Raw genomic sequence first — 56,713 nt, forward strand, 5'->3', positions numbered from 1 at the left:
CGAGGACGACGACCACATCGCCTTCCTCGGCGCCTACCCGACCCTGCTCGGCCACACCCTCGTGTGTCCCAAGGAGCACCTCACCCGGGTCGTCGCCGACTTCACCCCGGCGGCCTACCTGGCGATGCAGGCCGTCGTCCACCGCGTCGCGCGAGCGGTCGAGACCGTCGTCGGCGCCGAGCGCATGTACGTCCTGTCCCTGGGCAGCATGCAGGGCAACGCGCACGTCCACTGGCACCTCTCACCCCTGCCGCCCGGCGTCCCCTACCGCGAGCAGCAGCACCACGCGCTCATGACCGAGAACGGGATCCTCGCCTGGGACCGCGAGCGCGCCGCCGCGCTGGGGGCGCAGATCCGTGACGCGCTCGGCGGATAAGGCCCCCATGTGCCCCTTGTCCGACATACGGGTGATCCCTTAACGTGCAGGACATCCCGGTCCGTCCCGGCGTGATCGGACGTCCGGGGGTGGCGGTTGGTGCGCGCCGGCCGCCACCCCGCCATGCCCTTTTTTCACTCGCCCCCGCGCCACGCCCCTACCTACCCTGAGTCCATGAGAGACACAGAGATAGTCCGCGTCAGCAAGACGCTTTCGAAAGCCCTCCGCCACAACCCCGGCGGCCTCGGCATCAGCCTCGACGCCAACGGCTGGACCGACGTCGAGGAGGTGCTGGCAGCCTTCGCCGCGCGGGGACGGCGGCTCACCCGCGAGCAGCTCGACCTCGTCGTCGCCACCAACGACAAGAAGCGCTTCACCATCCAGGACGGGCGCATCCGCGCCAACCAGGGCCACTCCATCGAGGTCGACCTCGCCCTCGAACCCACCGCGCCGCCCGCGCTGCTCTTCCACGGCACCGCCGAGAACAGCGTCGGCTCCATCCTGGCCACCGGCATCGACAAGGGCGGCCGCCACCACGTCCACCTGTCACTGGACACCGAGACCGCCCGGCGGGTCGGCGCGCGCCACGGACGTCCCGTGGTGCTCACCGTCCTCGCCGGGGAGATGGCCGCCGCCGGGGCCGAGTTCTACGTCTCGGCCAACGGCGTGTGGCTCGTCGAGCACGTGCCCGCCGAGTACGTGCGCACCCCTTAGCTAACGCTCGTGGTACCGGCGCAGGAACTCGCCGGTCAGCGACTTCTCCGCCTTCAGCAGCTCCTCCGGGGTGCCGGTGAACACCACCTCGCCGCCGTCGCGGCCACCGTCGGGGCCCATGTCGATGATCCAGTCGGCCTGCTGGACCACGTCGAGATTGTGCTCGATGGCGATGACGGTGTTCCCGTCGTCCACGAACCGGTTCATCAGCGCCAGCAGCGTGTCCACGTCGGACATGTGCAGGCCCGTGGTCGGCTCGTCCAGGACGTAGACGCTGCCCGAGCGGCCCAGCTCGGTGGCCAGCTTGATGCGCTGGCGCTCGCCGCCCGACAGGGTCGAGACGGGCTGGCCGAGGCTCAGGTAGGCCAGGCCGACGTCGACCAGGGCGCGCGCCTTGGTGAGCATGGCCTTCTCGGTGAAGAACCCGGTGGCCTCTTCCGCCGACAGCTCCAGCACGTCGGCGATGGACTTGCCGCGCAGGTGGTGGCGCAGGACCTCCTCCTTGAAGCGCCGTCCGTGGCAGGACTCGCAGTGCGTGGTGACCGGGTCCATGTGGGCGATCTCGGTGATGATGACGCCCCGGCCGCCGCAGGTCTCGCAGGCGCCGTCGGAGTTGAAGCTGAACAGGCCCGGCGCGAGTCCGCTGACCTGCGCGAAGGCCTTCCGCAGCGGGTCCATGATGCCCAGGTAGGTCGCCGGGGTCGAGCGCGAGGACGTCCCGATCGGGCCCTGGTCGACCAGTACCGCGTTGGGGTGCTCGGCCATGAACACCTCGCCGATGAGGGTGCTCTTGCCCGAGCCCGCGACGCCGGTGACGGCGGTGAGGACGCCGGTCGGGATCGACACCGAGACGTTCTTCAGGTTGTGCAGGTTCGCGCCGGTGACGTTCAGGTGCCCGGTGGCCTCGCGGACCCGCTGCTTGACGGTGCCGGTGCGGGCGAGCGCGTTGCCGGTGCGCGTCCCGGAGGCGCGCAGCCCGGCCAGGTCGCCCTGGTAGACGATCTCGCCGCCGTGCGCGCCGGCGCCGGGGCCGACGTCGACGATGTGGTCGGCGACGACGATGACGTCGGGGTCGTGCTCGACGACCAGCACGGTGTTGCCCTTGTCCCGCAGCGCCACCAGCATGTCGTTGAGGCGGTGGACGTCGCGCGGGTGCAGGCCGGTGCTGGGTTCGTCGAAGATGTAGGTGACGCCGGTGAGGCTGCTGCCCAGGTGCTTGACCATCTTCAGGCGCTGCCCCTCGCCGCCGGACAGGGTCGCGGTGGCGCGGTCCAGGGACAGGTAGCCCAGGCCGATGTCGGCGACGCGCTGGAGCAGCGCGCGGGTGGTCGCCGCGGCCGGGCCCGCGGCCGGGTTCGAGACGGCGGCCAGGGCCTCGATGAGATCGGTGATCTGCATGGACGTCCAGTCGCCCACCGTGCGGCCGTCGATGCGCACCGAGCGCGCCCGCGGGCTCAGGCGCGAGCCCTCGCAGCCGGGGCACATGCCTTCGGCGAGGAAGGGCTGGAGCTTGTCGCGGGTGCGCTGGGAGACGGTAGGGCTGGCGAACTGCTTGGCGACGCGGTCCACCAGGCCGACGTAGTCGGCGTTGTACACGCCGCTCTTGACGCTCAGCGCGACCTTGCCCCCGCTGCCGTGCAGCAGCGTGTGCCACTCGGCCTCGGAGTAGTCGTCGAGCTTCTTGGCCGCGTCCAGGCCGTCGTAGCCGGCGTACATCTGCCACTCCATGCCGCCGACCTTGAAGCCGGGCAGCAGGACGGCGCCCTCGTCGAGGGACTTCGAGCGGTCGACCAGGAGGTCCACGTCGGGCCGGATGGTGCGGCCCAGGCCCTCGCAGTCGGGGCACATGCCCTGCGGCGAGTTGAAGGAGAAGAGGAGCACGTCGTCGGTGACGGGGTCGCCGAACTTGGCGAACAGGCCGCGCACGAGGGCGTAGATGTCGGTCATCGTGCCGACGGTGGAGCGCGGGTTGCCGCCCACCGGTTTCTGGTCGACGATGATCGGGGTGGTCAGCTCGGCGATCGTCTCGGCGTCGGGCCGTTCGTACTTGGGCAGGAAGTTGCGGATGAACGCGCTGAAGGTGGCGTAGAGCTGCCGCTGCGCCTCGACGGCGATGGTGTCGAAGACGATGGAGGACTTGCCCGATCCGGAGACGCCGGTGAAGACGGTGATCTGGTTCTTCGGGATGGTGAGGGACACGTCCTTGAGGTTGTTGACGCGGGCCCGGGTGATCACGATGCTGTCGTGGCTGGCGCTGGTGCGGGGAAGGTCGGTCACGGACGTCCTCTCGCTCTTGCTGTCCTGGAGCCGGTACTGCGGCCGTCCATCGTACAGTGTACGGAGAAGTTTCGCCAACCCGGTCGGGAGTGACGGTCTCCACCCCGGCCGAATCTAGGCCACCGGTGTGACAGTCCGGGAGGGATCGCGGCGGGTGATCTCCCTCGCGCTGCCCGGTTCTTCGGTTCAGGTGCGTTGGTTCCGCTGCTTTCCGGTTCAGCTCCGCTGCTCTGTTTTCTGGTTCAGCTCCGCTGAACTGTCTTACGGACCTGCGATGATGTTCGGCGTGAACAGTGAGGCGAGCACCCCCGTGAGCGACACCGAGGCCGGCCGGGAAGCCGTCGAGGCGAGGGCCGCGGCCCCCGCGAAGACGTCGGCCGTCGTCCCCGCCGACCCCGAGGCCGCGCGCGCCCGGCACACCGCGCTGGCCGCCGAGGTGAACGAGCACCGCTACCTCTATTACGTGCGGGACGCCTCGGTCATCTCCGACGCGGAGTTCGACGCGCTCATGCGCGAGCTGGAGGCCATCGAGGCCGCCCATCCCGAACTGGTCACCCCCGACTCGCCGACCCAGCAGGTCGGCGGTGGCATCACCACCGACTTCGCCTCGGTCACCCACGCCGAGCGCATGCTCAGCCTCGACAACGCGATGAACGACGAGGAGCTGACCGAGTGGGCCGAGCGCGTCCACCGCGAGGTCGAGCGCGTCGGCTTCCTGTGCGAGCTGAAGATCGACGGCCTGGCCATGAACCTCACCTACGAGAACGGCCGCCTGGTGCGCGGGGCGACGCGCGGCACCGGCACCGTCGGTGAGGACGTCACCCCCAACGTGCGCACCATCGCCAACGTGCCCGACGTGCTGACGCCCAGCGACGAGTTCCCGATCCCGGAGTTCATCGAGGTCCGCGGCGAGGTCTACTTCCCGGTCGCCGAGTTCGCCGACCTCAACGCCTCGCTGGTGGCCGACGGCAAGCCGCCCTACGCCAACCCGCGCAACACCGCGTCCGGCTCGCTGCGGCAGAAGGACCCGCGCGTCACCGCCACGCGCGCGCTGCGCATGACCGTCTACGGCGTGGGCGCCTCGCGCGGCTTCACCCCCACGGCGCAATCGGCGTCCTACGCCGCGCTCAAGGCGTGGGGGCTGCCGACCTCGGAGTACTTCCGGGTCGAGCCGGACCTGGACGGCGTGCGCGCCTACATCGCCGAGTACGCCGCCAAGCGCCACAAGCTCGTGCACGAGATCGACGGCGTCGTGGTCAAGGTCGACGAGGTCGCCGTCCAGCGCCGCCTGGGCACCACCAGCAAGGCGCCCCGGTGGGCGATCGCCTTCAAGTTCCCGCCGGAGGAGGTCACGACCCCGCTGCTGGACATCGAGGTCAACGTGGGCCGCACCGGCCGCGTCACGCCCTTCGCGGTGCTGGAGCCGGTCAAGGTCGCCGGTTCGGTGGTCGGCTACGCCACCCTCCACAATGCCTCCGAGGTCGAGCGCAAGGGCGTCCTGATCGGCGACCGGGTGGTCGTGCGCAAGGCCGGCGACGTGATCCCCGAGGTCGTCGGGCCGGTCGCCGAGGCCCGCACCGGCGGCGAGCGGGCCTTCGTGATGCCCACGGCGTGCCCGTCCTGTGGTGCCGCGCTGCACCGGGAGAAGGAGTCCGACGTCGACCAGCGCTGCCCCAACGCCGAGAACTGCCCGGCGCAGATCAAGGCCCGCATCGAGTACGTGGGCTCGCGCGGCTGCTTCGACATCGAGGTCCTGGGCGAGAAGGCCGCCTGGGCGCTCTACGACGCCGGCGTCGTGGCCAACGAGGGCGACCTGTTCGCGCTGACCGAGGAGAAGCTGCTCACCGTCCCGCTGTTCGTCACCAAGGACGGCAACCTCTCGGCCAACGGCGCCAAGCTGCTGGCCAACCTGGAGGAGGTCAAGGGCGTCCCGCTGTGGAAGGTCATCCGCGCGCTGTCCATCCGGCACGTCGGCCCGACCTCCGCCCGCGACCTGGCGCGCGAGCTGTACTCGCTGGACGCGATCGCCGCGGCCTCCGCCGAGGAGCTCGGCTCGGTCGACGGCGTCGGCCCCACCATCGCCGAATCGGTCGCCCAGTGGTTCACCGTCGGCTGGCACCGCGACATCGTCGAGAAATGGCGGGCGTCGGGCGTGCGAATGGAGGACGAACGGGTGATCTCGGACGGCCCTTCGCTGGAGGGCGTGACGGTCGTGGTCACCGGTACGCTGGCACAGTACTCAAGGGACGGTGCCACGGAGAAGGTGCAGGCAGCGGGCGGGAAGATGACCGGCTCGGTGTCGAAGAAGACCGGATTCGTGGTCGTCGGAGAGTCTCCCGGAACGAAATACGACAAAGCGCTCAAACTGGGTGTTCCGGTCCTCGATGAAGAAGGCTTCCAGATCCTTCTGAGTCAAGGACCCGAAGCGGCCAGGGAGGTCGCGCGTTACCAGCAGGAATGATCGTCGTTGCTCACATGGGGGAAACGCGGTAGGACTAGGGGACACGTCCTGGCCGACGCGTGTCAGCAACCGGTCTCGACGTCCGGGAGGGGCTAATGACGTCGATGAACTTCCGCAACACCGCCCCACCGAACCGCGCCGGGGTCTTCTTCGGTTTCGTGGGTCTGGTGATCGCGGTATCGGCGGTGATCGCCGCCGCGACCTTCCGGTCGGATCTGGACGTCATCGAGCACGGCAAGGCCGCCTTCTGGGCGCTCGCCGCGCTCGCGCTCGTCGTCGACGCGCTGCCGCTGTCCCCGCCGGGGCCGCGGCAGTCCTCGGCGACGGTCATGTCCACCTGCTTCAGCTTCGCCGTCCTGATCGGCTTCGGCCTGGGCCCGGCGATCATGGTGCAGGTCGCCGCGTGCGTGATCTCGTCCTGGCGGATGCGCTACGCGGTGTGGCGGGCGGCGTTCAACGCCGCCCAGTACGTGCTCTCGCTGACCGCGGCGTGGGCGGTCATGCGCGTCCTCGGCGGCGCGGCCCTGGTCGCGCCCAACGCGCCCATCCCGGCCGAGCCGCGCGCGCTCGTCGGCCTCATCCTGGGGGCCGCCGCCTGGATCGCGGTGAACCACACCCTGGTCAGCGTCGCGGTGTGGCTGCGCTTCGGGCGTCCCTGGTGGCAGGGCTTCCTCGGGCACCTCGGCCAGGACACCCTCGCCGACGCCGCGCTGCTGGTCACCGGGCCGGTCCTGCTGACCGCCGCCATCGCCAACGTGTGGCTGACACCGCTGATCGCGCTGCCGCTGTACGCCGTCTACAAGAACGCCCGCCTGTCCAACCAGATGGAGGACCAGGCCCGCACCGACCCGCTCACCGGCCTCCCCAACCGCACCGCGCTGCACCGCTGGGTGGACGCCGAGATCGCCTGGTACAAGGAGCGCGGCGGCGGTGTCGCGCTGCTGGTGTGCGACCTCGACCGCTTCAAAGAGGTCAACGACGCCATGGGCCACGCCATCGGCGACCAGCTCCTCGTCGAGGTCGGCCACCGGCTCACCTCGGCCATGCAGCCCGGCCAGCACCTCGCCCGCCTGGGCGGCGACGAGTACGCGGTGGTGCTGTCCGGCGTCGGCGACGCCGACGAGGCCGCCGCCATCGCCGAGCGCATCAGCAAGGCCCTCACCGAGCCCGTCGAGATCGGCGACATCACCATCGACGTCGCCGGGGCCATCGGCGTGGCCGTCTGCCCCGACCACGGCACCGACTTCGACGCGCTGATGCAGCACGCCGACGTGGCGATGTACGAGGCGAAGCGGCGCGGCGACCCCGTCGCGGTCTACGCGCCGGAGTCCGACCAGAACTCCCCGGAGCGCCTGAGCCTGCTCGGCGACCTGCGCCGCACCCTGGAGGACCGCGCCCGCCCCGGCATCGAGCTGTACTGGCAGCCGCAGGTCTCCATCCAGACCGGCGAGGTCCTCGGCGTGGAGGCGCTGCTGCGCTACCGCCACCCCAAGCAGGGCCAGGTCGACCCCGGTGAGCTCATCTCCCTCGCCGAGCACTCGGCGGTCATGCGGCTGCTGACCTTCCGCGTCCTCGACGACGCCGTCGGCCAGATCGCGGCGTGGACGAAGGAGGGCCTGGACCTGCGCGCCTCGGTCAACGTGAGCGTGCGCGACCTCCAGAACCCGACCTTCGTGGACGGGCTCACCGCCTGCCTCGACCGGCACGGCGTCTCTCCCGGCCAGCTCCAGCTGGAGATCACCGAGAGCGCGCTGATGGCCGACCCGCGCCGGGTCCTGACCACCCTGACCCGCCTGGAGCGGCTCGGCGTGGCCCTGAGCCTCGACGACTTCGGCACCGGCTTCTCCTCGCTTCAGCACCTGCGCCGCCTGCCGGTCTCGGAGGTCAAGATCGACCGGTCCTTCGTACTGGGCATGGGCAACGAGGGCGGCGACGACGCGGCCATCGTGCGCTCGATCATCGAGCTCGCCGGCTCCCTGGGCCTGCGCGTGGTCGCCGAGGGCGTCGAGGACGAGCAGACCTGGCGGCGGCTGGCCGGACTCGGCTGCCACCTCGCCCAGGGCTGGTTCCACGCCCGCCCGATGCCCGCCGCGGAGTTCTCCGGCTGGCTGGCGCGCTACCGGCCACCGAGCCTGCTGCGCTCGGTGCGGCCGTTATACCGGTAGCGCGGCCTCGCGGAGGCGAGCGGGAGAGCGAGTGGAAGGGCGGGACGGCGCCGGGCTGACGCCGATGCCCGTGTAGCAAGGGGCTGGGTGGTTCCGCCTCGCGCGCGTGGCGGACAGGGCCACCCTCACCGGGGTCGGGGCCACGCGCCCGGGGCGGCGGTGATGCCGCCGGTGAGGAACCCGGGCTCCCGTGGCGACATGGGGCTAGTGGTTCCGCCTCGCGTGTGGCGGACGGGATCACCCTCACCGGCGTCGCGGCTGTGCGCCCGGGGTGGGGTGGTGCCGACGCGGTGTGGTGCGGCCGTGGGCAGCCCGAGACCCGGCGGGGACACGGAGGCCAGAGGCTGTGCCCGCCCGATGTGGGCACATGGGTGGCAGTCCCGAGGCGACGCCGATGTGGCATGGCGCCGACTCGCGGGGCGTGAGTGGCGGCCCGGCGCTGCTGATGTGACCTGGTGGCGCCAGTGGGCACTCGGCGGCCGGGCACCGAAGGGGAGACGGTGGCCGGGGCGACGTCGTCTTGCGGGGTGTGAGCAGAGGCCCGGGGTGACATCGGCGCGGCATGGTGCCGCCGTCGCGCAGAAGGGGGCCGGGGTGACTCCACCTCGCGGAGGCGCGGGTCGCGGGCCCGGGCGACGCCGATGTGGTGCGATGCCACCCGCCAGTGCAAGGGGCCCAGGGGTGCCGCCTCGCGGAGTGCGAGCGGGAGACCGGCGCGGCTACGGCGTGCTTCATGTCGCCGCGACCGCGAGACACGCTCCCGCCATCTGGTCGGCCGTCACCCCGTCACCCGCCGGGGACCGTCCCGGACACAACCCCGGGCCCACCACCACCGCAGCGCAAAGAACCACGCAAAGAACGTCGGCCACCAGCGGCTCAGCCCGAAGATGCCGCGCGGCGCGGGTCATCGCCACCCACCATCCTGCCGTCCCACGATCTCACCTTGCGGGCGCCGGTGGGGTCGGGTGACGTCCGCGAGTGGTCCGGCGAGTACGCCCGGAACGGCATCCGGCGGCGCGGCCGGCCCGGGCGTCCGCCTCGCACTCGCGCGCCCCCTTCCCCTCGCCCCCACAACCCGATACCGTTGCCTCAGTCAACGACTTCTCTTGACGGAGGCAAGCAATGACCCGCGTCGACGCCGTCCGCTCCTTCAACCGCTTCTACACCAAGGTCATCGGCACCCTCACCGACTCGCTCCTGGACAGCGGCTACAGCCTCACCGAGGTCCGCGTCCTGTTCGAGCTGAACGCCGCCGGGACGCCCGTGCCCGCCGCCTACCTGCGCCGCCTACTCGGCCTGGACGCCGGGTACCTCTCCCGCATCACCACGCGCTTCGAGGCCGACGGGCTGCTCACGCGCTCGCCCTCGCCGGAGGACCGGCGGGTGCAGATGCTGGCGCTGACCGCGAAGGGCGAGGTGGCGCAGGGCGAACTCGACGAGCGATCTTCGGGGGAGATCCGCCGCCTCCTGGACTCCCTCGGTGAGGCCAAGGAGGAGCGCCTGGTCGCCGCGCTGAGCGAGGTCCGGGCGCTGCTGGAGCCACCCGGGACGCCGCGCGTGCTGCGCCTGCGGGAGGCGGCGGTGGGCGACTACGGCTGGATCGTCTACCGGCACGGCGAGCTCTACTCGCGCGAGCACGGCTACGACGCGGCCTTCGAGGCACTGGTCGCGCGCATCGCCGCCGACGTGGCGGCCTCGGCCGATCCGGGGGAGCGCGCCTGGATCGCCGAGCTCGACGGTGAGCGCGCGGGTTGCGTGGTGTGCTCGCGGCAGGACGGGACCACGGCCCGGCTGCGGGTGCTGCTGGTGGAGCCGTGGGCGCGCGGCAACGGCGTCGGCGCGGCGCTGGTGGAGGAGTGCCTGCGCTTCGCGCGCGGCGCCGGTTACGCGCGCGTGACCCTGTCCACGAACGGGAAGCTGCTCTCGGCGCGCAAGATCTACGCCGGGGTCGGCTTCGAGCGGGTGGCGGGTGAGGGCGCGCACGGGCATCCCAATGTCAATGAGCACTGGGAGCTGGTGCTGTGAGCCCCGGCTAGCTCGCGCTGAGGACCTCGCCGAGGAAGCGCCCGACGCGCACCCGCAGCCCGGCGGCGCGCTCGTCGGCGCCGAGGGTCCCGTCGGGCATGAAGTCGCCGGTGGCCTTCTCCAGTCGCGCGTACTTGGAGCAGGCGAGGTCGGCGCACATGTACATGCCCAGCGAGTTCCACTCCTGGCTGGCCTTGGTGGCGCGGCGGGCGGTGAACAGCTTCACCATCCCGGTGCGCGTCGAGCGGCACAGCCCGCACAGGCCGGCCAAGCGGCGGGTGCCCTGCGAGTCGGCCACGCGCAGCCCGATGCCGACCGGTTCACCGTCGTGCCAGGCGACGATGTAGGCGCGCAGCGGGGCCTTCGGGTCGGTCCAGCCCAGGAAGTCCAGGGTGTCCCAGTCGAGGCCGGTCACGTCGAAGGGGATCGTCATGCGGTCGGCTTCGCCTCGGGAGCAGTTCACCATCGAGCGGCGGATCTGCTTGTCGGTGAGGGCGTCCATGGTCGTTGGTCCTCGTGTGTCGGTGGCATCGGACGCCGGGACGCTACCTGTCCGGTCCGTCCGGCGCGAGGTGTTTTGGCCCGGCGGCGGTCGCTTACCTCGGCTCAGGCGGGTGGACGCGCACCCCATAGACTCAGGCGGTTACACGAAACCGCTGGCCGAGGGGATACACCGATGTCTGCCATCTCCCGTGACGAGGTAGCGCACCTGGCGCGCCTCGCGCGGCTCGCCGTGACCGAGGACGAGCTGGACAGGTTCGCCGGGCAGCTGGACTCGATCCTGCAGCACGTGGCCCGGATCGGCGAGGTGGCCGCCGACGACATCCCGCCGACCTCGCACTCGGTTCCGCTGGTCAACGTGATGCGCGCCGACGTGCCCGAGCCGTCGCTGGCGCGCGAGGACGTGCTGGCCGGCGCCCCGGACTCCGCCGAGGACCGTTTCCGTGTGCCGCGCATCCTGGACGAGGAGTAGGCCATGACCGACGTGACGAACCTGACCGCCGCCGAACTGGCCGGCGTCATCGCCTCCGGTGAGGCCTCCGCCGCCGAGGTCGCCGAGGCGTTCCTGGGCCGCATCGAGGCCGAGGACGGCGCGATCAACGCGTTCCTGCACGTGGACGCCGAGGGCGCCCGCGCCGCCGCGCGCGCGGTGGACGAGGCCCGCGCCGCCGGGCGCGAGCTGGGCCCGCTGGCCGGTGTGCCGGTCGCGGTCAAGGACATCATGACCACCAAGGGCGTGCCGACCACCGCCGCCTCGAAGATGCTCGAAGGCTGGAAGCCGCCCTACGACGCCACCGTCGTGGAGCGCCTGAAGGCCGCCGGGACGGTCATGCTCGGCAAGACCAACATGGACGAGTTCGCGATGGGCTCCTCCACCGAGTACTCCGCCTACGGCCCCACCCGCAACCCGTGGGACCTGTCGCGCATCCCCGGCGGCTCCTCCGGCGGCAGCTCGGCGGCGGTCGCCTCGCGCATGGCGCCGCTGTCCCTGGGCACCGACACCGGCGGCTCGATCCGCCAGCCCGGCGCGGTCACCGGCACCGTCGGCGCGAAGCCGACCTACGGCGGCACCAGCCGTTACGGCCTGATCGCCTTCTCGTCCTCGCTGGACACCCCCGGCCCGTTCGCGCGAAACGTCCTGGACGCCGCGCTGCTGCACGAGGTCATCGCCGGTCACGACCGCCGCGACTCCACCTCCATCCCGCAGCCGGTCCCGCCGGTGGTGGCCGCGGCCCGCCAGGGCGCCACGGGCGACCTGACGGGGATGCGCGTGGGCGTCGTCCGCGAGTTCGACGAGGCCGAGGGCGCCGAGCCGGGCGTCATCGCCGCCTACAAGCAGGCCGTGGAGACCCTCGGCAAGCTCGGCGCGGAGGTCGTGGAGCTGTCCTGCCCGCACTTCCCGTACGCGCTGCCCGCCTACTACCTGATCGCGCCCAGCGAGTGCTCCTCGAACCTGGCGCGCTTCGACGGCGTCCGCTACGGCGTGCGCACCGGCGACGACGGCCACAACTCCCTCGAAGAGGTCATGGCCCTCACCCGCGAGGCCGGTTTCGGCCCCGAGGTCAAGCGCCGCATCATCCTGGGCACCTACGCCCTGTCGGCCGGTTACGTCGACGAGTACTACGGCAAGGCGCAGAAGGTGAAGACGCTCATCACCCGCGACTTCACCGCCGCCTTCGAGCAGGTCGACGTGCTGGTCTCGCCGACCACGCCGTTCACCGCCTTCGAGATCGGCAGCCGCACCGAGGACCCGGTGCAGATGTACCTCGCCGACCTGTACACGATCCCGTCGAACCTGTACGGCGGGCCGGCCATCTCCGTGCCCTGCGGGCTCTCCGACGGCCTGCCCGTGGGCCTGCAGATCATGGCCCCCACGATGCGCGACGACCTGATGTACCGGGTCGGCGCGGCCTTCGAGACCACGCAGACCCCGCTGGTCCCGCAGCGCTAGACGCACCACGAAGGGCCGCTCCCACCGGAGCGGCCCTTCGTCACACCCGCCCGGTCCTGGTCACGTTGCGGTACTCCCACGCGTTCAGCGCCACCAGCAGCGCCGCCAGGATCCCCATCGCCGCGATCGCCGGGACGAACACCGCCACCGGCGCCAGCAGCACCGCCAGGCCCGCACCCGTCAGCCGCCACGTGGCGACCTTGCGGAACATCGCCCACCGCGTGTAACCGAACGTCCCCAGGTACAGCGCGCACCCGCCGTACAGCAACGCCACCACCGCCACCGGCAGCCGGTGCGAGTAGTGCGCGACCGCCTCGTCCAGGCCCACCGCCACCGCGATGATGCCCGCGATGAACAGGAAGTGCCCGTAGGTGAGCACCTGCCGCACCAGATCCGTCTTGATCTCGGTGGTCGCCAGAGCGTGCCGCACGGCGTCGGCGGCGTAATTGAAGTACACCCACCACAGGCCCACCGCGATCACGAACGCCACCGCGACCCCCGCGATCGCACCCGCCGCCACGTGCTTCGCCGACGCCAGGGGCGCGCCGATCGCCACGATCGACTCGCCCAGCGCGATGATCACCAGCAGCCCGAAGCGCTCCGCCAGGTGCGGCGCGTCGAACTTCAGCCGCAGCAGCCGCTTACGCGTCAGCCGCGGCGTCGACAGGTCGATCAGCGCCGCCAGTCCCCACAGGATCCAGCGCGCCCGGCCGTCCAGAAAACCGCCCACGATCAGCAGCGGACCCGACGTGAACAGCGAGATCCCCACCGGGTTCAACAGCAGCGGGACGCCCATGAACGTCATCGCCGCGATGATCGCCCGCGCCACCAGGTACGCCACGCCGAACCACACACCGCGCTCGCCGTAGGCGTCCGGGATCGCCAGGGCCATCAGCAGCGAGCACAGACCCACCCCGAACACCCCCAGCCGCTCCAGCGGCCGGTCGGTCCCGCGCGTGTTGATGAACACCGACGTGCCGATCCACACCCAGTACACCGGGACCAGCACCACCAGCGCCCTGGCCACCCCGGCGGGGGAGTGGCCGCTCAGCAGCAGCGCCGAGACCTGCGTGACGGCGAACACGAAGATCAGGTCGAAGAACAGTTCCGCCCAGCTGACCCGCCGCTCGGCCACCTCAGCCAAAGCGCTTCTCCAGCGCGCCGATCACCCGCGACCACGCGTCACTGGCGGCGTCGGCGTCCCAGTCGGGACGGTCGGCGCACATGAACCCGTGCGCCGCCCCCGGGTAGCGGACCCGCTCGTGGGAGACCCCGTAATTGGTCAGCCTCGCCCCGATCGCCGCCCAGTCCTCGTCGCCGATCAGCCGGTCGCGGTCACCGGCCAGGACCATCACCGGCGTGCCGTACGCGGCGATCGCGTAGGCCTGCGCCAGCGGCGGCTCCGGCTCGGCCAGCGGCACCCCGCCGCCCACCGTCCAGCCGCCGTAGAAGTCCACCGCCAGGACGTAGGGCGCCTCGGTGGCCGCCAGCAGCGCGATGTGCCCGCCCAGGCTGAAACCCACGATCGCGGGCTTGCCCTCGACCGTGGCCCGCGCGGTGTCCAGATCGGCCAGCACGCCCTCGCGCGTCAGGGACCGCATCTGCGCCATCGCCTTGGCGCGGCCCTCATCGTCGTAGGCGAACTCAAGGCGCTCACCCGAGCGCCAGTAGAAATCGGGCGCGACCGCCGTGAAGCCCTCCCGGGCCAGGTGATCGGCCATCTCACGGACGTGCGCGGTCACGCCGAAGATCTCCTGGGCGACGAGCACCGTCCCCTTGGATGGGGCGTGCGGCGTCGCCACGTACAGCGAGGGCCCGCCGTCGAGGCGGGTCCAGGTGCTGCTCTGCACGAAGGCTCCTTCAGGGAGAGAACGAGGGGACGGCGGCAAGGATATTGCCGCCACCGCTCACCGCGTCACCGCCGCCTCGTCGGCCCACTCCTCGATGGCGTCCTGGGCCAGCAGATCGGCGTACCTGCCGCCCAGCGCGACCAGCTCGTCGTGCGTGCCGCGCTCGGCCACCACGCCCTTGTCCAGCACCACGATCTGGTCGGCGTCGCGGATCGTGGACAGCCGGTGCGCGATCGCGATCGTCGTCCGGCCCGACGACAGCGCGTCCAGCGCCGCCTGCACCTCCTGCTCGGTGCGGTTGTCCAGCGCGCTGGTCGCCTCGTCCAGCACCAGCACCGGCGGGTTCCGCAGGATCATCCGCGCGATCGCCAGCCGCTGCTTCTCACCGCCGGAGAAGCGGTAGCCGCGCTCGCCGACGATCGTGTCGTAGCCCTCGGGCAGGCTCGCGATGTGATCGTGGATGCGGGCGGCGCGGGCGGCGGCCTCCAGTTCGCCGTCGGTGGCCTCGGGCTTGGCGAAGCGCAGGTTCTCGGCGATGGAGGCGTGGAACAGGTGCGTCTCCTGGGAGACCACGCCCACGGTGTCGGCCAGCGAGGCGAAGGACAGGTCCCGCACGTCCACGCCGTCGATGGCGACCCGGCCCTCGGTGGCGTCGTAGAGGCGCGCGACGAGGTAGCCGAGGGTGGTCTTGCCCGAGCCGGTCGCGCCGACCAGGGCCATCGTGGTGCCGGGCGGGACGGTCAGGTCCACCTCGCGCAGGGTCCGGGCGTTCTCGGCGTAGGAGAAGCCGACGTCCTCGAAGCGGACCTCGCCGCGCACACCGGTCAGGGTCTTCGGCTCGGGCTTCTCGGTGATGTCGACCGGCAGGTCGAGGTAGCCGAAGATGCGCCCGAACAGCGCCAGACTGGTCTGGAGCTGCACGCCGACGCCCATGAGCGACATCAGCGGGCGGAACATGCGCACCTGGACGGTGGTGAAGGCGACCAGCGTGCCCAGCGAGACCAGCGTGCTGCCGGAGGCGCTGCCCAGCCCGGCGGCGAAGTAGACCAGGGCGGGGATGACGCCGAAGAAGACCTGGATGGACGCGAAGCGCCAGCGCCCGGCCAGCTGCGCGTTGACCTCCAGGTCGGCCAGCCGGTTGGACTCGCTGGTGAAGCGCTCGACCTGGGCCGGGCCGCGCCCGAGGGTCTTGCCCAGCAGGATGCCCGAGACCGACATGGACTCCTCGATCAGCGAGGTCACGTCGGCCAGCTGCTCCTGGCGGCGGGCGCGCAGGGCCCGGCGCTGCTTGCCGACGCTGCGGGCGATCCAGATGAAGAAGGGGATGGTGGCCAGGCACATCAGCGCCAGCCGCCAGTCCAGCAGCAGCATCGCCGCCACCGCGGCGATGAGGGTGGTGCCGTCGCCGACGATGTTGCCGACGGTGTTGGTCACCACGCTGTCCACGCCGCCGATGTCGTTGTTGATGCGCGACTGGACCTCACCTGTGCGGGTGCGGGTGAAGAAGGCCAGGGACTGGCGGGAGAGGTGGCCGTAGACGGACACGCGCAGGTCGTGCATGACGCGCTGGCCGACGATGTTGGCGATCCAGTTCTGCAGGACGCCGCCGACCGCGCCGGCCAGGGTCACCGCGATGGTGGCCGCGGTGAGCCAGGTCAGCAGCTTGACGTTCCCGTCCGGGATCGCCTCGTCGAGAATCCGCTGGAGCAGGAATGGGGAGACGGCCGTGAACGCTGAGGTGATGGCGATGATGAGCAGCATGAGGGCGAGTCGCCCCCGGTAGGGCGTGAAGAGGCGGGCGATCCGCGACAGCTGGCGCGGCTTCCTCTTCGGGGCGGTCTTCGTACCGCCTTCTGATGTGAGATCTGTTGACATGGTAGCGAGCCTAGCTCTTAGCGAGCTAGGCTCGCAATAGTGGGTGGCGGTGGCCACCGCGCCGTCCCGTACTCTCAGTGCAGAACCGTTTCCCGGGAGCCAGTCATGCCGACCACCGACGCAGCCACGCCCCACGTCGACGAAGACGTGATCGGCGAGCTCACCCACCTCTTCTTCCGGTTGGGCCGCCGCGTCCGGCACCGCGCGAACAAACAGCTGGCGCCCACCGGCATGACGGCCTCGCAGGCCCGCGCGCTGCGCATCATCGACTTCCACGGCCCCCTGCGGATCGTGGACCTGGCGCGCAAGCTCGACATCGGCGCGCGCTCGGCGGGTGACATCGTGGACATGCTGGTCGAGGCCGGTTTCGTGGAGCGCAATCCCGATCCCGACGACCGCCGCTCCATCCGGGTCTCGGTCAACGCCGGTGGCGCCCAGCGCGCCGAGGAGCTGCGCCAGTTGCGCCGCGAGGGCGCCGAGGAGATCTTCGTGACCCTCCCCGAGGACCGCCAGCGCGAGCTCCTGGCCCTCCTGACCGAACTGGAGGCGGCCTCCCGGCAGGAGTGCACGCCCCAGCAGGGCGAGCGCAAAGCCGGATAACTACCCTGTTAGCAGCGCTCCCCCTGTTCGACCGCACCTCACCGGAAGGCCGATGATGAGCACCAGCACCCTGCCGTCGTACGACGACGTCGTCTCTCGCTACGAGCCCGTCATCGGGCTGGAGACGCACGTGGAGCTGGGTACGCGGACCAAGATGTTCTGCGGATGCAGCACCGAGTTCGGGGGCGAGCCCAATACGCAGGTGTGCCCGGTGTGCCTGGGCCTGCCCGGCAGCCTCCCGGTGGCCAACGCCGCCGCGATCGAGGCGACCATCCGCATCGGACTGGCGCTCAACTGCACGATCGCCGAGTGGTGCCGCTTCGCGCGCAAGAACTACTTCTACCCCGACATGCCGAAGAACTTCCAGACCTCGCAGTACGACGAGCCGCTCTGCGAGAACGGCTACCTGGACGTCGAGGTCAACGGCGAGACGGTGCGCATCGAGATCGAGCGGGTGCACCTGGAGGAGGACACCGGCAAGTCGCTGCACGTGGGCGGCGCGACCGGGCGCATCCACGGCGCGACGGAGTCGCTGGTCGACTACAACCGCGCGGGCATCCCCCTCGTCGAGATCGTCACGAAGCCGGTGCCGGGCACGGGTGTGCTGGCGCCGGAGGTGGCGCGGGCCTACGTGACCGAGCTGCGCGACGTCATCCGCTCCCTGGGCGTGTCCGACGTGCGCATGGAGCAGGGTTCCCTGCGCTGCGACGTGAACCTCTCGCTGAACAAGCCGGGCGAGGAGTGGGGCACGCGCTCGGAGACCAAGAACGTGAACTCGCTGCGCAGCGTGGAGCGCTCGGTCCGCAGTGAGATGCTGCGCCAGGCCTCGGTGCTGGACGCCGGTGGCTCGATCCTGCAGGAGACCCGCCACTTCCACGAGGACACCGGTGAGACGACCTCGGGCCGCTCCAAGGAGACCGCGACCGACTACCGCTACTTCCCCGAGCCGGACCTGACGCCGATGGCGCCGGACCCGGCGTGGGTGGCCGAGCTCAAGGCGGCCCTGCCGGAGCTGCCGCGCGTGCGCCGGCTGCGTCTCCAGGCCGACTGGGGCATCTCCGACTTCGAGATGGCCTCCGTGGTCAACGCCGGCGCGGTGGAGCTGATCGAGGCGACGATCGCGGCGGGCGGTTCCAGCGAGGCGGCCCGCAAGTGGTGGCTGGGCGAGCTGTCCCGCCGCGCCAACGAGTCCGGCGTCGAGCTGGGCGAGCTGGCGATCACGCCCGCGCAGGTGGCCGAACTGCAGTCCCTGGTGGACGGCGGGAAGATCACCGACAAGATCGCCCGGACCGTCATCGAGGCGGTGCTGGCGGGCGAGGGCGACCCGGCGGCGATCGTGTCCGCGCGGGGCCTGGAGGTCGTCTCCGACACCGGCGCGCTGACGGCGGCCGTGGACGAGGCCATCGCGGCCAACCCGGACGTGGCCGAGAAGATCCGTGGCGGCAACCACGCCGCCGCCGGTGTCCTGATCGGCGCGGTCATGAAGGCCACCAAGGGCCAGGCGGACGCCAAGACGGTCCGCGAGCTGGTCATCGCGCGCCTGTCCTGAACAACGACGAAGCCGCCGCCGTCCGATGTGGACGGCGGCGGCTCTGTTTCCGGCGGTTCCGTTTCCGGGTGTTCAGGCCCGCTCGGGCACGCTCATCGCGGTGAGCGCGGCCATCAGCCCGAGGGTGACGGGCCCGGCCGGAAGCATGTCCGGCCCGTACCCGAGGATCAGGGTGAGCGTCCACGAGGCCATCAGGCAGGCCACGAGGACGGCGGTGTAGCGCACGAGGAAGCGGCCCGCCGCCGCCGGTGCGCGGGTCGACCACACCAGCACGGCCGGGACCGAGGCGAAGACCACGCAGCTGAACAGCCACATCGCGTAGAGGGCCGGTTTCGCCGGGGACGCGGTGTCGCCGTCCAGGAGGTCGGCGGGCCAGCTGTGGAACGTGCCCACGATCAGGTGGTAGACCGCCGCGCAGCCCGTGACGATGGTGGTCGCCCACAGCAGGACCAGGCGGGCGCGGCCGCGGTGGCCCGGGCGGCCCGGTTCGGTGGGTGCGGACGGGCGCGCCGCCCAGGCGAGCGCCGCGACGGCGGCGTGCGGCGCCCACTGCGGCAGCGACAGGAGCCCGGCCGCGCCCTCGGCCCACAGCCCGGCCGCGACCAGGAACAGCGCCTGCGTGCCGTTGAGGACGGCGAGGAAGGCCAGTGCCGGCCGCGCCACGCCCGCCGGGCGGCGCCACAGCAGCGCGAGCAGGACCGGGTGGGTCCAGGCGATGGCGGACATGCCGTGCCACATCATCCGCAGCGACTGCCGCGTCTCGGGGGCGGCGGTGGAGGCCATGAGCGCGTCGAGGGTCGGCGTGGCCTGGACGAAGGTGTGCAGGATCGCGGCGGCGGCGCTTAAAAGGGCGGCCGCGCCCAGCGTCCACGTCTGGAAACGGATGGTCTTGGTGAGTGGTGCCGGGCCGTTCATGTCGCCCGCCTCTCTGTTGCCCGCCACTTCTATACGGTGGCGTATAAATCGAGGCTAGTAGCATCTGTACGCCGCCGTACAGATGATGGACAGGTGACGTTGCTCATGGCGAACGCGCGAACCCCCCGCGACAACTGGATCACCGCCGGGCTGCGGGTCCTGGCCGAGGGCGGTGTCGACGCGGTGCGGATCGAGTCGCTGGCCCGCGAGCTGGGCGTCACCAAGGGCGGCTTCTACGGCTACTTCGCCGACCGCCCGGCGCTGCTGGGCGAGATGCTCGACGTCTGGGAGCGCGACGTGACCGACACGGTCATCGAGCGGACCGAGGCCGACGGGGGCGACGCGCGCACGCGGCTGGGGCGGCTGTTCCGCATCGCCGCCTACGGCGACGGCGTGCTCACCGACATCACCACCGACAGCGCGGTCCGCGACTGGGCCCGCCGCGACCCGGCGGTGGCCGAGCGGCTGCGCCGCGTCGACAACCGGCGCCTGGCCTACCTGCGCGCCCTGTTCGGCGAGCTGTTCACCGACGCCGACGAGGTCGAGATCCGCGCCAGTCTGTGCTTCATGGTCTGGGTCGCCAACCGGAGCCTCGACCTCGACCACGGCTCGCGCGACCCGGCCGCGTTCATGGCCGGGATCCAGCGGTTCCTGGTGGCCTGAGCGGTGAACCCTTTACAGTCCCTGAAGCGTTATACCGGCCAGGAGGTGCCCGATGGTGGACGACGTCTCGCGCAAGGTCGCGATGCTCTCGGCGGAGATCCGCGCGCTGGCGGCCAACGGCCTGCACTTCGCCGAGGACCCGTACAACACCGCGCGTTTCACGCGGCTGCACGAGATCTCGGCGGAACTGCTGGCCATGGTGGACACGCGCACGGTGGAGGAGATCACCGAGGAGTACCGGGGAGCCCTGGGCTACCGGACGCCGATGACGGCGGTGGACGCGGTGGTCTTCGACGATGAGGACCGGCTGCTGCTCGTCCAGCGCGCCGACGGGTCCGCCACGTGGTGCATGCCCGGCGGCATCGCCGACGTGGGGGAGTCCCCGGCCGAGACGGCAGTGCGCGAGTGCTGGGAGGAGACCGGCCTGAAGGTCCGCGCGGTGGAGCTGATCGGCCTCTACGACAACCGGCTCATCTACGACCACCAGCCCGCCTGGCACCTGTACATCCCGGTGGTGCTCTGCGAGGTGGAGGGCGGTGAGCTGCGGCTGACCAACGAGACACTGGACTTCGGCTGGTTCACCCGCGAGGCGGCCCTGGAGCTGCCACTGTTCCGGGGCTACCCGACCAAGGTCGCCGACGCCTTCCGCTGGCGCGCCGGCGAGCTGGACCGCCCGGTCCTGCACTGACTAGGACGCCGAGGGGCTGGGCGAGCCCGGCCCGTTCTCCGGCTCGACGGCGTCGATGACGTGCCGCTGGAGCGACACCTCCGCCTGCCCGGTGCCGCCCAGGGTGATGTCGTCGTAGGCCTGGAGGACCTTGGTGCCCTTGTGGAAGTACAGCACCGACAGCTCCATCGGCGTGGGCTGGTCGTGCTCCAGGCCGCGCAGCCCCGCCGCGCCCGTGGAGCCCTCGACCATGAGCCTGGTCGTGGAGTCGGGCAGCGTCGACACCTCGCGCTGGTGCCGGTGCCCCGCCAGCACCAGCGGGACCTTCCCGCCCAGCGGCGAGGCCGAGACCGGATCGTGGACGAGGGCGACGTCGACCGGCGTCGGCGACTCGGCCACGATCCGCGCCAGCTTCGCGCCCGAGTTGTACATGACCTGCTCCTCGCGCACGTCCCCCGGCTCGGAGCTCTTGTCGGGGGTGAAGCGCGGGTCACCGATCCCGGCGAAGGTCAGGCCCGCCACGGTGACGGTGTCGCCGTCCAGCACGAACGCGTTGTCGTGGACGCGCACGGCGTCGGCGGTGGCCTCGGAGTCGTGGTTGCCGCGGATGTACACGTAGGGCACCGGAAGATCGCCGATGGCGGCGGTGAAGGCCTTCGCCTCCTGCTCGGTGCCCCAGTCGGTGATGTCGCCGGTGTCGACCACGACCTGGATCTGGAACTGCTCGACCACCGTGGCGATCACCGACCACGCCGCCGGGTTCAGGTGCAGGTCCGACACGTGCAGCACGCGCACGGTGTTCGGATCGGGCGTGAAGTTCGGCAGGGTCCGCGCGGTGGTGTACAGCTGCGCGGCGTTGGTCACCATCTTCTGCAACTGCGCCCGGTAGGCCTCGTAGCGGTCGGCGATCTGCCGCGCCTCGCCCACCACCGCCGGCGCGTTGGCCAGCAGGCCCTCGTAACGCGGTTCCTCGATCGACTGCGGACGCAGCGTCGCCGCCGCCAGCCCGATCACCCCGGCGGTCAGCGCCAGCGCCAGCCCGCCCGCGATCGCCGTCCGCCGCATGTTCCGGAACAGCAGCCCCGCCAGCACCAGCGTCGCCAGGACCGCCCCCGCGATCGCCTTGAACGCCACCGTGATCAGCGCCGACACCACGTCCTCCGGCACCGTCTCCGAGGCCTTCGACAGCCCGTCCGGATCGGCCACCAGCGCCTGCGTCCGCGTCTGGTCCAGCGCGTTCAGGCTCACGTCCAGCTTCACCGGCCCCGCGTGGCTGTCCAGCGTCAGCGAACCCAGCGGCGGCAACGCCACCCGCGTCTCACCGCGCGTGGCCGGCTCGATCGACACCGACGACTGGAACGGCCCGATCGGGACCGTCGCCGAGCCCGTCAGCGTCACCCCCAGCATCGCCCCGGCGACGGCCACCGCGCAGATCGCCACCGACACGCCCAGCCGCCGCGCCACCCGGTTGCCGCGCAGCCACCGCCACGACCGTCCCGTGCCCCGCCGCACCGCCGCCGCCCGCCGCGCCCACGGGCCCGCCTCATAGCGGTCCCAGGCGTCCCGGCGCCACGTGCGCGTGGCCTCGGCGTGCTCCCGCGCGCCGCCCGACCACAGGCGCCGCGCGAAAGCCCACACTCCCGCCAGCCACGCCAGCGACACCGCCGTGGCGCGGCTGTCCCGTGCACGCGCGAACCCGGCGCGCGTGCGGTCGACCGCCTCGCGCAACCGGGTCCGGGCGTCCCTGTTCATGCCTATGCCTTGCCGATACCCGAAGATCCGGTGACGATGCGCAGGATCTTGTCATCGCCGGGACCGGGCTCGCCCCGGCCGTCCTTGTTCGAGGTGCTCACCCACACCGAACCGTCCGGCGCGACCGCCGCCGCGCGCAACCGCCCGAACTGGCCCACCAGCGCCGGCTGCGGCTCACCGCTCACCCCGCCCTTGCCGTCCAGGTTCACCAGCCACAGGCGCTTGCCGCGCAGGCACGAGGCGATCAGGGTCTTGCCCGCGATCGCCGCGCCCGAGCACGACGCCTCGGCCGGATCCCACTGCACCAGCGGATCGATGTACTTGGAGTTACCCGCCTTGCCCTCGACCTCCGGCCAGCCGTAGTTGCCGCCGGGGGTGATCAGGTTGACCTCGTCCCAGGTGTCCTGGCCGAACTCCACCGCGTACAGCCGCTTCTGCTCGTCCCAGGCGATGCCCTGCACGTTGCGGTGACCGTAGGAGTAGACCAGCGTGCCGAACGGATTGCCCTCGGCGGGCTTCCCGTCGGTGTCCATCCGCAGGATCTTCCCGCCCAGACTCGCCTTGTCCTGCGACAACGGCTTGTCATAGGTCTCACCCGTGGTGGCGTACAGGAACCCGTCCGGGCCGAAGGCCAGCCCGCCGCCGTTGTGGTTGGCGCCCTTCGGGATGCCCGTCACGATCGGCGTGGGCGCCTCGCCCAGCTTCAGCTTCGCGATCCGGTTGTCGGTGGCCGAGGTGTAGTAGACGAAGACCGTCTTGTCCTGCTCGTACTTCGGCGACACCGCCACGCCCATCAGGCCGCCCTCGCCCTCATGGACCGACTCGGCGATCTTCTGGACCTCCTTGACGCCCTCCTCGCCCACCGACAGCAGCCGCCCGCTGTCGCGCTCGGTCACCAGCGCCGTCCCGTCGGGCAGGAACGCGATGCCCCACGGCACCGCCAGGTTGTCGGCGACGATGTCGGCGGTGGCCGCCTCGTCGGAGGCGCTCGCCGAGGGCCTGGGCAGGTTGGGGGGTTTCCCGGGGTCGTTCGGGGGCGGATCGCCGAAAGCGCAGGCGGACAGCAGGAAGGTCGCCGCGAGCAGGGCCGCGGCCGCGCGGACAGGCCGTGAGGTCACCAGGCCAGCGTAGTCAGCCCCGGCCCGCTCCGGCTCACCCGGCGAGTCGGGAAGGCCCGCGCCGATCTCTAGGCTGGGGCCCCATGAGGACTGAGTCTGGCAAGATCTGGATCGCACACGAAGAAGGCCGCGAGTACCTCGGCGCCATCCCGGACGGGGTGGAGATCGAGGTCTACGACGGCCGGGGCGAGTACCCCTCCGACCCCTCCGACGTGGTGTTCTGGGTCGCGCCGTACATGGCCCTGGCCGACAGCACGCAGACCCTGGCGGCCATGCCGGCCCTGAAGGTGGTGCAGCTCCTGTCGGCCGGCGCCGAGGTGTGGGAGCCGGTCGTGCCCGCCACGGTGACCCTCGCCGACGCCAAGGGCGTCCACACCGTCGCCACCGCCGAATGGGTCCTGACGGCCGTCCTGGCCTCCCTGCGGGACTTCCCGCACTACGCCCGGGCGCAGAGCGCGCGCATATGGGACCGGCGTGAGGGTTCGACCCTGTACGGCGCGCGTGTGCTGATCCTGGGCGCCGGGGCGATCGGCGAGGCCGTCGCCGTGCGCGCCGAGGCCTTCGGCGCGCGCATCACCCGCGTGGCCCGCACCGCCCGCGAGGGCGTCCACGCCATCGACGAGCTCCCGGGCCTGCTGCCCGAGCACGACATCGTGGTCGTCATCGTGCCGCTGACCGAGGCCACCACCGGCCTGGTGGACGCGAAGTTCCTGGCCGCGATGCCCGACGGCGCGCTGCTGGTCAACGTCGCCCGCGGCAAGGTCGTGGACACCGCCGCGCTGCTGGCCGAGACGTCCTCGGGACGCCTCAACGCCGCCCTCGACGTCTTCGACCCCGAGCCGCTGCCGGCCGGCCACGGCCTGTGGGGCCTGCCGAACGTCCTGATCACCCCGCACGTCGGCGGGAACGTGCCCGGCATCGAGGAGCGCGGCTACACCCTCGTCGGCGAGCAGATCCGCCGCTTCGCCGCCGGTGAGCCCCTGGAGAACGTGGTGGTGAACGGGTACTGACACGGCGACGGCGTGCTCCCCGGGTGGGGAGCACGCCGTGTGCGTTCGGGTCGCCCTAGTGGCAGGAGCCCCAGGCGGTCCACGCGCTGCAGGTCCAGGTGCAGTGCTGGCCGCGGTAGCAGCAGGTCTTGTAGCGGCAGTAGCCGTCGCTCATCTCCCGGTACTGGATGCAGTCCGGAGGACACACGGCCGCCGCCTCCTTGGCGGGGACGACCTTGGACAGGATCTTGTCGGTCAGCTTGCCCAGCATGCTCATGAGGGGCTCCTCTCGCGCGCGGGATCCCCGCGCGGGATGTGCGCGGGGGCGAAGGCCGCCGCTGCACCCCTGTCTCTTGAGCACAGTGGACGACCCCCGGCAGAGCCTCCTCATGTCACGAACGGGTGTCAATCTTGAAGAACCCGGCTTGTGCACTGCCGTGTGCATAGGACATGCGGTTACCCACCGGCAACCGAAGGGATGATCTGGACCTCGGAAGACGCGCCCACGGGCGTGTCCAGGCCCTCCATCCGGCGGCACTCCTCACCGTCGACGTACACGTTCACGAAACGCCGCAGCACGCCCTGCTCGTCGCGCAGGCGGCGGTCTATGCGCGGATGCCGGGCGGCGAGGGCGTCCAGCGCGTCGCGCAGGACGGCGTCCCCGCCCAGCTCGACCACGGCCTTCGACTCGCCGCCGGTGTCGACCCGCAGCGCGCCGGGGATGATGACGGTGACGGCCACCTAGACCACCGCGGCCCGCACGCAGAGCACGTCGGGGAGATGCCCGGCGGCCTGGACGAAGGACTCGCCGTCGTCGGCGGACACGAACACGTCGCCGACCCGGGTGCCCACGTACAGCCCCGGCGTCTCGGCCCCGTCGGTACAGAGGGCGTCGCGCAGGACGATGCCGTAGTACGGGTCGTCCAGCACGTTCAGGCCGGTCCAGCTCGCCCCGGCGTCCTCGGTGCGGTAGACCCGCAGCCGGTAGTCGTAGGGGTAGCGGTTGTCGGAGAAGGCCACCGGCGCGTTGAACGCCACGCCCTCGCGCGAGGGGTGCGCCAGGATCGAGAAGCCGAAGTCGGTCGGCAGGTCATCGGCGATCGACGTCCACGACCGGCCGTCGTCGTCGCTGCGGTACACGCCTCCGTGGTTCTGCAGGTACAGCCGCTCGGGGTTCTGCGAGTCGCGCGAGACCTTGTGGATGCACTGCCCGTACTCGGGGTAGTGGAGGTCGCCGGGCATGAACTCGGTCTTGACGCCGGTGTTGGACGCCGTCCAGCTCGCCCCGCCGTCCTCGGTGCGGTAGACGCCGCCGGTGGACATCGCGATGAGCATCCTCCGCGCGTCGGCGGGGTGCGGGACGATCGTGTGGATCGCCGGGCCGCCGGCGCCCTCGCCCCACTCCGCCCGGTGCGGGTGCTCCCACAGCGAGCGGACCAGCTCGTAGCTGGCGCCCCGGTCCGCGCTGCGCCACAGCGCCCACGGCTCCGAACCGGCGTAGACGACGTCCTCCTGCCCCGCCGGGGCCGGGAACGCGAACTGCCAGGCCCGCTTGTAGGTGGCGCCGGTGTCGGCGGGGAACGCGATCGGCGGGGCGTGCTCCGCCTCCTCCCAGGTCTTGCCCAGGTCGTCGCTGGTGTAGACGCTGGGACCGAAGTGCGCGCTGTCGGCGCTGACGACGATGCGCGGTGTGGTCCTTCGTGTGTCGATGCCCACGGCGTACACGCCGTTCACCGCGAACATCGGCGTGGAGACCTCCCAGCGGCGGCGGTCGCGACTGGTGGCGAGGAACAGGCCTTTTCCCGTTCCGATGGCGAGTAGATACGTCATGATCCACTCCTTTCGTCCGAGTCGGGCGCAGGATGGCAGGAGGGTATGACATTTCCGCGGGACACGTGCCGTTTCGGGCCTCTCGGGGGCACCGGAGGCCCTGTGGGACCATCACCGTATGACCGTCATCAGCGTCGCCAAGGCCGGTATCCGCTTCCGCCACAGCGGCGGCATGTGGATCGCGGCCGTGCTGTTCTTCATCAGCGGGCTGCCCCTGGCGATGTCGTCGTGGTACCTCGCGCCGATCCTGCTGGTGCCCGTCGGCGCCGCCGTCTGGGCCTGGCGCTCGGGCGTCGACGCCTCCTCCAACGGGCTTCGCGTACGCGGCCTCGTCGGCAGCCGCCGCGTCACCTGGGAGCAGGTCGAGGGCTTCGGCGCCGGACGCCGCGACACCTTCGCGGTCCTGCGCGACGGCACGCGCCTGCCGCTCCCGGCCGTGCGCCGGGCGGACCTGCCCCGGCTGATCGCCGCCGGCGGCACCGAGCTCGTGCTCGCCGAGACCGGCGACGACGCCGGCGAGACCGCCGCCGAGTAGGGCCGCCGCACCCGCGACGCCGGGTGATCGCGCCATGCGGGATCGGTGATGATCCCCGACTCCGGCCCTCGCATGTGGTCGAATCACCCCCATACGGCCTTTCCAGGCAGGGGGTGGCACTCATGTCCCGTTCGGGTATCTGGCGCACCAAGCCGGTCGAGAAGTGCATCAGCGACGCCGAGGAGCCCAAGCACCGGCTCAAGCGCGAGCTGACCGTCTGGGACGTCACCGTCTTCGGCGTCGCCGTGGTCATCGGCGCCGGCATCTTCACCCTCACCGCGGGCACGGCCGGTGACCTGACCGGACCGGCGGTCTCGCTCTCCTTCGTCATCGCGGCGGTGGCCTGCGGCCTGGCCGCGCTCTGCTACGCCGAGTTCTCCTCCACCGTCCCGGTGGCCGGCAGCGCCTACACGTACTCCTACGCCACCTTCGGCGAGTTCGCCGCCTGGATCCTGGGCTGGGACCTGATCCTGGAGTTCGCGCTGGCCGCGGCCGTGGTCGCCAAGGGCTGGTCGACCTACCTGGCGCAGGCGGTCGGCCTGTTCGGGGTGGACGTGCCGACCACCGTCGGCGGCTTCGACTGGGGCGCGGTGCTGGTGGTGGCGGCGCTGACGCTGCTGCTGGTGCTGGGCACGCGGCTGTCCTCGCGGGTCAGCCAGGTGATCACCGCGATCAAGGTGGCGGTGGTCCTGTTCGTGATCGTGCTGGGCATCGGCTACATCAGCGCCGGGAACTACCACCCGTTCATCCCCCCGGCCGCCTCGGGCGCCGACGGGCACACCGGCGTCGAGCAGTCGCTGCTGGCGGCGGTGTTCGGCGACGTGGGCAGCACCTACGGGATCTTCGGGATGCTGGCCGGCGCCGGGATCGTCTTCTTCGCCTTCATCGGCTTCGACATCGTGGCGACCACCGCCGAGGAGACCCGCAACCCGCAGCGGGACGTGCCGCGCGGCATCCTGGGGTCCCTGGCGATCGTGACGGTCCTGTACGTGGCGACGTCGCTGGTGGTGACGGGCATGGTGCCCTATACCGCGCTCAAGACCGCGCCGGACGGGACCAAGGCCACCCTCGCGACCGCGTTCGAGGTCCACGGGGTGAACTGGGCGGCCACCATCATCTCCGTGGGCGCGCTGGCGGGCCTGACCACGGTGGTCATGGTGATGATCCTCGGGCAGACGCGCGTCGCCTTCGCCATGGCCCGCGACGGGCTGCTGCCGCGCCGCTGGTCGCGCACCGGCAAGCGGGGGACGCCGGTGGGCCTCACGCTCGGCGTCGGGGTGGTCGTGGCCGTCGCGGCGGGCTTCTTCCCGGCCGGGCGGCTGGAGGAGATGGTCAACGTCGGCACGCTCTCGGCGTTCGTGCTGGTCAGCATCGGGGTGATCATCCTGCGCCGGACGCGCCCGGACCTGCCGCGCGGGTTCCGGACGCCGTGGGTGCCGGTCGTCCCGGTGCTCGCCGTGCTGGCGTGCCTGTGGCTGATGGTGAACCTGACCGTGCTCACCTGGATCCGCTTCCTGATCTGGATGGCCATCGGCGTGGCGGTGTACTTCCTGTACAGCCGCCGCAACTCGGCCCTGGCCACGCGCGACCGCTCAGCCAGTGGGTAATTAATCCCACCATGTGAACAGTGCGAGACTGAGGGGTATGCCGCAACTCCGCTCTCGCACCTCGACGCACGGACGCAACCAGGCCGGTGCCCGCGCCCTGTGGCGCGCCACCGGCCTCACCGACGGCGACTTCGGCAAGCCCATCGTCGCCATCGCCAACAGCTACACCCAGTTCGTACCCGGCCACGTGCACCTCAAGGACCTCGGCGACATCGTCGCCGGGTCGATCCGCGAGGCGGGCGGCGTTTCGCGCGAGTTCCACACCATCGCCGTCGACGACGGCATCGCCATGGGCCACGGCGGGATGCTCTACTCGCTGCCCAGCCGCGAGCTGATCGCCGACAGCGTCGAGTACATGGTCAACGCGCACTGCGCCGACGCCCTCGTGTGCATCTCCAACTGCGACAAGATCACCCCCGGGATGCTGCTGGCCGCCCTGCGCCTGAACATCCCCACCGTCTTCGTCTCCGGCGGGCCCATGGAGGCCGGGCGCACCTTCGCCGTGGGCAACGTGGTCAAGCCGCGCCTCGACCTCGTCGACGCCATGGTCGCCAGCGCCGACGCCTCGGTGGACGACGCGACCCTCGACGAGATCGAGCGCAACGCGTGCCCGACCTGCGGGTCCTGTTCGGGCATGTTCACCGCCAACTCGATGAACTGCCTGCTGGAGGCCATCGGCCTGGCCCTGCCGGGCAACGGCTCCACCCTGGCCACCCACGCCGCCCGCCGCGGCCTGTTCGAGCGCGCCGGGACCACCGTGATGGACCTGGCCCGCCGCTACTACGACGGCGACGACGAGTCGGTCCTGCCGCTGAACATCGCCACCCGCGAGGCCTTCGACAACGCGATGACCCTCGACGTGGCCATGGGCGGCTCCACCAACACCGTCCTGCACCTGCTGGCCGCCGCCCGCGAGGCCGGGGTCGAGTTCGGGGTCGGCGACATCGACGCCATCTCCCGGCGCGTGCCGTGCCTGTCCAAGGTCGCGCCGAACTCGCCGAAGTTCTTCATGGAGGACGTGCACCGGGCCGGCGGCATCCCCGCGATCCTGGGTGAGCTGAACCGCGCCGGGCTGCTGAGCACCGGCGTCCGCAGCGTGCACTCGGCGGGCCTGGCCGACTGGCTCGACGACTGGGACGTGCGCGGCGGCAAGGCGGGGGAGGCGGCGATCGAGCTGTTCCACGCCGCGCCCGGCGGCGTCCGCACCACCCAGGCCTTCTCGACCGAGAACCGCTGGGAGAGCCTGGACGTCGACGCGGCCAACGGGTGCATCCGCGACAACGCGCACGCCTACAGCGCCGACGGCGGCCTGGCGGTGCTGTTCGGGAACATCGCGCCGGAGGGCTGCGTGGTCAAGGCCGCGGGCGTGCCCGAGGAGTGCCTGACCTTCGCCGGGCGGGCGCGCGTCTTCGAGTCGCAGGACGACGCGGTCGCCGCGATCATGAACGACGAGGTCGTCCCCGGCGACGTCGTGGTGATCCGCTACGAGGGGCCGCGCGGCGGTCCCGGCATGCAGGAGATGCTCCACCCGACCTCGTTCCTGAAGGGCAAGGGCCTGGGCCGGGCGTGCGCGCTCATTACCGACGGCCGCTTCTCCGGCGGGACCTCGGGCCTGTCCATCGGGCACATCTCGCCCGAGGCGGCCTCGGGCGGCGCGATCGCGCTGGTCCGCGACGGCGACACGATCGCCATCGACATCGCCGCGCGCTCGATCGCACTGGAGGTCTCCGAGGACGAGCTGGCCGTGCGCCGCGCGAAGGAGGAGGCCCGCGAGCACCCGTACACGCCGGTGGACCGCGACCGCCCGGTGACCGCCGCGCTGCGCGCCTACGCGTCCATGGCCACCTCGGCCAGCGACGGGGCGTACCGCCTGGTGCCGTAACACCGCTCGACGAGGCCCCCGCCACCGGCGGGGGCCTTTTCGCGTCCGCCGTAATACATCTGCCGCACACTGGTGCGCATAAGAATGCATGTTCGATCATGATCGAGCATTGAACGATCATGGAGTGACTGCAAGCATTCTTTCCGATCGCGTTCGGTGGGACCTCGCGTCAGTGGGGGCCGGACGCGGTTCGTGGAGGGATGACCATGAAGTTCGTTGATCGTGTTCTGGACCGCCTGGTCGGCACCGGCCGGGCCCGGGCGGCCTGCGACTACAAGAAGTGGCGCGAGTGCGTCTACAGCGGCATCTGCAACACCAACGGGTGGCACGCCCGCTACGAGTACGTCCGGCACACCAACTGCAAGGTCGACACGACCTGGCTCGGCTGCTGCTAGCCGCCCGTCCCGGCCCCGTCGTCCCCGCGTGCGGGGGTGGCGGGGTTTCGTTTACGTGCCCTCGGCTCGAATAGGCCGCCGGTATCGCGGCCGGAGCGCGCCGGAAGCATGATCCGGCCGGGACGCGTAACCGTAAGGATCCTTTGTGGACGCGGCGGGGGCCGCGTCCGCGAAGGGAGCGAAATGAAGCTCATCGACCGTGTCGTGACCCGTCTCGTCGGCAAGGCCGTGGCGAAGGCGAGCCCGTGTCAGGGCTCGCAGTACACGTACTGCGTGCCCAGTGGCATCTGCGCCGGCGGGCACTCGCGTTACAAGCACGTCATCAAGCCCGACTGCACCGAGAGCGACACCTGGATCGGCTGCTGCTAGCCAGAACCCTGTGGCGATCGTCCCGTGCGCCGCGCGTGCCTCCCCGGCCGCGTGCGCGCGGGGGCGGGGATCTAGCCGTCCCCGCCGGCCGGACGCCGGGTGCGCGAGCGGTACTCGGACTCACCGCGCGCGTCCCGGCCCGGACGCCGAACCCCGTCGTCCCACCGCCTGTCTCGGAGCGGAGGGGCGGCGGGGTTCTTCCCGTGCCGGGCGCGTTCGGCCGCCGGTCTTGCGGAGACGCACATTCGATGCACACTCACGTGCATAGCCAGGGCATTTCGATCATGATCGAGCATTGTCCAGGTGAGGGGCCCACTGTCAGCATCCTTTCCGGTCGTGTCCGGCAGCCACTCGCGCAGCGAGAGCGGTGCACGGCCGCTTGGGAGGATCGACATGAAGCTCATCGACCGCGTTCTCACCCGTCTCGTCGGCAAGGCCAGCGCCACCGCGGGCTGTCCCTACGAGAGCTGGACCGGCTGCGGCATCAGCGGCATCTGCCCCGGACTGCACACCAAGTACCGCTACACCCAGGGCGGCAACTGCAAGGTGACCCAGGTTCAGATCGGCTGCTGCTAAGCCGCTCCGGACGTCTCGCCCCGGAGACAGGGGGCGAGCCCTCCTCCTCACGCCGAACCCCGCCGCTCCCTGGAGGCGGCGGGGTTCTTCATGTCCATTTTCGACACTCGCGTGTCGGCTTCCCGACTCACCGAAGTCGCGCCCCCCTTCGTGTCCAGGGCACCACCGCATCCACCGCGAGTCCACATGGGGGTCGCCCGACCGGGGCTTGACCGCACAGTGCGGGAACTGGAACGATCGCTTCTGGCGAATCCGGCTAAAAGGTTCGCGGCACGAGAAGACAAGGGCCCCGGGATGGCCGTGGTTGTCGGCGGTCCCGGGGTGCCGCGCCATGGCGCGCCCATGACCGGCGGAGGGGTCGCGGGGGCGATCGGGGCGTCCCGGAGAGGCCGAAGGGGGAAAGCGCCGACGCGGACCCGACAAGGGCTTTCCAGGTCCTGCTAATTTCTTTAGATGGCCGTGCGCGAAGCCCGGCCGTTCAGTCCACAGCCGACGGCTCGGGCCCGCCCGGGCGGCCGTTTCCGTCGAGATCAGATCGGGCACTGAGAACTCGTGTGGCGCACCTGGGGACAGCGGCGAGCTGAGACTTTAACCGCCCTGCGCCGTGCCGTGCTGGCCTTCACCCTCCTCTACGCCGTCGGCATCGGCCTGCGGTACTTCGGCGACGACAAGCGCGTCCCCGGCCTCGGCACGGCATCGGTGGCCGTGGTCATCGCCGTCGCCTCGGCCGCCGCCGCCCACCTCGCCGACCGCCTTCCCGGACGCGAGGCCTACCGCAACATCGCCATCGGCATGGGCGTGGGCGCCTTCTCCGTCGGCATCGCCGTCATCCTCGCCCGCCCCCACGCGCTGTGGGCCGTCGGCATCGGCAGCGTCATCTCGGCCGGCTTCTTCATCCACGGGCTCCTGCGGCTCCCCGGCGGCGTCAACGGCCTCGCGCCGCGCCTCGGCCTTGCCCTCGACGGCCTCATCATCGCCGCCTGCCTGTCCTTCACGATGTGGATGCTCTTCTTCGTCGACTACCGGCCCGACGCGCTCTCGCCCGCCTTCACCTGGAGCTACGGCTTCGTGCTGACCGTCGCGCTGCTGTCGGCGACCATCGTCGGCATCGGCATGGTCGCCGCCGTCCGCGCCACCGGATACCGCCGCGCCCACATCCTCCTCGCCCTCGGGCTGTCCATCGTGGCCCTGGCCGGGCCGCCGATGCTCATCGGCGTCGACGTCGGCTCCTACGGCATCTGCCGCGCGGCGATGCTGTCCTGGGGAGCCGGGGCCATGCTCGTGGTCATCGCGCTGCTGTTCGGACTGCGCTCGCCGGGTGCCGCCCGCGCGCGGCCGATCCCGCACATCGGGCTGCTGGTCACCCTCGTGCCCACCGCGATCGCCGGTGGCGCGGCGATCTACCACGCCGCCGCGAAGGGGCCGCTGCGCCTGGACACCGTCATCGCCGCCGTGTTCGTGGTGGCCGCGCTGATCTCCCGGCAGATCCTGACCCGCTTCGACGTCCGCCGCGCCGCCGAGCAGCTGGCCGACCGGGAGGCCTACTTCCGGTCCATCGTGGCCGGATCCTCCGAGGTCATCACCGTCCTCGACGACGACATGGTGGTGCGCTGGCAGTCGCCGTCCTCGACCTGGCGGATGGACTGGACCGAGGCGCAGGCGCGCGGCCGCTCCTTCGACGAGCTCGTCCACCCCGACGACGCCGCCCCCGTCCGCAAGCAGCTCACCCGCGCCCTCACCGGCGAGGCGGTCATCCTCGACGGCCGCATCATGGACGCCGACGGCGACTGGCGCGACACCGAGTCCACCGTGGCCGACCACCGCGACGTCCCCCAGGTGCGCGGCCTGGTCGTCCACACCCGCGACGTCGGCGACCGCAAGCAGCTGGAGCGCGAACTGGCGCGCATGGCCTACGCCGACCCGCTCACCGGCCTGGCCAACCGCCGCCAGCTGCTGCGCAAACTGGAGAACGACGTCGCCGGATCCGGCATCCCCTGCACGATGCTGGCCATCGACCTCGACGAGTTCAAGAACGTCAATGACCTGCACGGCCACGACGTCGGCGACGAGGTCCTGGTCGAGGTCGCCGAGCGCCTGCGCGCCAACCTGCGGCCCACCGACCTGGGCGCCCGCCTCGGCGGCGACGAGTTCGCCGTCCTGCTCTGGTGCGGCGTCAAGGACGCCGGGGACATCGCCGAGCGGCTGCTGGCCGCGCTGTCGGAGCCCTACGACTGCGGGCGCACCCGCGTGTTCCTGTCGATCTCCATCGGCGTGGCCGGCTGCGGCACCGCCGACGACGTCGAGACGCTCATGCGCAACGCCGACCTGGCCCTGCGCTTCGCCAAGGAGCGCGGCAAGAACCGCATCGAGCGCTACGACGCCGACTTCGAGGCCCTCGTCCGCCGCCGCACCACCCTGGAGCAGGAACTGCGCGGCGCCAACGAACGCGGCGAGCTGCACCTGGTCTACCAGCCCGTGGTCGCCCTCCCCGGCCGCGAGATCGTCGGCGCCGAGGCCCTGCTGCGCTGGACGCATCCCGTCCTCGGCTCGGTCTCGCCCGCCGAGTTCATCCCGGCCGCCGAATCGGCCGGGATCATGGACGAGCTGACCGCCTGGTCGCTGCGCGAGACCGCCGGGAAGCTGTCCCAGTGGCGCGCCTCCGGGCACCGGCTGTGGGTCTCGCTGAACGTCTCGGTCCGGCAGCTGCACTCGCCGAACTTCGCCGTCGAGGTCGCCCAGTCCCTCGTGGAGCGCGGCGTCCCGCCGCACCAGCTGGTCGTGGAGATCACCGAGCACGACGTCGCCTACGACGTCAACCGCCTGGTGGCGCAGCTGACCGGGCTGCGCGCGACGGGCGTCCGCATCGCCCTGGACGACTTCGGCGCCGGCTACTCCTCGCTGGGGCAGCTGCACCGGCTGCCGGTGGACATCATCAAGATCGACCGCGCGCTCGTCGTGGGCGCCGAGGACGGCACCGCGCCCCTCTCCGACGTGGTCGTGCGCCTGGGCGAGCGCCTCGGCCTCGACGTGATCGCCGAGGGCGTGGAGACCGAGGCGCAGCTGGCGCACGTCGTCGAGGCCGGTTGCCCGCTGGGGCAGGGCTACCTGTTCCACCGGCCGCTGATGGCGGTCGACCTGGAGGCGCGCCTCGCCGAGGGCGTGGCCGCGGCGGGGGACTAGGCCCGCTCCAGCACCCGCTCCCGGAACGGCTTGCGCTCCACCGCGGCCAGCACCGCGAGCAGGACCTCGGCCAGCGGGGCGGGGAGTTCGGCGTCCAGCTCGGCCATCGCCTCCGAGACCACCCGCCATTCGCGCTCCACCGCCGGGAGCAGCGCCTCGGCGCGCGGGGTGAGGTGGGCGATGCGCTGCCGGGCGTCGTCGCCGGGGCGCAGCTCGACCAGGTCGCGCTCGGTGAGCTGGGCGACGGTCTGGCTGGCCGCGGAGTGGGTCACCCCGATGGCGGCGGCCAGGTCCCGGATCGGCAGCGGCCCGCGCGCCAGCGCGCGCAGGACGGGGGAGAAGCGCGGCCGGTAGTCCTCCGGCAGGCCCAGCGCGGCCTGGGCGCGGGCGACGTCGCCGTCGAGGACGTCGTGGACGTGCCGCAGCAGGGTCCCCACGGCTTCGCGATCGATCATGGGGTTAATGTAACAGCACTGTTAGATCGAGGAGGACAGCATGAGCCGCTACCCGGAGATCGAACCGTACGAGACCGGCGTGCTCGACGTCGGCGACGGCAACCGCGTGCGCTGGGAGGTGAGCGGGAACCCCGCCGGCAAGCCCGCGGTGGTCTTCCACGGCGGACCCGGCTCGGGCGCCACCCCGGGCTGGCGGCGCTACTTCGACCCGGCGCGCTACCGGATCGTGCTCTTCGACCAGCGCGGCAGCGGCGGCAGCACACCCGACGCCGGGCTCGTCACCACCGACCTCTCGGTGAACACCACCGCCCACCTGATCGCCGACGCCGAGCGGCTCCGCGAGCACCTGGGCGTCGAGCGCTGGCTGATCATGGGCGCCTCCTGGGGCGCGACGCTCGGGCAGGCCTACGCGCAGGCCCACCCGTCCCGGGTCAGCGAGGCCGTCCTGTTCAGCGTGACGCAGACGACGCGCCGCGAGGTCGACTGGGTCACCGGCGACATGCGGCGGGTCTTCCCCGCCGAGTGGGAGCGCTTCCGCGCAGCCGTCCCCGCCCCGATGCGCGACATGCGCCTGGTGGACGCCTACGCCGAACTGCTCGCCGACCACGACGAGCGGGTGCGCGAGGAGGCCGCCCGCGCCTGGTGCGCGTGGGAGGACACACACGTGGCCACCGTCCCCGGCTACGAGCCCGACGAGCGGTACCTGGACCCGGTCTTCCGCATGCGGTTCGCGCGCCTGGTCACCCACTACTGGCGCCACTCCGCCTGGTACGCCGACGGCGAGCTCATGGCCGGTGCCGCCGCTCTGGGAGACATCCCCGCCGTCCTCATCCACGGCCGCCTCGACGTGAGCGGCCCCATCGACATCGCCCACGATCTGGCCCACGCGTGGCCCGGCGCCGAACTCGTCGTGGTCGAGGATGCCGGGCACGGCGCCTACCCGGGGACGGTGGAGAGCGTGCTGGCGGCCACCGATCGCTTCGCCGCCAACGGATAGCGCCATCGAGGTCGTCGCGGCCCGGTGACAAACGCCATTCCCACCCACCGCGACGACATCTCAGCATCCGGGATGAGTTGACTCATGGCATGAGATCGGGCAGTCTTACCGGGTGCGTTCATGCTTGATGAGCGCTGCCCCCGCGCAGCGCCTCGTACTTATCTAGCGCGCCGTCGTTCCAACGACGGTGCGCCCGCCCCCGTGCGTCTTGCACGCGGGGTTTTTTGTTACCCGAAAACCGCCCCAGGACCTCACAGCAGAGAAACTTCCACCGAGCGAACCGGATGAAGGTCATGACAGATCCCGTCAAGCATCCAGTCCCACACCCGCCCGCGGCGGCCACGCCGCTCGCCCTCGCCGGCCGCGCCGCTCTCCCGGCGCAGCGGCAGGCGGGCGTCGAGGTAACCGGCGCGCAGTCGCTCATCAAGTCGCTAGAGGCGCTCGACGTGGAGGTCGTCTTCGGGATCCCGGGAGGGGCGATCCTCCCCGCCTACGACCCGATGCTGGACTCGACGAAGGTCCGGCACATCCTGGTCCGGCACGAGCAGGGCGGCGGCCACGCCGCCACCGGGTACGCGCAGGCCACCGGCAAGGTCGGCGTCTGCATGGCCACCTCCGGCCCCGGCGCGACGAACCTCGTCACGCCCATCGCCGACGCCTACATGGACTCGGTGCCGCTGGTCGCCATCACCGGGCAGGTCTCGCGCAACCTGATCGGCACCGACGGGTTCCAGGAAGCCGACATCGTCGGCATCACCATGCCCATCACCAAGCACAATTACCTGGTCACCGAGGCCGAAGAGATCCCGCGCGTGCTCGCCGAGGCCTTCCACCTCGCCGCCACCGGACGCCCCGGGCCCGTCCTGGTCGACATCCCCAAGGACGTCCTCCAGGCCAGGACCACCTTCTCCTGGCCGCCGCGCAAGGAACTGCCCGGCTACAAGCCGACCACGCACCCGCACGGCAAGCAGGTCCGCCAGGCCGCCGAGCTGCTCGCCGAGGCGTCCCGGCCCGTCCTGTACGTCGGCGGCGGCACCCTCAAGGCCGGCGCCACCGACGAGCTGTACGCGCTGGCCGAGAAGAGCGGCGCGCCCGTCGTCACCACCCTGATGGCGCGCGGCGCGTTCCCCGACTCGCACCCGCAGCACCTGGGCATGCCCGGCATGCACGGCACCGTCTCGGCCGTCTACGCCCTCCAGCGCTCGGACCTGATCCTGGCCCTCGGCGCGCGCTTCGACGACCGCGTCACCGGCAAGCTCGACAGCTTCGCGCCGGACGCCAAGATCGTCCACGTCGACATCGACCCCGCCGAGATCGGCAAGAACCGGCACGCCGACGTCCCCATCGTCGGCGACGCCAAGGCCGCCATCGGCCAGCTGGTGGAGGCCCTCGCCGAGTCCGGCGGACGCGAAGCGCCCCGCCTCGCGCAGTGGTGGGCGCAGCTGGACGACCTGCGCCGCCGCTACCCGCTCGGCTACGACCGTCCCACCGACGGCGCGCTCGCCCCGCAGTACGTCATCCAGCGCATCGGCGAGATCGCCGGTCCGGACGCGCTGTACGCCACCGGCGTCGGGCAGCACCAGATGTGGGCGGCGCAGTTCATCTCCTACGAGAAGCCGTACACGTTCCTGAACTCCGGCGGCGCCGGGACGATGGGATACGCGGTCCCGGCGGCGATGGGCGCGAAGTTCGGGCGTCCCGACAAGGTCGTGTGGGCCATCGACGGCGACGGCTGCTTCCAGATGACCAACCAGGAGCTGGCCACCTGCGCCATCGAGGGCATCCCCGTCAAGATCGCGGTGATCAACAACGGGAACCTGGGCATGGTCCGCCAGTGGCAGACCCTGTTCTACGACAAGCGCTACTCGAACACGAACCTGGGGACGCACGGCAGCGGCCGGATCCCCGACTTCGTGAAGCTGGCCGAGGCCCTCGGCTGCGTCGGCCTGCGCTGCGAGTCCTATGAGGACGTCGACCGGGTCATCAACGAGGCCATGGCGATCAACGACCGGCCCGTGGTGATCGACTTCATCGTGGGCGCCGACGCGCAGGTGTGGCCGATGGTGGCCGCCGGCACCGGCAACGACGAGATCATGTTCGCGCGGGACGTGCGTCCCATCTTCGACGAGGACGACCTGTGAGTGAGCGCAGCGAGCGAACCAGAAAACAGGGCATGACGTTCTTCGCGCCGACGACGAAGCGCAATATGTGGAAGGTGCCGCGATGACTACACACACCCTTTCCGTCCTGGTGGAGAACAAGCCGGGTGTCCTGGCCCGGGTGTCGGCGCTGTTCTCGCGGCGCGGCTTCAACATCGACTCCCTCGCCGTGGGCGAGACCGAACAGCCCGGCGTCTCCCGGATCACCATCGTGGTCAATGTGGACGAACAGCCGCTGGAGCAGGTCACCAAGCAGCTCAATAAGCTGGTGAACGTCCTCAAGATCGTCGAACTGGAACCGTCCTCGTCGGTGCAGCGCGAACTGCTGCTCGTCAAGGTCCGCGCCGACGCCACCACGCGATCGCAGGTGGTGGAGGCCGTGGAACTGTTCCGCGCCAGGGTCGTCGACGTCGCGCCGGACAGCGTGATCGTCGAAGCCACCGGTACCGCCGACAAACTCGGCGCGTTGCTGCGGCTCCTGGAGCCCTACGGGATCAAGGAGATGGTCCAATCGGGTCTCGTCGCCGTCGGACGCGGCAGCAAGGCCATCACGACCCCGGCTCTGCGCAGCGCCGCGTAGCCGACCGAACCTCGCACGAACGAATATCCAGGAAAGGCAACAGACATGCCCGCTGAAGTGTTCTACGACGACGACGCCGACCTCGGCCTGATCTCCGGCAAGAAGGTCGCCGTGATCGGGTACGGCAGCCAGGGCCACGCGCACGCGCTGTCCCTGCGCGACTCCGGGGTGGACGTCCGCGTCGGCCTCCAGCCTGGTTCGAAGTCGGCGTCGAAGGCCGAGGACGAGGGCCTGCGCGTGGTCACCCCCGCCGAGGCGGCCGCCGAGGCCGACGTGATCATGATCCTGGTCCCCGACACCGCGCAGGCGGTGCTCTACGCCAACGAGATCGCCCCCCACCTGACCGAAGGCAACGCGATCTTCTTCGGCCACGGCTTCAACATCCGCTACGGCCTCATCACCGCCCCCGCCGGCGTCGACGTCGCCATGGTCGCCCCCAAGGGCCCCGGCCACCTCGTCCGCCGCCAGTACGTCGACGGCAAGGGCGTCCCCTGCCTCATCGCCGTGGAGCAGGACGCGTCCGGCCAGGCGCAGGCCCTCGCGCTGTCCTACGCCAAGGCCATCGGCGGCACCCGCGCCGGCGTCCTGAAGACCACCTTCAAGGAAGAGACCGAGACCGACCTCTTCGGCGAGCAGGTCGTCCTCTGCGGCGGCGTGGCCGAACTGGTCCGCGCCGGCTTCGACACCCTCGTCGAAGCGGGCTACGCCCCCGAAGCCGCCTACTTCGAGTGCCTACACGAGCTCAAGCTGATCGTGGACATGATCTACGAGGGCGGCCTGTCGAACATGTGGTACTCGGTGTCCGACACCGCCGAGTACGGCGGCGTCACCCGCGGCCCCCGCATCATCAACGACGCGGTCCGCCAGGAGATGAAGAAGGCCCTCACCGAGATCCAGGACGGCACCTTCGCCCGCCAGTGGGTTGAGGAGGACCGGTCCGGCCGCGAGAACTTCGCCAAACTCCGCCAGGACCAGGCCTCGCACCGCATCGAGGAAGTGGGCGCGACGCTGCGGGACATGATGCCTTGGGTGAAGCGGAAGATCACCGAGACGGCGTAGCCGCGAGGTGGTCCATAGGCAGAGTACGGAGACGGCGTAGCGAATCGGAGCCGTCGAAGTGATCCATGGGTAGAGCACGGAGACGGCTTAGTAGTCGGATCGCTCGGGCCGCCGCTCCGGAAGGGGCGGCGGCCTTTGTCGTGTCACCTGGTCGTGCGCTATGTCGGCGGATTGAATTGTGTTGTCTGTATAGGCGATGACAACTCGGGCGCGGTGGGGTGCCGACATGCTTCTCGAAAGCACCACCTGGCTCGCCGAACGCCGCAACTCCTTCGCGCATCAGTTCATCGACGAGGCGGGGATACCTGGCGTCGCAGCAGGCAGGCTCGATTTCACCGACGATGCAGTCGAGGAGGCGTTCCATCGGGTAGGCCGGTCGGCCATGATCCTGGCCGATGGGTGGGAAGCGCATCTAAGGAGACTGGGTCGTCCCGCGCGTGCGTCGGCTGGACACGGCTAAGGCCTGCTGTGGTCTCGGAGACCTCTTGACCGGTGTTTCGCGGCATCGGGGCACCTCGCACATGGAGGCTGCCGACCTTGCCGAAGGCTGGGTATGCCGTACCGCGATGGTGGAATAGGTGACAAACTCGCTAGACCATGTTCCGTGAAAGCGCTGCGTTCTGGGTGAAGCGGAAGATCACGGAGACGGCGTAGCCGCGAGGTGATCCATAGGCAGAGTACGGAGGCGGCGTAGCGAAGCGGAGCCGCGGGTGGAACACCGAGACCGTGTAGCCACGTGATCGGCGCCCAGACGGCTCGCCGGTGCCGATGAGGGCCGTCCATCCACGGTGGATGGACGGCCCTCGCCGTGCTCAGCCGCGCTTCCGTGATGTGCGTTTCCGCTCCGGGTCCTTCCCCACCGTCACCAGGTGCGCCGCCGCGACCCCGGCGGTCATCAGCGCGAATACGGCCGCCGCCGCTCCCATTCCCGTCAGGGACGAGGGCCGCGACGAGAAGCCCGGCCGTGTGAGCAGCATCAGCGTCATGCCCGCGCTCAGGACGATCAGGGTTACGGGCGGGCCAGTGGTGGCGCGGGCGGTCGCGGCGCCGTGGATCAGCAGGACGAGGATCGTCGTGATCATCACCAGCATGAGGAGGGCCAGGCCGTGGCCCCGGGGCAGCACGTCGGCGAGGGAGAAGTCGCGGTGGCCGCCCTCGATGCGCTCGACGGTGACGGTGGGCACGAAGAAGAACAGGATGGGAAACGGCGCGGCGGCGGCGTACAGGCGGCGGATCGGGTCGTAGCGGCGCATGCGAAGAACCTCCCGCCACAGGCGGTCGGTCTCGCGCTTCAGGGAGTTGATCTCTTTGTCATCGGGCACGTGCACACGGTAGTGACGGTCGGCAAATCCTCACCGCGACAACCCCTGCCGCTCCGGGTATGCCACGGACCGGCGCACCGCCTCCACCCGGCGGTCGCCGCGGGCGGCGATGCCGGCGACGGCCACCTCCACCGGCTCGGCGGCGAGGCCGTGGCCGCGGTGTTCGGAGAGGTGCGGGCGCGGGTCAGCGGTCGTCACGGTAGCCGAGGGTGGCCAGGAGTGTGCCGTCACGCGTGAGCGTGCGGTGGCCTGAAAACCCCTCGCCCCCACCCCCGTCCCGGGGTTCCATACCCCCATGAAGATCCGCCCCATCACCCCCGCCGACGCCGCCGCGATCGCCTCCTGGCGCTACCCCGCCCCCTACGACGTCTACGACGGCGATGACGAGCCGGACTACCTCCTCGACCCGGCCAACGGCTTCGTCGCCCTCGACCACGACGGCGAGCTCGCCGGGTTTCGCTCCTTCGGCCCGGACGGGCGGTTTCCGGGTGGCCCGTACGACGACGCGGCGATCCATCCGGGCGGGCTGGACGGTGTCCTCGACACCGGGGGTGGCCTGCGTCCCGATCTCACCGGGAGGGGGCTGGGCGGGGCCGCCATCGCCGCGGGCCTGGCCTACGGCGAGACCGTCCACTCCCCGCGGTTGTGGCGGATCACGGTCGCCGCGTTCAACACGCGGGCTTTGACGGTGGTCGGCAGGCTGGGTTTCGCGGCCGTCGCGGAGTTCTCCTCACCCAGGGGCGCCGACTTCGTGATTCTGGTGCGGGCGGCGGCCGGTTAACCTCGACGGGTGCCGTCCCCGCGTTCCCGCCTGTTCGACCTGCTCATCGCGCTGTCGGTGAGCGGGCTCGCGCTCGCCGAGCTTGGCATCGGGCGTTCGCCGGTGATGGTGGGCATCGGCGTCGTCATGGGCGGCGCACTGTTCTGGCGGCGGACGCGGCCGGTGGCCACGGCATGTGCCGTGGCGGCGCTGGGGTGCACGCAGGTCGTGCTGAGCCTGAGCAACTACGACGGCACGGTCACCTACCTGGCGCCGTGCCTGTACGACGTGGGCGTGCTCATCGCGGTGCACGCCGTGACCAAGTACGCCGCGCGGTTCTGGCAGGTCATGGCCGCCGGGGTGGGCGGAGTCATCGCGGCGGTGCTGGCCTCACTTCCGGCGTGGGACGGGTGGTGGCGGCAGGCGCTCATGCTCGGCGCGTTCGCCGTGGCGGTGTGGGCCGTCGGCCTCAACGCGCGCACCGGACGCCTGTACGCGCAGGGCCTCGAAGAGCGCGCCGCCGTCCTCGAACGCGAGCAGCGGCACCTCGCCGAGGCCGCCGCCGCCGGTGAACGCGCCCGCATCGCCCGCGAGATGCACGACGTCATCGCCCACGCCCTCGCCGGGATGATCGCCCAGGTCGACGGGGCCGCCTACGCCATCGACGGCGACCCCGCCGGGGCGCGCAAGGCGCTCACCGCCGCCGGGGACGCCGGGCGCACCGCCCTCGCCGAGCTCCAGGGCCTCGTGGGGGTCCTGCGCGAACCGCCCGAGGCCGACCCGCATCCCCCGCACCGGCGGCCCCTCGGCAGCGACCGCGTCGGGGAGCTCGCCGACTGGGCCCGCGGCGTCGGGCTCGACACCACCGTCCGCGTCTCCGGTGACCTGGCGGGACTGCCCGTCGGCGTCGCGCTCGCCGTGCACCGGATCGTCCAGGAGGCCCTCACCAACGTGCTGAAACACGCCGGACCGGGCACGCGCGTCGACATCGACGTCGCGCGCGCCCACGGGGAGACCCGCATCGAGATCACCGACCACGGCCGCGCGATCCGCGAGGCCGGACCCGGCGGGCACGGCCTGGCCGGCATGCGCGAACGCGTCGCCGTCTACGGCGGGGTGTTCGAGGCGGGCCCGCTGCCGGTGGGCTGGCGGGTCCTGGCGACCATCCCGGACGCCCCGTGATCCGCGTGGTGCTGGTCGACGACCAGCAGCTCGTGCGCACCGGCCTGCGGCTGGTCATCGACTCCCAGCCCGACCTGACCGTGGTCGGCGAGGCCGGGGACGGCGCGCAGGCCCTGGCGCTGCTGCGCGAAACGGCCGCCGACATCGTCATCATGGACGTCCGCATGCCCGTCATGGACGGCATCGAGGCCACCGCGCACCTCACCGCGCTCGCCGAGGGCCCGAAGGTGCTGGTGCTGACCACCTTCGACGCCGAGGAGGAGGCCTTCGCGGCCCTGCGCGCCGGGGCCGCCGGTTTCCTCCTGAAGAACGGCACCCCCGAGGAGCTGCTCACCGCCGTCCGCGTCATCGTCGCCGGGGACGCCATCGTCGCCCCCCGCATCACCCGCCGCCTGCTGGACCGCTTCGCGCCCCAGTTCGCCGCGCCGCCCACCGGCGGCGACCGCCTCGCCGGGCTCACCGCCCGCGAGCGCGAGGTCGTCCTGCAGATCGCCCGGGGCCGCTCCAACCTGGAGATCGGCGCCGACCTCGGCGTGGCCGAGGCGACCGTCAAGAGCCACGTGCGCCGGATCCTGGCCAAACTGAGCCTGCGCGACCGGGTGCAGCTCGTCGTCCTCGCCTACGAGTCGGGGCTGATCAGGCCCGGTACCTAGCGGATCGCGTCCCCGATCTGCTCCAGCGCCAGGTACGCCACCACGATCAGCGTGATCGACCCCAGGATCGCCACCCACGCGCACCCCCTCAGCGGACGTGGGGGAGGACGCTCGTCACCAGGGGGCTCGTTCGACCACATGCGCGAACCCTACGCCCTAGGGCGCAAGATCCACCGGGATCTTGCGCCCCCCGAGCAACCCGATCTCGGCACTCGGCCCGAGGTGCCGGGCCCGCCCCGGCCATAGCGTCGGGACATGCTCAAGCTGACCCTGCGCACCGCCCTCTCCCACGTGCCGCGACAGGCGCTGGCCGCGCTCGCGGTCGTCGTGGGCGTCGCGTTCATCGCGGGCACCTTCATCTTCACCGATGGGGCCAAGGACGCCATGCGCGCCCAGGCCTCCGACCTGTACCGGGGCACCGACGCCGGCGTCTACACCGAAGACCACGACGGCTTCGGCGACGCCGCGCTCGCCAAGTTGCGGAAGGTCCCGGGCGTCACCGCCGTGGAAGGCGCGCTCTTCGCCTCCGGCTCGGTCCTGCCCAGCCCCGCCGAGCCCACCCGGCGTCCCCCCATGGGCTGGATCGCGGCCATGCCGCAGAACCCCGTCTTCACCCCCTACGACCTCGTCGAGGGCCGCACGCCCGGCCCCGGCGAGGCCGTCCTGGACGCCGAGACCTACACCGACTACGGCTTCGAGCTCGGCGACCCCGTCGGCGCCGACGGCGACGGCGCCACCAGGTCCTTCACCCTCGTCGGCGTCATCGACGTGTCCAAGACCCGCGTCGCCGGGCGCTCCGTCATCGGCGTGGCCCCCGCCGACGCCCTCGCCCTCAACGGCGACACCGGCTTCCGGCAGCTGCGGGTGGCCGCGCCCGGCGTGGACGAGGCCACCCTCGTCGCCGCCCTCACCAAGGCCGCCGGGCCCGGCGGGTCCGTCCTGGGCCACGACGAGATCGTCGAGCTCGAACTCGCCGACGCCTACCGCGACGTCGACATGATCGAGAAGGGGCTCCTGCTGTTCGTGCTGGTGGCGATCCTGGCCGCCGGATTCGTCATCGCCAACACGTACACGATCGTCATGGCCCAGCGCGCCCGCCAGATCGCGCTGCTGCGGCTGATCGGCGCCTCCCGCGCGCAGACCTTCGCGTCGGTGCTCGCCGAGGCCGCCGTCATCGGCGCCGCGGCCGCCTTCGTGGGGCTCGGCGCGGGCATCGGCATCGCCGCGTTGTTGTCGCTGGTCATGGGCAACCTCGGGCTCGGTTTCGGCTCGGCCTTCGTCATCGAGCCGCGCACCCTGGGCGTCGCGTTCGCCACGGGCGTCCTGGTGACGGTCGTGTCGGCGCTGCTGCCCGCGTGGAGGGGGACGCGCGTCCCACCGGTGGTGGCCCTCTCGGCGACCGCGACGGAGACCATCCGGCCGGTGGGACGCGTGCGGGTGCTCACCGGGCTGGTGCTGCTGGCGGCCTCCGCGGGTGCCTTTCTCCTGCCCGCCTCGGTACCGCAGGTGGGATTCATCGGGATCACCGGCTTCTTCGGGCTCGTCGCCCTCGGGCCCGCGATCGTGCCCGCGCTCGCCAGGATCGTCGGACGGCCCCTGCACGGCCTCGGGGGCTGGGCCAAACTGGCGGTCTCCTACACCGCCCGCAACCGCCGGCGGGTCGCGGCGACCACCACGACGCTGATCCTGTGCGTGAGCCTGGTGTCCTCGGTGATGATCGGCGCCGCCAGCATCTCCGCGGCCCTGGACCGCGAGGCGGAGAAGAACTTCCCCGCCGACGTGACCGTGCAGGGCCAGGACGTCCCGGACGCCCTGGTCGCCCGGCTGCGCGACAGCGGCCGCTTCACCCTCGTCCACGCCGCGCGCACCGGCGAGATCGGCGGCCTGCGGGTGGTGGGGACCGACCCGGGCCTGCTGGAGAAGTCCGAACCCGGGCTGGGGCTGGCCCCCGGGAAGGCGGTGGTCTCCAAGGGCGTGGGCAAGAAGGCGGGGGAGAAGCTCGTCCTGGCCGGGCACGCGTTCACCGTCGCCGGGGTCTCGGGGATGCCCGGCGAGCTGGTCCTGGTCACCGCGCCCGACGCCGCCGCGCTGATGCCGGACGCGCCGGTCACCGAGCTGAGCCTGGTCGGCGGCGACGCGGAGTTCGTCCGCGAGGCCGTGGCGGACTACCCGGGGCTGACCGTCATGGACGTCGACGCCTTCAAGGAGGCCCGCACCGCCGGGCTCGACCGGCTGCTGGCCTCGGTGATGGCGCTGCTGGCCCTGGCGGTGTTCATCGCGCTCGTCGGCATCGCCAACACGCTGACCCTGTCGGTGGCCGAGCGCGGGCGCGAGCACGGCGTCCTGCGGGCGCTGGGGGTGAGCCGCGCGGGGATGCGCGCGATGCTGTCGGTGGAGGCGCTGCTGGTGGCGATCGTGGGGGTGGCGCTGGGGCTGGGGCTGGGCCTGGCGGTGAGCGCGGCGACCGTCCGGCTGCTCGGCGAGGTCTCCGACGCCGGACTCGTGGCGCCGTGGGGACGGTTGGCCGCGCTGGTCGGGGCGATGTCGGTGGCGGCGCTGCTGGCGTCGGTGCTGCCCGCCTCGCGGGCGACCCGCAAGCCCATCGTCACCGCCCTCTCGGGGGAGTAGGGGAGTGGGGGCTCCCGGCCGGGAGCCCCCACGGGTGCCCTTGATCACCAGAGCCTCAAGGCCGCGTGACAAATGTGAGACCTGGACGTATCGTTTGAGACAAGCTTGTTTCATTCGAGACGTCCAGTTCTCATCATGCCCTTGAGGAGGTGGCCATGGTCGCCAGTCGTGAGCAGATCGCCCGCGCCGCGATCCGGCGTCTGAACGCCGATCCGGCCGCCTCCATGGCCGAGATCGCCGAATCCGCCGGGGTCTCGCGGGCCACCCTGCACCGCAACTTCGCCAGCCGCGAGGCGCTCATGGCGCACCTCGGGCGGATGTCGACGGAGAGCTGGACGCAGGTCCTCGACGACGCCGGGCTGGCCGAGGCCGTCGCCGACGGCTCACCGGAGGCCCTGCGCGCGGCCATCGACCGGCTGTGCCACCACAACATCCGCGACGTCGAGGAGTTCGGCTTCGTGCTGACCGAGCACGTGGTCTTCGAGCAGGACGACGAGCTCGCCCAGGTGGTGGAACGCTGCCAGACGCGCGAGCAGGAGTTCTACGCCGCCGCGCAGAAGGCTGGCGTCCTGCGCGCCGACCTGCCCCCGGTGTGGATCGGGCACATGAGCTACGGGCTCCTGGTGGGCCTGCGCGAGGCCCTGCGGCGCGGGGACGTGGCCGTCCGCGACGCCGAGCGGCTCCTGCGGGAGTCCTTCCTGCGAGGGTGCGGCGCTTCCTAGCCCCCTCGCCACATTCGTTTCACGTACCACTTCCTGAGCTTGTCTGGAGCACCACCATGACCACCACCCTGCCCGTCACCGGCCGACATACGCCCACTCCGGCCCTCAACCCGCGTCGCTGGGTGGGGCTGGCGGTGCTGTGCGCGAGCCTGCTGATCGTCGTCATGGACATGACGATCCTCAATGTCGCGCTGCCGTCGATCTCCGAGCAGCTGCGGCCCGGCTCGGTCCAGCTGCTGTGGATCGTCGACATCTACCCGCTGGTCGTGGCCGGACTACTGGTCACCGCCTCGGGGATCGCCGACCGCTTCGGCCGCAAGCGGATGCTCATGGTCGGCTTCGCCGTCTTCGGGCTCGCCTCGACGCTGGTGCTCATCGCCGACAACGCCGCCGCGCTGATCGCGATCCGGGCGCTGCTGGGTGTCGGCGGCGCGCTGATCATGCCCTCGACGCTGTCGATGATCCGCAACCTGTTCACCGATGGCAAGGAGCGGGCCGTCGCCCTGGGCATCTGGGGTTCGATGGCGGCCGTGGGCTCCGGCCTCGGGCCCATCGCGGGCGGCGCGCTGCTGACCCACTTCAGCTGGCACTCGGCGTTCCTGGTGAACGTGCCGATCATGGCCGTCGCGCTGGTCGCCGCCTACTTCCTGCTCCCGGAGTCCAAGGGCGCCGTGGTGCGCTGGGACGCGCTGGGCACCGGCCTGTCGATCGTGGGCATGGTCGCGCTGATGCTGGCCATCAAGAACTTCGGCAAGCACGGCATGGCCGACCCGGCCGCGCTGGTCTCGGCCGCCGTCGCCGCGATCGCGCTGGGCTGGTTCGTCCGGCGGTCGCTGAACCGGCCCGACCCGATCCTGGACATCCGGCTGCTCAAGCGGCGCGGACTGTCGGCGGGCCTGATCGCGGCGCTCACCACGAGCATCGCCACCGCGGCGATGATGCTGCTGCTGGCGCAGTGGATGCAGCTCGTGGAGGGCATGAGCGCGCTGGAGGCGGGCGTGCACCTGCTGCCGGTCGCCATCGCCGCCGGGATCCTCTCGCCGCTGGCGCCCGCCATCGCCGCCAGGATCGGCACCCGCACCGTCATGGCCGGTGGCCTGCTCATGAGCGCGACCGGGTTCCTGGTCCTGTTCTTCGCCCCGGCGCCGCTGACCTACCCGTTCCTGGCCGTGAGCATGCTCTTCGTCGGCGTGGGCATGTCCTCGCTGGCGATCGGCTCGGCGGCGGTCATGGCCAGCTCGCCGGCCGAGCGCTCCGGCAACGCCGCCGCCCTGGAGGAGACCAGCTTCGAGTTGGGCGCCGCCCTGGGCGTGGCGATCCTGGGCAGCGTGGCCGCGCTGGTTTACCGCAACGGGCTCTCGACGGGTGAGCTGGCCGCGTCCGGCGTCACCGGCGAGTCCGCCGAGGCCGCCCGCGAGAGCCTCGGCGGGGCCATCGCGGTCGCCGAGCAGGCCGGGGCGAGCGGACTGGCCGACGTGGCGCGCGAGTCGTTCACCACGTCGCTCCAGGTCACCGGCATCGCCGGGGGCGTCCTGATGCTCGTCGGTGCGGTCACCGTGTGGCTGCTGACGCCGAAGGACCTCTCGGTCACCGGGGCGCACTAGCCTCCGGCTCGGCCTCTTGCTCCGCCACGGCGGGCGCGGACTCCCGCGCCCGCCGCTTCCACGCCAGCCACTCCCGGCTGCCCGGCAGCCACAGCGCCACCAGGATCCACAAGGTCATCGGCGCGAACACCAGCCACGCCTGGAACACCCACGGCGAGACCACGTCCTCCGGCACGATCCCCGGGATCGCGCCCAGGCAGCCCACGGCGTGCGCGACCGCCACCGCGATCACCCCGCCGGGCGAGCCGCGTCCCAGCATCAGCGCCGGGCCCGCGAAGGTCAGCACCGCCAGGACCAGGGCGGCCACCAGGAAGACCATCGCGATCTTCCCCGCGCCCATGCGCGTCAGCGCCACCCCGACCGCGCCGGCCATCGGCACCACCAGCGCCCGGCAGGCGTGAGCCGAGGACTTCACCGTCGACGGAGGTAGATTCGCCACACCTGCTTCTACCACCCCCGGAGGGCGACACCGTGACGACACGACGTGACAAAAGCCGGGGTGACAGCGCCCAGGTCGCCGTCGTCACCGGTGGCAACCGGGGCATCGGCCGCGAGGTCTGCCGCAAGCTCGCCGACGGTGGATACCGCGTCGTCCTCACCGCCCGCGACCCCGCCAAGGCCGCCAAGACCGCCGCCGAGATCGGCGTCGACTGGTACGCCCACGACGTCACCTCCGACCCCGTGCCCCTCGTGCGGCACCTGGAACGCGAGTACGGGCGCCTCGACGTCCTGATCAACAACGCCGCCATCAACTACGACACCTGGCAGCACGCGCTCACCGCCGACCTCGACGTCGTCCGCGAGACCATGGAGACCAACGTCTACGGACCCTGGCGGCTCACCGCCGCCCTCGTGCCGCTGCTGCGCCGCGCGCAGCACCCGCGCGTGGTCAACGTGTCCAGCGAGAGCGGCTCGCTGGCCGGCATGGGCGGCGGCACACCCGCCTACGGCATGTCCAAGGCCGGACTCAACGCGCTCACCCGGATGCTCGCCGACGACCTGCGCGCCGACCACATCCTGGTCAACGCCGTCTGCCCCGGCTGGATCGCCACCGACATGGGCGGGCCCGGCGGCGGGCCGGTCGCCGAGGGCGCGGCGAGCGTCCTGTGGGCCGTCCGCCTGCCCGACGGCGGCCCCACCGGCGGGTTCTTCCGCCACGGCGAACCACTGCCCTGGTGAGTGAACAGAGCCCTGGTAACGCGCGCCCACCCACTTCGGTCCTGACCGGGGTGACGGGTCTTTCTGGATCGATCCAGTGACATCTTGCACTTGCGGGGATGTCCGTGGAGTGAACCCTTCGCCACGCCCGTAACAATGGCCACCACATTGGCGAGCGCAGCGTCGCGCCCCGTCCCCCAGCAGCGTCTAGGCCGCGAGGTACGCCGTGTCGAACACTTCCCTGGTTCCCGTGACCCGCCCCGTCGTCGTCATCGCCGACCCGCTCGCGCACTCCGCGGTCGCGGTCCTCACCGCCGACTTCGACGTCCGCGACGTCGACGGCACCGACATCCCCGCCCTGCACAACGCGATCGCCGACGCCGACGCGGTCATCGTGCGCTCGGCGACCCGCATCGACGCCGCCGCCCTGGCCGCCGCGCCGCGGCTGAAGGTCGTCGCCCGCGCCGGGGTCGGGCTGGACAACGTCGACGTGCCCTCCGCCACCGCGCGCGGCGTCATGGTGGTCAACGCGCCCACGTCCAACATCGTCTCGGCCGCCGAGCAGGCCGTCACGCTGCTGCTGGCCAGCGCCCGCCACACCGCCAACGCCAACGCCTCGCTGAAGTCGGGCGAGTGGAAGCGCTCGCGCTTCACGGGCGTGGAGATCGCCGGGAAGACCGTCGGCGTCATCGGCCTGGGCAAGATCGGGCAGCTCTTCGCCACCCGCCTGGCCGCCTTCGACACCAAGATCGTCGCCTACGACCCCTACGTCCAGCCCGCGCGCGCCGCCCAGCTGGGCATCAAGCTGCTGTCGCTGGACGAGCTGCTGGCCGTCTCCGACTTCATCTCGATCCACCTGCCGAAGACCCCGGAGACCGTCGGCCTCCTCGGCAAGGAGAACCTCGCCAAGGTCAAGCCCGGCGTCCGCATCATCAACGCCGCCCGCGGCGGCCTCCTCGACGAGCAGGCCCTCGCCGACGCGATCGCCGAGGGCCGCGTGGCCGGCGCCGGCATCGACGTGTTCGCCACCGAGCCGTGCACCGACTCGCCCCTCTTCGGGCTCGACGAGGTCGTGGTGACCCCGCACCTGGGCGCCTCCACCGTCGAGGCCCAGGACAACGCCGGGCTCGCGGTGGCCAAGAGCGTCAAGCTGGCCCTCAAGGGCGAGTTCGTGGCCGACGCGGTCAACGTGCAGGCCGGTGGCCTCGTGGCCGAGGACGTCCGCCCGCTGCTGCCGCTGGCCGAGCGCCTCGGCAAGGTCTTCACCGCCGTGTCGGGCGGCGCCGCCCAGTCGGTGACCGTCGAGGTCCGCGGCGACGTGGTCGCCTCCGATGTGTCGGTGCTCCAGCTGGCCGCCACCAAGGGCCTGTTCACCGGCGTCGCCGACCAGGTCACCTATGTCAACGCGCCCCTCCTGGCCAAGGAGCGCGGCGTCGACGTCGGCCTGTTCACCAGCGCCGAGAGCCCCGAGTTCCACAACCAGATCACCGTCCGCGGCGCCCTCACCGACGGCCGCGCGACCAGCGTGTCCGGCACCGTGACCAGCGGCCCCCGCGAGGTCCTCAAGCTCACCGAGATCGACGGCTTCGACATCGACCTCGAAGCCGACGGCCCGCTGCTGATCCTGCGCTACAACGACCGTCCCGGCGTGGTCGGCGTCCTCGGTGGCGCCCTCGGCGACGCCGGCGTCAACATCGCCGCCATGCAGGTGGCCCGCCGCGAGGTCGGCGGCGAGGCCCTCATGGCCGTGGCCGTCGACCACGAGCTCCCCGCCGACCTCCTGGACCGCGTGGCGAACGCGGTCGGGGCGACGCGGGCGGCGACGGTGACGCTCACCGACGACTAGGGTTCGATGAAGCGGCCCCGGGGGACCCCGGGGCCGCTTTCGCGTACCGGGGACGGGACATGAGCTCACTCGAAGAGGACTACGCGCGCTTCCGGGACCTCGTCGGCCCACTGCCGCGCATGGCGACGCCGCACACGTGGGCGGAGGTGGAGACGGCGCTCGGGCTGGAGTTCCCGGTGGACTACAAGATGTGGGCGGAGGAGTACCCGTCGCTCTACCTCTTCAAGTTCCTGCACCTGGACAACCCGCTGGATTTCCCGGTCTCGGTGGACTTGGAGATCGACGTCCTGGCGGAGGTCCGTGAGGTCGCCGAGGAGTTCGGCCGCGAGATCACCGGCGATGACGGGAGCATCGTGGATCATCGGCCCGCCCTGCCCTTCTATCCGGCGCCCGGCGGGCTGCTCTTCTTCGGGCAGAGCGACAACGGCGACTACTGCACCTTCCTGACCGCACCCGACCCTCGCGAATGGGAAGTGGTCGTCACCGACGGCGGCAGCTGGTGGCACAGTGGCCGTGGCTTCGCGGCATTCCTCACCGGTCTGCTCACCGGCGAGCGGCCCTGCCCGGAGTTCCCCGAAGACCTGGCCGATCATCCGTCGGCGCGCGCCGCCTACACCTTCATGGACGCCGAGGGGCAGGGGCACGTTCTCTGGGGCGATACCCGCCGCATCCCCTGAGCGGGAACCGATCTCCCGCCCCGACGCGTCCCACCACCATGAGGCCATCCCGTCTTCTCGCCCTGCCCCTGCTCCTCGCCGCCGGGTTCCTCACGGCCTGCGGTGGGGCCGCCATGCCGTGCTCGGACAACGCCATCACCGGCCTGGCCTGCGAGCCGCCGGCGGGGACGGGGGACCCCGTCGCGGGGCAGCGGGTCGTCGCGTTCGAGCCGGAGGGGTCGGTGGCGGTGCCGGGGACGTTCTCGGACGCGCCGGTCGACCCCGACGTGGTGCGGGGATGGCTGGCGGCCAAGAGCGGCGCGGGCATCAGCGAGCCGCGGGCGCCGAAGCCGGCGACCCCTGCCGAGGAGGGCATGGCCTATGTGGCCGTCTCGCGGACGACGGGCTGCCAGAAGACCGACAAGGCCGAGCTGCGGCGCCAGGGCGACGAGCTGATCTCGGTGTTCACCGGCACGGGCAGCGTGCCCGGGGAGTGCGTGCGGGCCTACACCGCCTACGCGCAGTTCGCGGTGCCGAAGGCGTCGGTCACGGGCGTCAAGAAGATCGACGGGCAGCCGGTGGTGGACGCGGCGGGCCCCGGGAAGCAGATCGCGTTCGTGCCGATCGCGGGACTCGACGAGACCCGGTTCGCCCCCGTCTTCCTGCGCGACGACAAGGCCAAGAGCCTGCGGGAGGAGTTCGTCGCGCACGGCGCCTCCGAGAGCGACGTGGTGGTCCTGGACGAGCCCACGCCCGCCGGGAAGGAGCGCGTCGCCTACCTCCTCGACGGCTGCGCGGAGAAGAAGGCGCGGCTGCTGGTCTCCCCGACGGTGCTGCAGGCCGAGCTGGTGCGCGACACCACGATCGACTGTGACGGGAACGTGCGCTTCCTCGTCGTCTTCGAGCTGGACGCCAAGGACGTCCCGCAGGGAGCCATGCCGGCGGTGTGGGGGCAGCGGTAGGGTCCCGCGATGTGTCGCTCAAACCGCTCATGCTCGCCCTGCGGCTCTGCCTGGAACTGATCGCCGTCGCCTCCTTCGGCGTCCTCGGCTGGCGCGTGACGGGGACCCCGTGGCGCTACCTGCTCGTGGCCGCCCTGCCGGTGCTGGCGATGACCCTGTGGGGCGTCTTCGCCGTGCCGGGCGATCCCAGCCGCAAGGGCGACGCCCCGGTCCCGGTGCCGGGCGCCGTCCGGATCCTCGTGGAGGCCGTGGTGCTGTGGGGTGGCGCCGGTGCCCTGTGGCTGGCGGGGCTGCCGTGGCTCGCGCTGGCCTCCGGCGTCGTCCTGGCCGTCTACTACGTGCTCGCCCGGGACCGGATCGGCTGGTTGCTGCGGCGCTAATCCGCGAACCCGTGCCATAGGACCCTGTCCGCTACCAGCACTGCTACCCCGATCTTCACTGTGCGTCAGGACATGTTCTCAGATAGTGACTATCCATTGTGGATGATCTCGCCGCGCCCATAGCGTCGCTTGCGGACCGGCCGCCGGGGCCGGCCCGCAAAGGAGGTAAGACATGAGGCGCGTTCTCCGTGCGCTCGTCCTCACCGCCGTCGCCGCAGGCATGGCCTTCATCGCGTCGCCCGCCGCCGACGCCGCCCCGCCCACCGGGCCGGCGCTCGTGGCACCCGGGACCGGGAACGCGGTGGTCGAGGCGCAGCGGCACGCGGTCGCGGACGCCGCGGGCGTCGCCCCGACCGCCGTACCCTGCTGGATCAACATCTCCATCTACTCCACCGCCAACAACCGGTGGATCTCGGCCGAGCTCGGCTACAGCGGCGGCGACTACGCCATGCTGCGCGCACGGGCCACCGCGGTCGGGCCCTGGGAGCGCTACGTCGTCTGCCGTGACCCCGGTACCGGCGTCACCGACATCTCGTCCATGGCCAACGGCCTGTACGTGTCGGCCGAACTGGGCTACTCCGGCGGCGACTACGGCATGCTGCGGGCCCGCGCGAGCGTGCGCGGCCCCTGGGAGATCTTCTACACCTCGTCCGCTCCGGGCGGGGGCCGGCTCGTGATCACCTCGCAGGCCAACGGCCTGTACGTGTCCGCCGAGCTCGGTTACTCCGGCGGCGACTACGGCATGCTGCGGGCCCGCGCCTCGGCGCTCGGGCCCTGGGAGCTCTACATCTGGTAAGACCCCTTCCGAGGGCCGCCGGTCAGTGATCGGCGGCCCTTTTTGCGCGCCGGGACGGGCGGGTAGGGTTCGGTCATTTCGCATTGCGCAAAAAGCGGTGGGCCTCGGGAAAGGGGATTCGTGTGGGCGGGTTTCATCACGTCGAACTGTGGGTGCCGGACCTGCGACGCGCCCGCGAGAGCTGGGGCTGGCTGCTCGGCGAGCTGGGCTGGGAGCCCTTCCAGGACTGGAAGAGCGGCGTGTCCTGGCGGCACGGTGAGGCCTACCTGGTGATGGAGCGCTCCACCGACATGACCGACTGCGGCCACAACCGGCTGCGCCCCGGCCTCAACCACCTCGCGTTCCACGCCGAGGACACCGACACCGTCGACCGCCTCACCGAGAACGCCCCCAAGTACGGCTGGGAGCTGCTCTACGCCGACCGCCACCCCTTCGCCGGCGGCCCCGGGCACTACGCGGCCTACATCGCCGACCGGGACGGCTTCGAGGCCGAGCTGGTGGCGGGGAGGGTTCTGGGGTGAGGGGAGCTCGCGGGTGGGGTCTGGTGGGCGTGATGCGGCGCCGGTGAGGCCCGGTGTTCGCGGCGGGCCGTATCGGGGTGTCTGGCCGGGGCGGTTTCGAGGCCGAACCTGGTCGCGGGGAAGGTCCTTGGGTGAGCGGCTTCGCGGTCGGGTGCCGGTGGGCGTGATGCGGCGCCGGTGAGGCCCGGTGTTCGCCGTGAGCCGTATCGGGGTCTCAGGCCGGGACGGCTTCGAGGCTGAGTTGGTCGCGAGGAGGGTCCTGGGGTGAGGGGACTTCGCGGCTGGAGCCCGGTGGGCGTGATGCCGTACCTCTGAGGCCACTCGGCACCGGGGCGTACTGAGCGGCGCGGCCTCGGCATGCCGCAAGCCCGCCGCGGCCCGGGTGTGATGCGCGGGCCGGGCCCTAGCCCTCCACGGCCAGTGCCAGCGGCACCACTCCCGGCGCGCCCGCCTCGCGCAGGAGCCGCGCGGCCACCGTCATCGTCCAGCGCGTGTCGGCGACGTCGTCGATCAGCAGGACGTCACCGGCCACCTCCGGCAGGGCGGCCGCGACCTCGGCGGGCACGTCGAGGGTGTTCCACACCGCCGCGACGCGCTTGGCCGAGTTGAACTGCCTGCCGGGCGAGCCCGCCCGGTAGGCCAGCGCGCCAAGGTAGGGGATGCTCGCGACCTCGGCGATGCGCGAACCCAGCGAGGACAGCAGCTCCGGACGCCCCGAGGACGCCATCGACACCACCGCCCCCGGGCGCGCGATGCCCCAGTCGCGCAGCAGCCCCAGCACCGCCGCCAGGACGTCGTCGGGCACCGGCCCGTCGGCCTCCAGCAGCGCCCGGACCCGCTGGCCCCAGCCCACGTACAGGTTCGGCGCCAGCGCCCGGCCCTCGGCGGCCTGGAGTTCCGGCTTGATCTTCCCCGACAGCCCCAGCCCGGCCAGTCCCGACGGCCACATGCGCCGCGGCGCCAGCTCGGCCCCCGGCCGGTACAGCCGCTCGCGCGCGGCCTCCGTCGAGGCCACCGAGGCGTCCATGCGGGTGCCCGTGCAGTTGTCGCAGCGCCCGCACGGCGCGGCCTCGGGGTCGTCGAGCTGCCCGCGCAGGTAGGCCATCCGGCACTCGTCGGTGTCGATGTAGGCGCGCATCGCCTCCTGCTCGGCCTTGCGCTCGCCCGCGATGCGGCCGTAGCGGTCGGCGTCGTAGGACCACGGCTCGCCGGTGGCCTCCCAGCGGCCCTTCGGCAGGCGGCGCACGGCGCCCTCGACGTCGAGGACCTTCAGCATCATCTCCAGCCGCGAGCGCGACAGGTCCAGCCGCGTCTCCAGCATCGGGATCGTCATCGGCTCGGCCAGCGCCCGCAGCGCCTCGGTGACCAGCCGTTCGGGCGGGAAGGCCATCGAGTCGAAGTAGGCCCAGATGTCGGCGTCCTCACGGCCGGGCAGCAGCACCACCTCGGCG

General features: G+C 71.6%; 54 protein-coding genes (2 of these 54 cut by a window edge). 37 read left to right on the plus strand and 17 right to left on the minus strand.

Going from position 1 to position 56,713, the window contains the following annotated elements:
• Both QSK10_RS22645 and QSK10_RS22650 read left to right on the plus strand, forming a co-directional pair.
• A protein-coding gene (locus QSK10_RS22645) for an HIT family protein (protein WP_285664944.1) crosses the window boundary here: on the plus strand, positions 1-376 show its 3' portion. 146 nt of this gene lie to the left of the window's left edge; 376 of the gene's 522 nt are visible here — the last part of the coding sequence; its start codon lies beyond the left edge, outside the window; it ends in the stop codon at positions 374-376.
• Positions 377-550: 174 nt separating this feature from the next.
• Positions 551-1,090, plus strand: coding sequence for an RNA 2'-phosphotransferase (locus QSK10_RS22650; RefSeq protein ID WP_285664945.1), 540 nt, complete (start codon positions 551-553; stop codon positions 1,088-1,090).
• On the opposite strand, the gene QSK10_RS22655 is transcribed toward QSK10_RS22650, so the two are convergent.
• Positions 1,091-3,367, minus strand: coding sequence for an ATP-binding cassette domain-containing protein (locus QSK10_RS22655; RefSeq protein WP_285664946.1), 2,277 nt, complete (start codon positions 3,365-3,367; stop codon positions 1,091-1,093).
• A gap of 310 nt (positions 3,368-3,677) precedes the next feature.
• Here QSK10_RS22655 and ligA point away from each other — a divergent pair, with 310 nt between their 5' ends.
• The 3 genes from ligA (at position 3,678) to QSK10_RS22670 (ending at position 10,018) form a co-directional block, all read left to right on the plus strand.
• Positions 3,678-5,828, plus strand: a complete 2,151-nt coding sequence (ligA, locus tag QSK10_RS22660; protein ID WP_432705364.1) for an NAD-dependent DNA ligase LigA — start codon at positions 3,678-3,680, stop codon at positions 5,826-5,828.
• Between the two features lie 95 nt (positions 5,829-5,923).
• Positions 5,924-7,993, plus strand: a complete 2,070-nt coding sequence (locus tag QSK10_RS22665; RefSeq protein ID WP_285664948.1) for a putative bifunctional diguanylate cyclase/phosphodiesterase — start codon at positions 5,924-5,926, stop codon at positions 7,991-7,993.
• Between the two features lie 1,122 nt (positions 7,994-9,115).
• A complete protein-coding gene (locus QSK10_RS22670; protein WP_285664949.1) occupies positions 9,116-10,018 on the plus strand; it encodes a bifunctional helix-turn-helix transcriptional regulator/GNAT family N-acetyltransferase in 903 nt (300 codons plus the stop codon).
• A gap of 7 nt (positions 10,019-10,025) precedes the next feature.
• Here QSK10_RS22670 and QSK10_RS22675 read toward each other — a convergent pair whose 3' ends face one another.
• On the minus strand, positions 10,026-10,520 hold the full coding sequence (locus tag QSK10_RS22675) for an FBP domain-containing protein (protein WP_285664950.1): 495 nt from the start codon (positions 10,518-10,520) through the stop codon (positions 10,026-10,028).
• A 174-nt stretch (positions 10,521-10,694) separates the two neighbouring features.
• On the opposite strand from QSK10_RS22675, the gene gatC reads away from it, so the two are divergent.
• Both gatC and gatA read left to right on the plus strand, forming a co-directional pair.
• Complete coding sequence (gatC, locus tag QSK10_RS22680) at positions 10,695-10,991, plus strand: Asp-tRNA(Asn)/Glu-tRNA(Gln) amidotransferase subunit GatC (protein ID WP_285664951.1); 297 nt, start codon at positions 10,695-10,697, stop codon at positions 10,989-10,991.
• A gap of 3 nt (positions 10,992-10,994) precedes the next feature.
• Entirely contained in the window at positions 10,995-12,470 is a 1,476-nt protein-coding gene (gene gatA, locus QSK10_RS22685; RefSeq protein ID WP_285664952.1) for an Asp-tRNA(Asn)/Glu-tRNA(Gln) amidotransferase subunit GatA, read from the plus strand.
• A gap of 40 nt (positions 12,471-12,510) precedes the next feature.
• Here gatA and QSK10_RS22690 read toward each other — a convergent pair whose 3' ends face one another.
• The 3 genes from QSK10_RS22690 to QSK10_RS22700 are packed head-to-tail and all read right to left on the minus strand — an operon-like array spanning position 12,511 to position 16,081.
• On the minus strand, positions 12,511-13,605 hold the full coding sequence (locus QSK10_RS22690; RefSeq protein WP_285665404.1) for a low temperature requirement protein A: 1,095 nt from the start codon (positions 13,603-13,605) through the stop codon (positions 12,511-12,513).
• A gap of 1 nt (position 13,606) precedes the next feature.
• Positions 13,607-14,320: a dienelactone hydrolase family protein gene (locus QSK10_RS22695; RefSeq protein WP_285664953.1), complete on the minus strand. Its 714-nt coding sequence runs from the start codon at positions 14,318-14,320 to the stop codon at positions 13,607-13,609.
• A 57-nt stretch (positions 14,321-14,377) separates the two neighbouring features.
• Positions 14,378-16,081 (minus strand): ABC transporter ATP-binding protein, encoded by a 1,704-nt coding sequence (locus QSK10_RS22700; protein WP_285665405.1) that lies wholly within the window; start codon positions 16,079-16,081, stop codon positions 14,378-14,380.
• Positions 16,082-16,300: 219 nt separating this feature from the next.
• Between QSK10_RS22700 and QSK10_RS22705 the strand changes: the two genes are divergently transcribed.
• A complete protein-coding gene (locus QSK10_RS22705) occupies positions 16,301-16,795 on the plus strand; it encodes a MarR family winged helix-turn-helix transcriptional regulator (protein ID WP_285664954.1) in 495 nt (164 codons plus the stop codon).
• Positions 16,796-16,850: 55 nt separating this feature from the next.
• Entirely contained in the window at positions 16,851-18,344 is a 1,494-nt protein-coding gene (gatB, locus tag QSK10_RS22710) for an Asp-tRNA(Asn)/Glu-tRNA(Gln) amidotransferase subunit GatB (protein ID WP_285664955.1), read from the plus strand.
• Positions 18,345-18,416: 72 nt separating this feature from the next.
• Here gatB and QSK10_RS22715 read toward each other — a convergent pair whose 3' ends face one another.
• Positions 18,417-19,286, minus strand: a complete 870-nt coding sequence (locus QSK10_RS22715; RefSeq protein WP_285664956.1) for a hypothetical protein — start codon at positions 19,284-19,286, stop codon at positions 18,417-18,419.
• A gap of 66 nt (positions 19,287-19,352) precedes the next feature.
• Between QSK10_RS22715 and QSK10_RS22720 the strand changes: the two genes are divergently transcribed.
• Positions 19,353-19,922, plus strand: coding sequence for a TetR/AcrR family transcriptional regulator (locus QSK10_RS22720; RefSeq protein ID WP_285664957.1), 570 nt, complete (start codon positions 19,353-19,355; stop codon positions 19,920-19,922).
• A gap of 52 nt (positions 19,923-19,974) precedes the next feature.
• A complete protein-coding gene (locus tag QSK10_RS22725) occupies positions 19,975-20,610 on the plus strand; it encodes an NUDIX hydrolase N-terminal domain-containing protein (protein WP_285664958.1) in 636 nt (211 codons plus the stop codon).
• Here QSK10_RS22725 and QSK10_RS22730 read toward each other — a convergent pair whose 3' ends face one another.
• Both QSK10_RS22730 and QSK10_RS22735 read right to left on the minus strand, forming a co-directional pair.
• Positions 20,611-22,341, minus strand: coding sequence for a metallophosphoesterase (locus QSK10_RS22730; RefSeq protein WP_285664959.1), 1,731 nt, complete (start codon positions 22,339-22,341; stop codon positions 20,611-20,613).
• Positions 22,342-22,343: 2 nt separating this feature from the next.
• Positions 22,344-23,459, minus strand: a complete 1,116-nt coding sequence (locus tag QSK10_RS22735; protein ID WP_285664960.1) for a PQQ-dependent sugar dehydrogenase — start codon at positions 23,457-23,459, stop codon at positions 22,344-22,346.
• A gap of 83 nt (positions 23,460-23,542) precedes the next feature.
• Between QSK10_RS22735 and QSK10_RS22740 the strand changes: the two genes are divergently transcribed.
• Complete coding sequence (locus QSK10_RS22740) at positions 23,543-24,469, plus strand: 2-hydroxyacid dehydrogenase (RefSeq protein WP_285664961.1); 927 nt, start codon at positions 23,543-23,545, stop codon at positions 24,467-24,469.
• A gap of 55 nt (positions 24,470-24,524) precedes the next feature.
• Here QSK10_RS22740 and QSK10_RS22745 read toward each other — a convergent pair whose 3' ends face one another.
• The 3 genes from QSK10_RS22745 to QSK10_RS22755 all read right to left on the minus strand — a co-directional run bounded on the left by QSK10_RS22745 (position 24,525) and on the right by QSK10_RS22755 (position 26,278).
• Positions 24,525-24,725 (minus strand): hypothetical protein, encoded by a 201-nt coding sequence (locus QSK10_RS22745; protein WP_285664962.1) that lies wholly within the window; start codon positions 24,723-24,725, stop codon positions 24,525-24,527.
• A 179-nt stretch (positions 24,726-24,904) separates the two neighbouring features.
• The gene (locus tag QSK10_RS22750; protein WP_285664963.1) at positions 24,905-25,189 is read right to left on the minus strand and encodes a ubiquitin-like small modifier protein 1; all 285 of its coding nucleotides are present in this window, start codon (positions 25,187-25,189) and stop codon (positions 24,905-24,907) included.
• Positions 25,190-26,278: a WD40/YVTN/BNR-like repeat-containing protein gene (locus QSK10_RS22755; RefSeq protein WP_285664964.1), complete on the minus strand. Its 1,089-nt coding sequence runs from the start codon at positions 26,276-26,278 to the stop codon at positions 25,190-25,192. It abuts the gene before it with no gap.
• A gap of 118 nt (positions 26,279-26,396) precedes the next feature.
• On the opposite strand from QSK10_RS22755, the gene QSK10_RS22760 reads away from it, so the two are divergent.
• The 7 genes from QSK10_RS22760 (at position 26,397) to QSK10_RS22790 (ending at position 34,822) form a co-directional block, all read left to right on the plus strand.
• Positions 26,397-26,813 carry a PH domain-containing protein gene (locus tag QSK10_RS22760; protein ID WP_285664965.1) on the plus strand — a complete coding sequence of 139 codons (417 nt, stop codon included), beginning with the start codon at positions 26,397-26,399 and terminating at the stop codon, positions 26,811-26,813.
• 122 nt (positions 26,814-26,935) lie between these two features.
• Positions 26,936-28,420: an amino acid permease gene (locus QSK10_RS22765; protein WP_285664966.1), complete on the plus strand. Its 1,485-nt coding sequence runs from the start codon at positions 26,936-26,938 to the stop codon at positions 28,418-28,420.
• Positions 28,421-28,457: 37 nt separating this feature from the next.
• The gene (gene ilvD / locus QSK10_RS22770; protein WP_285664967.1) at positions 28,458-30,302 is read left to right on the plus strand and encodes a dihydroxy-acid dehydratase; all 1,845 of its coding nucleotides are present in this window, start codon (positions 28,458-28,460) and stop codon (positions 30,300-30,302) included.
• A 206-nt stretch (positions 30,303-30,508) separates the two neighbouring features.
• Entirely contained in the window at positions 30,509-30,697 is a 189-nt protein-coding gene (locus QSK10_RS22775) for a hypothetical protein (protein WP_285664968.1), read from the plus strand.
• A gap of 183 nt (positions 30,698-30,880) precedes the next feature.
• Positions 30,881-31,066: a hypothetical protein gene (locus QSK10_RS22780; protein ID WP_285664969.1), complete on the plus strand. Its 186-nt coding sequence runs from the start codon at positions 30,881-30,883 to the stop codon at positions 31,064-31,066.
• Positions 31,067-31,459: 393 nt separating this feature from the next.
• Entirely contained in the window at positions 31,460-31,642 is a 183-nt protein-coding gene (locus tag QSK10_RS22785; protein WP_285664970.1) for a hypothetical protein, read from the plus strand.
• A 552-nt stretch (positions 31,643-32,194) separates the two neighbouring features.
• The gene (locus tag QSK10_RS22790) at positions 32,195-34,822 is read left to right on the plus strand and encodes an EAL domain-containing protein (protein WP_285664971.1); all 2,628 of its coding nucleotides are present in this window, start codon (positions 32,195-32,197) and stop codon (positions 34,820-34,822) included.
• Here the strand turns inward: QSK10_RS22790 and QSK10_RS22795 are convergent.
• The gene (locus QSK10_RS22795; RefSeq protein WP_285664972.1) at positions 34,819-35,277 is read right to left on the minus strand and encodes a MarR family winged helix-turn-helix transcriptional regulator; all 459 of its coding nucleotides are present in this window, start codon (positions 35,275-35,277) and stop codon (positions 34,819-34,821) included. The genes QSK10_RS22790 and QSK10_RS22795 overlap by 4 nt on opposite strands.
• A 40-nt stretch (positions 35,278-35,317) precedes the next feature.
• Here QSK10_RS22795 and pip point away from each other — a divergent pair, with 40 nt between their 5' ends.
• From pip to QSK10_RS22820, 5 genes are all read left to right on the plus strand, one after another.
• Positions 35,318-36,274: a prolyl aminopeptidase gene (gene pip, locus QSK10_RS22800; protein ID WP_285664973.1), complete on the plus strand. Its 957-nt coding sequence runs from the start codon at positions 35,318-35,320 to the stop codon at positions 36,272-36,274.
• Positions 36,275-36,567: 293 nt separating this feature from the next.
• A complete protein-coding gene (locus QSK10_RS22805) occupies positions 36,568-38,415 on the plus strand; it encodes an acetolactate synthase large subunit (RefSeq protein WP_285664974.1) in 1,848 nt (615 codons plus the stop codon).
• A gap of 82 nt (positions 38,416-38,497) precedes the next feature.
• Positions 38,498-39,013, plus strand: a complete 516-nt coding sequence (gene ilvN / locus QSK10_RS22810) for an acetolactate synthase small subunit (protein WP_285664975.1) — start codon at positions 38,498-38,500, stop codon at positions 39,011-39,013.
• A gap of 45 nt (positions 39,014-39,058) precedes the next feature.
• Positions 39,059-40,072 carry a ketol-acid reductoisomerase gene (ilvC, locus tag QSK10_RS22815; RefSeq protein WP_285664976.1) on the plus strand — a complete coding sequence of 338 codons (1,014 nt, stop codon included), beginning with the start codon at positions 39,059-39,061 and terminating at the stop codon, positions 40,070-40,072.
• A gap of 226 nt (positions 40,073-40,298) precedes the next feature.
• Positions 40,299-40,532 (plus strand): hypothetical protein, encoded by a 234-nt coding sequence (locus QSK10_RS22820; RefSeq protein WP_285664977.1) that lies wholly within the window; start codon positions 40,299-40,301, stop codon positions 40,530-40,532.
• A gap of 352 nt (positions 40,533-40,884) precedes the next feature.
• Here QSK10_RS22820 and QSK10_RS22825 read toward each other — a convergent pair whose 3' ends face one another.
• Positions 40,885-41,394 (minus strand): hypothetical protein, encoded by a 510-nt coding sequence (locus QSK10_RS22825; RefSeq protein WP_285664978.1) that lies wholly within the window; start codon positions 41,392-41,394, stop codon positions 40,885-40,887.
• A gap of 30 nt (positions 41,395-41,424) precedes the next feature.
• Positions 41,425-41,592 (minus strand): hypothetical protein, encoded by a 168-nt coding sequence (locus QSK10_RS22830; RefSeq protein ID WP_285664979.1) that lies wholly within the window; start codon positions 41,590-41,592, stop codon positions 41,425-41,427.
• 97 nt (positions 41,593-41,689) lie between these two features.
• Here QSK10_RS22830 and QSK10_RS22835 point away from each other — a divergent pair, with 97 nt between their 5' ends.
• The 3 genes from QSK10_RS22835 to QSK10_RS22845 are packed head-to-tail and all read left to right on the plus strand — an operon-like array spanning position 41,690 to position 43,989.
• Positions 41,690-42,175: a GNAT family N-acetyltransferase gene (locus QSK10_RS22835; RefSeq protein WP_285664980.1), complete on the plus strand. Its 486-nt coding sequence runs from the start codon at positions 41,690-41,692 to the stop codon at positions 42,173-42,175.
• A 9-nt stretch (positions 42,176-42,184) separates the two neighbouring features.
• Complete coding sequence (locus QSK10_RS22840) at positions 42,185-43,336, plus strand: sensor histidine kinase (RefSeq protein ID WP_285664981.1); 1,152 nt, start codon at positions 42,185-42,187, stop codon at positions 43,334-43,336.
• Positions 43,333-43,989, plus strand: coding sequence for a response regulator (locus QSK10_RS22845; protein WP_285664982.1), 657 nt, complete (start codon positions 43,333-43,335; stop codon positions 43,987-43,989). Before QSK10_RS22840 ends, QSK10_RS22845 begins: the two co-directional genes overlap by 4 nt.
• Here QSK10_RS22845 and QSK10_RS22850 read toward each other — a convergent pair.
• Entirely contained in the window at positions 43,986-44,129 is a 144-nt protein-coding gene (locus tag QSK10_RS22850; RefSeq protein ID WP_285664983.1) for a hypothetical protein, read from the minus strand. The genes QSK10_RS22845 and QSK10_RS22850 overlap by 4 nt on opposite strands.
• A gap of 115 nt (positions 44,130-44,244) precedes the next feature.
• On the opposite strand from QSK10_RS22850, the gene QSK10_RS22855 reads away from it, so the two are divergent.
• From QSK10_RS22855 to QSK10_RS22865, 3 genes are all read left to right on the plus strand, one after another.
• A complete protein-coding gene (locus tag QSK10_RS22855; protein WP_285664984.1) occupies positions 44,245-46,617 on the plus strand; it encodes an ABC transporter permease in 2,373 nt (790 codons plus the stop codon).
• Positions 46,618-46,772: 155 nt separating this feature from the next.
• A complete protein-coding gene (locus QSK10_RS22860; protein ID WP_285664985.1) occupies positions 46,773-47,339 on the plus strand; it encodes a TetR/AcrR family transcriptional regulator in 567 nt (188 codons plus the stop codon).
• Positions 47,340-47,395: 56 nt separating this feature from the next.
• Positions 47,396-48,943, plus strand: a complete 1,548-nt coding sequence (locus tag QSK10_RS22865) for an MFS transporter (protein ID WP_285664986.1) — start codon at positions 47,396-47,398, stop codon at positions 48,941-48,943.
• On the opposite strand, the gene QSK10_RS22870 is transcribed toward QSK10_RS22865, so the two are convergent.
• Entirely contained in the window at positions 48,927-49,382 is a 456-nt protein-coding gene (locus tag QSK10_RS22870) for a hypothetical protein (protein ID WP_285664987.1), read from the minus strand. The two genes, QSK10_RS22865 and QSK10_RS22870, sit on opposite strands and share 17 nt — an antisense overlap.
• Before the next feature lie 32 nt (positions 49,383-49,414).
• On the opposite strand from QSK10_RS22870, the gene QSK10_RS22875 reads away from it, so the two are divergent.
• The 7 genes from QSK10_RS22875 (at position 49,415) to QSK10_RS22905 (ending at position 55,262) form a co-directional block, all read left to right on the plus strand.
• Positions 49,415-50,122, plus strand: a complete 708-nt coding sequence (locus QSK10_RS22875; protein WP_285664988.1) for an SDR family oxidoreductase — start codon at positions 49,415-49,417, stop codon at positions 50,120-50,122.
• A gap of 229 nt (positions 50,123-50,351) precedes the next feature.
• The gene (gene serA, locus QSK10_RS22880) at positions 50,352-51,947 is read left to right on the plus strand and encodes a phosphoglycerate dehydrogenase (protein WP_285664989.1); all 1,596 of its coding nucleotides are present in this window, start codon (positions 50,352-50,354) and stop codon (positions 51,945-51,947) included.
• Between the two features lie 59 nt (positions 51,948-52,006).
• Positions 52,007-52,624 (plus strand): SMI1/KNR4 family protein, encoded by a 618-nt coding sequence (locus QSK10_RS22885; RefSeq protein WP_285664990.1) that lies wholly within the window; start codon positions 52,007-52,009, stop codon positions 52,622-52,624.
• A 38-nt stretch (positions 52,625-52,662) separates the two neighbouring features.
• Positions 52,663-53,565, plus strand: a complete 903-nt coding sequence (locus QSK10_RS22890) for a hypothetical protein (protein ID WP_285664991.1) — start codon at positions 52,663-52,665, stop codon at positions 53,563-53,565.
• Between the two features lie 11 nt (positions 53,566-53,576).
• Positions 53,577-53,945, plus strand: coding sequence for a YrdB family protein (locus tag QSK10_RS22895; protein ID WP_285664992.1), 369 nt, complete (start codon positions 53,577-53,579; stop codon positions 53,943-53,945).
• 172 nt (positions 53,946-54,117) lie between these two features.
• Positions 54,118-54,741, plus strand: a complete 624-nt coding sequence (locus tag QSK10_RS22900; protein ID WP_285664993.1) for a fascin domain-containing protein — start codon at positions 54,118-54,120, stop codon at positions 54,739-54,741.
• Positions 54,742-54,863: 122 nt separating this feature from the next.
• Entirely contained in the window at positions 54,864-55,262 is a 399-nt protein-coding gene (locus QSK10_RS22905) for a VOC family protein (RefSeq protein ID WP_432705356.1), read from the plus strand.
• A gap of 403 nt (positions 55,263-55,665) precedes the next feature.
• On the opposite strand, the gene QSK10_RS22910 is transcribed toward QSK10_RS22905, so the two are convergent.
• On the minus strand, positions 55,666-56,713 hold the 3' portion of the coding sequence (locus tag QSK10_RS22910) for a RecQ family ATP-dependent DNA helicase (protein ID WP_285664994.1). The gene runs 1,016 nt beyond the window's last position; only the last 1,048 of its 2,064 coding nucleotides appear in the window; the start codon falls outside the window, past its right edge; the stop codon is at positions 55,666-55,668.

This window comes from Actinorhabdospora filicis (assembly GCF_030269765.1).
Lineage (GTDB): Bacteria > Actinomycetota > Actinomycetes > Mycobacteriales > Micromonosporaceae > Actinorhabdospora > Actinorhabdospora filicis.

Bases quoted from the DNA above. Each gene is read 5' to 3' on its own strand.
- QSK10_RS22650 (WP_285664945.1), top strand. From the start codon at position 551: ATGAGAGACACAGAGATAGTCCGCGTCAGCAAGACGCTTTCGAAAGCC.
- QSK10_RS22665 (WP_285664948.1), top strand. From the start codon at position 5,924: ATGACGTCGATGAACTTCCGCAACACCGCCCCACCGAACCGCGCCGGG.
- QSK10_RS22670 (WP_285664949.1), top strand. From the start codon at position 9,116: ATGACCCGCGTCGACGCCGTCCGCTCCTTCAACCGCTTCTACACCAAG.
- QSK10_RS22675 (WP_285664950.1), bottom strand. From the start codon at position 10,520: ATGGACGCCCTCACCGACAAGCAGATCCGCCGCTCGATGGTGAACTGC.
- gatC (WP_285664951.1), top strand. From the start codon at position 10,695: ATGTCTGCCATCTCCCGTGACGAGGTAGCGCACCTGGCGCGCCTCGCG.
- gatA (WP_285664952.1), top strand. From the start codon at position 10,995: ATGACCGACGTGACGAACCTGACCGCCGCCGAACTGGCCGGCGTCATC.
- QSK10_RS22700 (WP_285665405.1), bottom strand. From the start codon at position 16,081: ATGCTGCTCATCATCGCCATCACCTCAGCGTTCACGGCCGTCTCCCCA.
- QSK10_RS22705 (WP_285664954.1), top strand. From the start codon at position 16,301: ATGCCGACCACCGACGCAGCCACGCCCCACGTCGACGAAGACGTGATC.
- gatB (WP_285664955.1), top strand. From the start codon at position 16,851: ATGAGCACCAGCACCCTGCCGTCGTACGACGACGTCGTCTCTCGCTAC.
- QSK10_RS22725 (WP_285664958.1), top strand. From the start codon at position 19,975: ATGGTGGACGACGTCTCGCGCAAGGTCGCGATGCTCTCGGCGGAGATC.
- QSK10_RS22730 (WP_285664959.1), bottom strand. From the start codon at position 22,341: ATGAACAGGGACGCCCGGACCCGGTTGCGCGAGGCGGTCGACCGCACG.
- QSK10_RS22740 (WP_285664961.1), top strand. From the start codon at position 23,543: ATGAGGACTGAGTCTGGCAAGATCTGGATCGCACACGAAGAAGGCCGC.
- QSK10_RS22745 (WP_285664962.1), bottom strand. From the start codon at position 24,725: ATGAGCATGCTGGGCAAGCTGACCGACAAGATCCTGTCCAAGGTCGTC.
- QSK10_RS22755 (WP_285664964.1), bottom strand. From the start codon at position 26,278: ATGACGTATCTACTCGCCATCGGAACGGGAAAAGGCCTGTTCCTCGCC.
- QSK10_RS22760 (WP_285664965.1), top strand. From the start codon at position 26,397: ATGACCGTCATCAGCGTCGCCAAGGCCGGTATCCGCTTCCGCCACAGC.
- QSK10_RS22765 (WP_285664966.1), top strand. From the start codon at position 26,936: ATGTCCCGTTCGGGTATCTGGCGCACCAAGCCGGTCGAGAAGTGCATC.
- ilvD (WP_285664967.1), top strand. From the start codon at position 28,458: ATGCCGCAACTCCGCTCTCGCACCTCGACGCACGGACGCAACCAGGCC.
- QSK10_RS22775 (WP_285664968.1), top strand. From the start codon at position 30,509: ATGAAGTTCGTTGATCGTGTTCTGGACCGCCTGGTCGGCACCGGCCGG.
- QSK10_RS22780 (WP_285664969.1), top strand. From the start codon at position 30,881: ATGAAGCTCATCGACCGTGTCGTGACCCGTCTCGTCGGCAAGGCCGTG.
- QSK10_RS22785 (WP_285664970.1), top strand. From the start codon at position 31,460: ATGAAGCTCATCGACCGCGTTCTCACCCGTCTCGTCGGCAAGGCCAGC.
- QSK10_RS22795 (WP_285664972.1), bottom strand. From the start codon at position 35,277: ATGATCGATCGCGAAGCCGTGGGGACCCTGCTGCGGCACGTCCACGAC.
- pip (WP_285664973.1), top strand. From the start codon at position 35,318: ATGAGCCGCTACCCGGAGATCGAACCGTACGAGACCGGCGTGCTCGAC.
- QSK10_RS22805 (WP_285664974.1), top strand. From the start codon at position 36,568: ATGACAGATCCCGTCAAGCATCCAGTCCCACACCCGCCCGCGGCGGCC.
- ilvN (WP_285664975.1), top strand. From the start codon at position 38,498: ATGACTACACACACCCTTTCCGTCCTGGTGGAGAACAAGCCGGGTGTC.
- ilvC (WP_285664976.1), top strand. From the start codon at position 39,059: ATGCCCGCTGAAGTGTTCTACGACGACGACGCCGACCTCGGCCTGATC.
- QSK10_RS22820 (WP_285664977.1), top strand. From the start codon at position 40,299: ATGCTTCTCGAAAGCACCACCTGGCTCGCCGAACGCCGCAACTCCTTC.
- QSK10_RS22835 (WP_285664980.1), top strand. From the start codon at position 41,690: ATGAAGATCCGCCCCATCACCCCCGCCGACGCCGCCGCGATCGCCTCC.
- QSK10_RS22850 (WP_285664983.1), bottom strand. From the start codon at position 44,129: ATGTGGTCGAACGAGCCCCCTGGTGACGAGCGTCCTCCCCCACGTCCG.
- QSK10_RS22855 (WP_285664984.1), top strand. From the start codon at position 44,245: ATGCTCAAGCTGACCCTGCGCACCGCCCTCTCCCACGTGCCGCGACAG.
- QSK10_RS22860 (WP_285664985.1), top strand. From the start codon at position 46,773: ATGGTCGCCAGTCGTGAGCAGATCGCCCGCGCCGCGATCCGGCGTCTG.
- QSK10_RS22865 (WP_285664986.1), top strand. From the start codon at position 47,396: ATGACCACCACCCTGCCCGTCACCGGCCGACATACGCCCACTCCGGCC.
- QSK10_RS22885 (WP_285664990.1), top strand. From the start codon at position 52,007: ATGAGCTCACTCGAAGAGGACTACGCGCGCTTCCGGGACCTCGTCGGC.
- QSK10_RS22890 (WP_285664991.1), top strand. From the start codon at position 52,663: ATGAGGCCATCCCGTCTTCTCGCCCTGCCCCTGCTCCTCGCCGCCGGG.
- QSK10_RS22900 (WP_285664993.1), top strand. From the start codon at position 54,118: ATGAGGCGCGTTCTCCGTGCGCTCGTCCTCACCGCCGTCGCCGCAGGC.